Here is a 57671-nt window from a genome sequence, read left to right on the forward strand (position 1 = left end):
GCGAGCTCATCCAGAACCAGGTGCGGACCGGCCTGTCCCGGATGGAGCGCGTCGTGCGCGAGCGGATGACCACCCAGGACGTCGAGGCGATCACGCCGCAGACCCTCATCAACATCCGGCCGGTCGTCGCCTCCATCAAGGAGTTCTTCGGGACCAGCCAGCTGAGCCAGTTCATGGACCAGAACAACCCGCTGTCCGGGCTGACGCACAAGCGGCGTCTGTCGGCCCTGGGCCCGGGTGGTCTGTCCCGTGACCGGGCCGGCATGGAGGTGCGCGACGTGCACCCCAGCCACTACGGCCGCATGTGCCCGATCGAGACCCCCGAGGGTCCCAACATCGGTCTCATCGGCTCGCTGGCCTCCTACGGCCGGATCAACCCCTTCGGCTTCGTCGAGACCCCCTACCGGCGGGTCAAGGACGGCAAGGTCACCGACGTCGTCGACTACCTGTCGGCCGGCGAGGAGGACCGTTTCGTCATCGCCCAGGCCAACGCCAAGCTGGACGACGACGGCACCTTCCTCGACGAGCGGGTGCTGGTTCGTGCCCGTGAGGGCGAGGCCGTGGACGTGCCCGCCTCGGACGTGGACTACATGGACGTCTCGGCGCGCCAGATGGTCTCCGCCGCGACCGCGATGATCCCGTTCCTCGAGCACGACGACGCCAACCGTGCGCTCATGGGCGCCAACATGCAGCGTCAGGCCGTGCCGCTGGTCCGGGCCGAGGCCCCGCTGGTGGGCACCGGTATGGAGCACCGCGCCGCCCTCGACTCCGGTGACGTCGTGCGCGCCGCCAAGGCGGGTGCGGTCCAGGAGGTCTCCGCGGACCTGGTGACCGTCGCGAACGACGACGGGACCTACCAGTCCTACCGGATCAACAAGTTCACCCGCTCCAACCAGGGCAACTGCTACAACCAGCAGGTCCGGGTCGACGCGGGCGACCACGTGGAGGCCGGTCAGCTCCTGGCCGACGGTCCGGCGACCGACGGCGGCGAGATGGCGCTGGGTCGCAACCTGCTCGTGGCGTTCATGCCGTGGGAGGGCTACAACTACGAGGACGCGATCATCCTCTCCCAGCGTCTGGTGCAGGACGACGTCCTCTCCTCGATCCACATCGAGGAGCACGAGATCGACGCCCGCGACACCAAGCTGGGCCCGGAGGAGATCACCCGGGACATCCCGAACGTCTCCGACGACGTGCTGGCCGACCTCGATGAGCGCGGCATCATCCGCATCGGTGCCGAGGTCCGCGACGGCGACCTGCTCGTCGGCAAGGTCACGCCCAAGGGTGAGACCGAGCTGACCCCGGAGGAGCGCCTGCTGCGCGCCATCTTCGGCGAGAAGGCGCGCGAGGTCCGCGACACCTCGATGAAGGTGCCGCACGGCGAGACCGGCACGGTCATCGGCGTCAAGGTCTTCGACCGCGAGGAGGGCGACGAGCTGCCCCCGGGCGTCAACCAGCTGGTGCGCGTCTACGTCGCCAACAAGCGCAAGATCACCGACGGCGACAAGCTCGCCGGCCGGCACGGCAACAAGGGCGTCATCTCCAAGATCCTCCCGGTCGAGGACATGCCCTTCCTGGAGGACGGCACGCCGGTCGACGTCGTGCTCAACCCGCTGGGTGTGCCGGGCCGCATGAACATCGGTCAGATCCTGGAGCTGCACCTCGGCTGGGCCGCGGCGCAGGGCTGGGACATCGAGGGCCAGCCGGAGTGGGCCGAGCTCATCCCCGACGACGCCCGCAGCGCCGAGCCCCGCACCCGCGTGGCCAGCCCGGTCTTCGACGGTGCCCGCGAGGAGGAGATCGCCGGTCTGCTCGACTCGACGACGCCGACCCGCGACGGTCAGCGCCTCATCGACTCCAGCGGCAAGACGAAGCTCTTCGACGGCCGCTCCGGCGAGCCCTTCCCGGACGAGATCTCGGTGGGCTACATGTACGTCCTCAAGCTGCACCACCTCGTGGACGACAAGATCCACGCCCGCAGCACCGGGCCGTACTCGATGATCACCCAGCAGCCGCTGGGCGGGAAGGCGCAGTTCGGTGGCCAGCGCTTCGGCGAGATGGAGGTCTGGGCCCTGGAGGCCTACGGCGCCGCCTACGCCCTGCAGGAGCTGCTGACGATCAAGTCCGACGACGTCACCGGACGGGTGAAGGTCTACGAGTCGATCGTCAAGGGCGACAACGTCCCCGAGCCGGGCATCCCCGAGTCCTTCAAGGTGCTCATCAAGGAGATGCAGTCGCTCTGCCTGAACGTCGAGGTCCTCTCCTCCGACGGCAGCCAGATCGACCTGCGCGAGTCCGACACCGAGGTCTTCCGGGCCGCCGAGGAGCTCGGCATCGACCTGAGCCGCCGCGAGCCCAGCTCGGTCGAAGAAGTCTGACCGGGGAACCGCGAGCGAAGCGAGCTTGGTTCCGCGGAGTGTCGAGGTCGCCGGGCGCAGCCCGACCGCCACGCCCGGCGACCCACCCATTGAACGTGAGATTTCTGCATACGAGAGAAGGAAGCACGAAGTGCTAGACGTCAACTTCTTCGACGAGCTGCGGATCGGCCTGGCCACGGCCGAAGACATCCGCACCTGGTCCCACGGCGAGGTCAAGAAGCCGGAGACCATCAACTACCGCACCCTCAAGCCCGAGAAGGACGGCCTCTTCTGCGAGAAGATCTTCGGCCCGACCCGGGACTGGGAGTGCTACTGCGGCAAGTACAAGCGGGTCCGCTTCAAGGGCATCATCTGTGAGCGCTGCGGCGTCGAGGTGACCCGTGCGGGCGTCCGCCGCGAGCGGATGGGCCACATCGAGCTCGCCGCGCCGGTCACCCACATCTGGTACTTCAAGGGTGTGCCGTCGCGTCTGGGCTACCTGCTCGACCTGGCGCCGAAGGACCTGGAGAAGGTCATCTACTTCGCGGCCTACATGATCACCTCGGTCGACGAGGAGGGTCGCCACCAGGACCTGCCCAGCCTCGAGGCGCAGATCCAGACCGAGAAGAAGGCGCTGGAGAACCGTCGCGACTCCGACGTGGAGACCCGCGCCAAGAAGCTCGAGAGCGACCTCGCCGAGCTCGAGGCCGAGGGCGCCAAGTCCGACGCCAAGCGCAAGGTCAAGGACGGCGCCGAGCGGGAGATGAACCAGATCCGCCGCCGGGCCGACGCCCAGGTCGAGCGTCTGGAGCAGGTCTGGGACCGGTTCAAGAACCTCAAGGTCCAGGACCTCGAGGGCGACGAGATCCTCTACCGCGAGATGCGTGACCGCTTCGGCATGTACTTCGAGGGTGGGATGGGCGCCGCCGCGCTGCAGAAGCGGCTGGAGAGCTTCGACCTCGACGCCGAGGCCGAGTCGCTGCGCGAGACCATCGCCACCGGCAAGGGCCAGCGCAAGACCCGTGCCATCAAGCGACTCAAGGTCGTCACCAGCTTCCTGCAGACGAAGAACGAGCCGGCCGGCATGGTGCTCGACTGCGTCCCGGTCATCCCGCCGGACCTGCGCCCGATGGTGCAGCTCGACGGTGGCCGCTTCGCGACCTCGGACCTCAACGACCTCTACCGCCGCGTCATCAACCGCAACAACCGCCTCAAGCGGCTGCTGGACCTGGGCGCGCCGGAGATCATCGTCAACAACGAGAAGCGCATGCTCCAGGAGGCCGTCGACAGCCTCTTCGACAACGGTCGTCGTGGCCGCGCGGTCACCGGCCCGGGCAACCGGCCGCTGAAGTCGCTGTCCGACATGCTCAAGGGCAAGCAGGGCCGGTTCCGGCAGAACCTGCTCGGCAAGCGCGTCGACTACTCCGGCCGTTCGGTCATCGTCGTCGGCCCGCAGCTGCGCCTCCACCAGTGCGGCCTGCCCAAGCAGATGGCGCTGGAGCTGTTCAAGCCGTTCGTCATGAAGCGGCTGGTCGACCTGGACCACGCGCAGAACATCAAGTCCGCCAAGCGGATGGTCGAGCGTGGCCGCAGCGTCGTGTGGGACGTGCTCGAGGAGGTCATCACCGACCACCCCGTGCTGCTCAACCGCGCCCCCACGCTGCACCGTCTGGGCATCCAGGCCTTCGAGCCGCAGCTGGTCGAGGGCAAGGCGATCCAGATCCACCCGCTGGTCTGCACCGCCTTCAACGCCGACTTCGACGGTGACCAGATGGCGGTCCACGTGCCGCTGTCCGCGGAGGCCCAGGCCGAGGCCCGGATCCTCATGCTCAGCTCCAACAACATCCTCAAGCCGGCCGACGGCCGTCCGGTGACCATGCCCACCCAGGACATGATCATCGGCCTGTTCCACCTCACCTCGGAGAGCAGCCGGGGCGAGGCCGGATCGGCATACCTGGTCGACGAGGACGGCAACCGGCACCTGCGCAGCTTCGGCTCCGTCGCCGAGGCCCGCATGGCCTTCGACGCCGGGCAGATCGAGCTGGGCAGCCCGATCCGGCTGCGCCTCAACCAGACCGCGACCCCGGAGGGCTTCGAGCTCCCCGAGGACGCGCAGGTCACCGAGGACGGTGTCGTCGACACCTTCGTCCTGGAGACGACGCTGGGCCGGGCGCTGTTCAACGACGCCCTGCCGCCGAACTACGCCTACGTCGACGACGTGGTGGACAAGAAGCGGCTCTCGGCGATCGTCAACGACCTCGCCGAGCGCTACACCAAGGTGCAGGTGGCGGCCAGCCTGGACTCGCTCAAGGACGCGGGCTACCACTGGGCGACCCGCTCGGGCACCACGGTGGCGGTCTCCGACGTGCAGACGCCGGAGCGCAAGACCGAGATCCTCTCCTCCTACGAGGAGAAGGCCGCCAAGGTCCAGCTGCAGTACGAGCGTGGTCTGATCACCGACGACGAGCGCCGTCAGGAGCTCATCGAGATCTGGACCCAGGCGACCAACGAGGTCGCCAAGGAGCTCGAGACCTCGATGCCCAAGGACAACACCATCTACCGGATGGTCACCTCGGGTGCGCGAGGCAACTGGTTCCAGCTGCGGCAGATCGCCGGTATGCGTGGCCTCATGGCCAACCCGAAGGGCGAGATCATCCCGCGTCCGATCAAGTCCAACTTCCGCGAGGGCCTGTCGGTGCTGGAGTTCTTCATCTCCACCCACGGCGCCCGGAAGGGTCTGGCGGACACCGCGCTGCGGACCGCCGACTCGGGCTACCTCACGCGGCGTCTGGTCGACGTCAGCCAGGACGTCATCATCCGCGAGGACGACTGCGGCACCGACCGCGGCTTCGTCATGCCGATCGCCCAGGCCAAGGCCGAGGGTGGTCTGCGCGAGCACGACGACGTCGAGACCGCGGTGTACGCCCGGACCCTCGCCTCCGACGTGGAGGTCGACGGGGAGGTGCTGGCGCAGGCCGGGATCGACCTCGGCGACGTGGTCATCGACAAGCTCGTGGCCGCCGGCGTCGAGGAGGTCAAGGTCCGCTCGGTGCTCACCTGCGAGTCCCTGGTCGGGACCTGCGCCAAGTGCTACGGGCGCTCCCTGGCCACCGGCAAGCTGGTCGACATCGGCGAGGCCGTCGGCATCATCGCGGCGCAGTCCATCGGTGAGCCCGGCACCCAGCTGACGATGCGGACCTTCCACACCGGTGGTGTGGCCGGTGACGACATCACGCAGGGTCTGCCCCGTGTGGTCGAGCTCTTCGAGGCCCGCACGCCCAAGGCGGTCGCCCCGATCGCCGAGGCGACCGGTCGCATCGAGGTCGAGGACACCGACAAGACGCGTCGGCTGCTGCTCACCCCGGACGACGGCAGCGACGAGCACGCCTACCCGGTCAGCAAGCGCGCGCGCCTGCTGGTCTCGGACGGCGAGCACGTCCAGGTCGGCACCCAGCTCGTGGTCGGCGCGATCGACCCCAAGCAGGTGCTGCGCATCCTCGGCCCCCGTGCCACCCAGCAGCACCTGGTCGACCAGGTGCAGGGCGTCTACCGCCAGCAGGGTGTGTCGATCCACGACAAGCACATCGAGGTCATCGTGCGGCAGATGCTGCGCCGCGTCACGATCATCGAGGCCGGCGACACCGAGCTGCTGCCGGGCACCCTCGCCGAGCGTGGCCGGTTCGAGACCGAGAACCGGCGGGTCGTCTCCGAGGGCGGTCGCCCGGCCTCGGGTCGTCCCGAGCTCATGGGCATCACCAAGGCCTCGCTGGCGACCGACTCCTGGCTCTCCGCGGCCTCCTTCCAGGAGACCACGCGCGTCCTCACCGAGGCCGCCATGGAGGCCAAGAGCGACCCGCTGCTGGGCCTCAAGGAGAACGTCATCCTCGGCAAGCTGATCCCCGCGGGGACCGGCCTGACGCGCTACCGCAACCTCACGGTGGAGCCGACCGAGGAGGCCAAGGCCGCCGCGTACGCCGTCCCCGACTACGAGGACTTCGACTACGCCGGCACCTTCGGCCAGGGGAGCGGCGAGGCGGTCCGCCTCGACGACGTCCCCATGGACGAGCCGCGTTACTGACGCACCCCTCGCGGTCGCGCCAGCGCGCACGGGCGGGTATGCCGAGCACCGGCATACCCGCCCGTGGCGGTTCCCGGGATTTGTCCGTGTGCCGCGCGGCCGGTAGTCTGGAGAGTCGTGTGTGGGCTAGGCCCCGCGCACGCGCGGGTGTTCGCGCCCGCAATACCTCTCGCCGGGCAGTCCGCCCGGCCCCCCCACGTCGCACGCGCGTGCTCCGCGGTGGGCCGGACGGGAAGTGCAGGGGAGAGCAGCGTGTCCGACACGCCCGACCTCGGGTGTCGAGGGCAGGCCCAACCCAAGGAGCGTGACCCGCAGGGACAGCACGTCCGTGCGGAGCACGAGGACCAACATCGACTGACGGAGAATCAGTGCCTACGATCAACCAGCTTGTCCGCAAGGGCCGGCAGGACAAGGTCAAGAAGACCAACTCCCCGGCCCTCAAGGGCAACCCGCAGCGCCGCGGCGTCTGCACCCGTGTCTACACGACCACCCCGAAGAAGCCGAACTCCGCCCTGCGCAAGGTCGCCCGCGTGCGCCTCACCAGCGGCGTCGAGGTCACGGCCTACATCCCGGGTGTCGGTCACAACCTCCAGGAGCACTCCATCGTGCTCGTCCGCGGCGGCCGGGTGAAGGACCTGCCCGGTGTCCGCTACAAGATCATCCGCGGGTCCCTGGACACCCAGGGCGTGCGTGGCCGCAACCAGGCCCGCTCCCGCTACGGCGCGAAGAAGGAGAAGAAGTAATGCCTCGTAAGGGCCCCGCTCCGAAGCGCCCCCTCATCAACGACCCCGTCTACGGCTCGACGCTGGTGACCCAGCTGGTCAACAAGATCCTGCTGGACGGCAAGAAGGCGACCGCCGAGCGCATCGTCTACGGCGCCCTCGAGGGCTGCCGCGCCAAGACCGGCACCGACCCGGTGCAGACGCTCAAGCGCGCGCTGGACAACGTCAAGCCCGCGCTGGAGGTCAAGTCGCGCCGCGTCGGTGGCGCGACCTACCAGGTCCCGATCGAGGTCAAGCCGGGCCGCAGCACCACGCTGGCCCTCCGCTGGCTCGTCGGCTACTCCCGGCAGCGTCGTGAGAAGACGATGACCGAGCGGCTCATGAACGAGATCCTCGACGCGAGCAACGGCCTGGGCGCCGCGGTCAAGCGTCGCGAGGACACGCACAAGATGGCCGACGCCAACAAGGCGTTCGCCCACTACCGCTGGTAGAGCCCGCGGTTCACCCGTACTGACGAAGACCCGACCAGAGAAGAGAGACTGTGGCACTCGACGTCCTCACGGACCTCAACAAGGTCCGCAACATCGGCATCATGGCGCACATCGATGCCGGCAAGACGACGACCACCGAGCGGATCCTGTTCTACACCGGCATCAACTACAAGATCGGGGAGACGCACGACGGCGCCTCCACGATGGACTGGATGGAGCAGGAGCAGGAGCGTGGCATCACGATCACCTCCGCCGCGACGACGACGTTCTGGAAAGACAACCAGATCAACATCATCGACACCCCGGGGCACGTCGACTTCACCGTCGAGGTGGAGCGGTCCCTGCGCGTGCTCGACGGTGCCGTCGCCGTCTTCGACGGCAAGGAGGGCGTCGAGCCGCAGTCCGAGACGGTGTGGCGGCAGGCGGACAAGTACGACGTCCCCCGCATCTGCTTCGTCAACAAGATGGACAAGCTCGGTGCGGACTTCTACTTCACCGTGCAGACCATCAAGGACCGCCTCGGTGCGACCCCGCTGGTCGTCCAGCTGCCCATCGGCAGCGAGAGCGACTTCATCGGTGTCGTCGACCTCATCAAGATGCGGGCCCTGACCTGGCGCGGCGAGGTCGCCAAGGGTGAGGACTACGTCGTCGAGGACATCCCGGCGGACCTCCAGGCCAAGGCCGAGGAGTACCGCGAGACGCTGGTCGAGCAGGTCGCCGAGGCCACCGACGAGCTCATGGAGAAGTACCTCGAGGAGGGCGAGCTCACCGAGGAGGAGCTGGTCTCCGGCATCCGCGAGATGACCGTCAACTCCCAGGCCTACCCCGTGCTCTGCGGCTCGGCCTTCAAGAACAAGGGTGTCCAGCCGATGCTGGACGCGGTCATCTCCTACCTGCCCTCGCCGCTGGACGTGCCGCCGATGATCGGCCACGACCCGAGCGACGAGACCGTCGAGCTGACCCGCCGTCCGGACTCCACCGAGCCCTTCTCGGGCCTGGCGTTCAAGGTGGCGACGCACCCGTTCTTCGGCACGCTGACCTACGTCCGCGTCTACTCGGGCAAGATCGACGCGGGCCAGCCGGTCTACAACGCGACCAAGGGCAAGAAGGAGCGCATCGGGAAGCTGTTCCAGATGCACTCCAACAAGGAGAACCCGGTCGGGACGGCGTCCGCGGGCCACATCTACGCGATGATCGGCCTCAAGGACACCACGACCGGTGACACGCTCTCGGACATGAACCAGCACATCGTGCTGGAGTCGATGAGCTTCCCCGAGCCGGTCATCCACGTGGCCATCGAGCCCAAGACCAAGGGCGACCAGGAGAAGCTGTCCACCGCGATCCAGAAGCTGGTCCAGGAGGACCCGACCTTCACCGTCCGGCTGGACGAGGAGACCGGTCAGACCGTCATCGGCGGTATGGGTGAGCTCCACCTGGACGTCTTCGTCGACCGCATGAAGCGCGAGTTCAAGGTCGAGGCCAACGTCGGCGCCCCGCAGGTCGCCTACCGCGAGACCATCAAGAAGGCCGTGGAGAAGTACGACTACACCCACAAGAAGCAGACCGGTGGGTCGGGCCAGTTCGCCAAGGTCCAGCTGACCTTCGAGCCGATGGACACCGCCGAGGGCGAGCTCTACGAGTTCGCCAACTCGGTGACCGGTGGCCGCGTGCCCAAGGAGTACATCCCCTCGGTCGACCAGGGCATCCAGGACGCCATGCAGGTCGGCATCCAGGCCGGCTACCCGGTCGTGGGCATCAAGGCCACCCTGCTGGACGGCGCCTACCACGACGTCGACTCCTCGGAGATGGCGTTCAAGATCGCCGGCTCGATGGCCTTCAAGGAGGCCGCCCGCCGCGCCAACCCGGTGCTGCTCGAGCCGATGATGGCCGTCGAGGTCCGGACCCCGGAGGACTACATGGGGGACGTCATCGGCGACCTCAACTCCCGCCGTGGCCAGATCCAGTCCATGGAGGACATCTCCGGTGCCAAGGTCGTCAAGGCCGTGGTCCCGCTGTCCGAGATGTTCGGGTACGTTGGTGACCTCAGGTCCCGGACCCAGGGTCGTGCCAACTACACGATGCAGTTCGACTCCTACGCCGAGGTTCCCAAGAACGTCGCCGAGGAGATCATCAAGAAGGTCCGCGGCGAGTGAGCCCGTTCACTCCGTCCGCGGAGTGATGGACCGAGCAACACCCATCCCAGACGTCGCCCCCGGCACCGAGCCGGTGACGACTGCACATCCCGAGTCCAACAGGAGGACACGAAAGTGGCGAAGGCCAAGTTCGAGCGGAGCAAGCCGCACGTCAACATCGGCACCATCGGTCACATCGACCACGGCAAGACCACCCTCACGGCTGCCATCTCCAAGGTGCTGCACGACAAGTACCCGGAGTTGAACCAGGCCTCGCCCTTCGACTCCATCGACAAGGCGCCCGAGGAGAAGCAGCGCGGGATCACGATCTCGATCGCGCACATCGAGTACCAGACGGAGAAGCGCCACTACGCGCACGTCGACTGCCCCGGTCACGCCGACTACGTCAAGAACATGATCACCGGCGCGGCCCAGATGGACGGCGCGATCCTCGTGGTCGCCGCCACCGACGGCCCGATGCCGCAGACGAAGGAGCACGTCCTCCTGGCCCGCCAGGTCGGCGTCCCCTACATCGTCGTGGCCCTCAACAAGGCCGACATGGTCGACGACGAGGAGATCATGGAGCTCGTCGAGATGGAGGTCCGCGAGCTGCTGTCCTCCTACGAGTTCCCGGGCGACGACCTGCCGGTCGTCAAGGTCTCCGCGCTCAAGGCGCTGGAGGGCGACGAGGAGTGGGCCAACACCATCCTCGAGCTCATGGACTCCGTGGACGAGTACATCCCGGAGCCGGAGCGCGACCTGGACAAGCCGTTCATGATGCCCGTCGAGGACGTCTTCACGATCACCGGTCGTGGCACCGTCGTCACCGGTCGTATCGAGCGCGGCATCCTCAAGGTCAACGAGGAGATCGAGATCGTGGGTATCCGCGAGCAGTCCTCGAAGACCACCGTCACCGGCATCGAGATGTTCCGCAAGCTGCTCGACGAGGGCCGTGCGGGCGAGAACGTCGGCCTGCTGCTGCGTGGCACCAAGCGCGAGGACGTCGAGCGCGGCCAGGTCATCGTCAAGCCGGGCTCGATCACCCCGCACACCGAGTTCGAGGCGCAGGCGTACATCCTGTCCAAGGACGAGGGTGGCCGGCACACGCCGTTCTACGACAACTACCGTCCGCAGTTCTACTTCCGGACCACGGACGTCACCGGTGTCGTGCACCTGCCCGAGGGCACCGAGATGGTCATGCCCGGCGACAACACCGACATGAAGGTCGAGCTGATCCAGCCGATCGCCATGGAGGAGGGCCTCATGTTCAACATCCGTGAGGGCGGCCGCACCGTCGGCGCCGGTCGGGTCACCAAGATCCTCAAGTGAGCATCTGACCCTCCGCCTCACGGCAGCGGACCCCCGTCACCGATCCGGTGACGGGGGTCTCGTGCGTCCAGGGGGCCCCGGGCACGTGCAGCGCGGGTGCTTGCCGCCGCGGCACCCCCACCGCTAGGTTGGGCCGATCCACCGCTCGCGGGGAGGGTGGCGCGAGGGCAAAGGGTCTCACCATGGCATCGACGACCGAGTCGCAGGCACCGCAGAAGCCGTCCAGGAAGCGGATGTCGCTCACCACGCAGATCACGATCGCGTTGGTCGCCGGGGCCGTCGTGGGCAGCCTGCTCAACACCGTCGCCGACATCGGCTGGGTCACCGACCACGTCATCGAGGGCATCCTCAGCCTGGTCGCGGACGGCTTCGTCCGGCTGCTGCAGATGCTCGTCGTGCCGCTGGTCGTCTTCTCGCTCATCACGGGCGTCGCCGGCATCGGGGACATCAAGCTGCTCGGCCGGGTCGGCGGCAAGGCCTTCGCGCTCTACGTCGGCACGACCGCCCTCGCCATCACCACGGCGATCCTGCTGGCCCTGCTCATCGGCCCCGGCAGGGGCTTCGACATGTCCGGGGTGGACACCAGCGGGATGGAGGGCGCCGCCACCGACGAGACCTTCTGGCAGACCCTGGCCTCGATCATCCCCGGCAACCCCATCGCGGCCTTCGCCGAGGGCGACATGCTGCAGATCATCTTCTACGTCATCATCGTCGGCATCGCGGCGCTCATGCTGGGGGAGCGCTCGGAGGGCTTCCTCAGGGCCTGCGAGTACATGAACGAGCTGATGATGAAGGTCGTCACCATCGTCATGATGTTCGCGCCGATCGGCGTCTTCGCCCTGCTGGCCCGGGCCTTCGCCCGGGAGGGCTACGACCTCTTCGTGCCGCTGGCCTCCTACGTCGTGACGCTCGTGGGTGCGCTCTTCTTCCACCTCTTCGTCACGATCCTGGTCCTCTTCTGGCTCTTCACCCGGCTCAGCCCGATGATGTTCCTGCGCAAGATGCGGGCCGTGCAGCTCTTCGCCTTCTCGACCGCCTCGTCCAACGCGACCATCCCGGTGACGATGCGCGCGGTGAACCAGCGGATGGGGGTCGACCGGGGTGTGGCGTCCTTCACCGTCCCCTTCGGCGCGACGATCAACATGGACGGGACCGCCATCATGCAGGGCGTCGCGACCGTCTTCATCGCCAACGTCTACGGCATCGACCTGGGGCTCGGTGGCTACCTCACCGTCATCGGCATGGCCGTCCTCGCCTCGATCGGCACGGCGGGCGTGCCCGGGGTGGGCCTCATCATGCTGACCATGGTGCTCAACCAGGTCGGGCTGCCGGTCGAGGGCATCGCGATCATCATCGGCGTCGACCGGCTCATGGACATGATCCGCACCGCCGTCAACGTCACCGGGGACGCGATGGTCAGCACCGCCGTCGCCAAGAGCGAGGGCGAGATGGACGTCGAGGTCTTCAACGACCCAGCGGCCGGCGAGTTCGACGTCTCCGACATCGACTTCGACGACCTGGACCACGACGGGGTGCCGGACGCGCAGGAGCGGGTGGAGCGCGCCCACAGCTGAGCGCGCGCACCGGCGGGCGCGCCGTCACGTACCGTCGTCCCCGTGCTCCTCTGGTACGCCGCGTACGGCTCGAACATGCACCGCGACCGGCTCCTGCGCTACCTGCAGGGCGGTCGTCCCGACGGCGCCCGCCGCACCTACGTCGGTGCACGGGACGCGGCGGCGCCGCTCGCCGACGCCGCCCTGAGCCTGCCCGGCTCCCTCCGCTTCGCGGGGGAGTCCCTCACGTGGGGCGGCGGGGTCGCGTTCTACGACCCCGACGCGGCAGCACCCGAGGACCGCGTCCTCGCCCGCGCCTACCTCATCACCGAGGAGCAGTTCGCCGACGTCGCCGCCCAGGAGATGCACCGGGCGCCGGGGGAGGCCCTCGAGCTCGCCACCGTGCTGGGCACCGGGCGGCACGCCCACGGCCCGGGCCGCTACGAGACGCTGCACCACGTCGGCGAGAGGGAGGGCCGCCCGGTCCTCACCTTCACTGCCGACCGCCCGGGCGACCTTCCCGCGAACCCCCCGGTGGGGGCATACCTGAGGACCATGGCGCGGGGGTGGGCCGAGGCGCACGGGATGTCGACCGAGGAGGTCGTGGACCATCTGTGGGCGAACCCGCAGGTGCGGCTCGGGTGGGACCGCACTGCCCTGCACGACCTGCTGACCGGGGCGCCGGCCGGGTCCTGAGGGGGCGGGGCACCGATTTGAGGTGCCGCGGCGCTTCATGGCACACTAGACAGGTTGCTTGACGCGCGGTGCACACCCATGTGTGCGTCGCCGGCCGTCCAGCACGCACCGCGAGCGGTGCGGGCGGCGGCAGCGCAAGCCCCGGCGGCACGACGTCGGGCACGGACACCGCCCACGAAGGATCGACAGATCAGTGGGGCGCGTCCGCGGGAGGCGCGACACGCCCGACCGCGGGGGTCGGTGAGGTGCTCGGCAGCGGCCGGACCCTGAATGTTCCAGATGGACGACGAGAGAGAGTCAGACAAGCGATGGCGGGACAGAAGATCCGCATCCGGCTGAAGTCGTACGACCACGAGGTCATCGACAGCTCGGCGCGCAAGATCGTTGACACGGTGACCCGTGCTGGCGCCACGGTGGTCGGCCCGGTGCCGCTCCCGACGGAGAAGAACGTCTTCTGCGTCATCCGGTCGCCGCACAAGTACAAGGACAGCCGCGAGCACTTCGAGATGCGTACCCACAAGCGGCTGATCGACATCGTCGACCCCACCCCAAAGGCGGTCGACTCCTTGATGCGTCTCGACCTCCCGGCGGACGTCAACATCGAGATCAAGCTGTGAGTGTGACCACGATGACTACTGCAACCACTGCATCGACCACGACGCGCACCCTCAAGGGCGTCCTCGGTGAGAAGCTCGGCATGACCCAGGTCTGGGACGCCGAGAACCGTCTCGTCCCGGTCACGGTCATCAAGGCCGGTCCGGCCGTCGTCACCCAGGTGCGCAACGCCGAGACCGACGGCTACGACGCGGTCCAGATCGCCTTCGGTGCGATCGACCCGCGCAAGGTGACCCAGCCGCTCAAGGGGCACTTCGCCAAGGCGGGTGTCACCCCGCGCCGTCACGTCGCCGAGCTGCGCACCGCCGACGCCGCCGACTACGAGCTCGGCCAGGAGATCACCGCCGAGGCCTTCGAGGGCGGCCAGAAGGTCGACGTCACCGGCACCACCAAGGGCAAGGGCTTCGCCGGCGTCATGAAGCGCCACGGGTTCTCCGGTGTCGGCGCCTCCCACGGTGCGCACCGCAACCACCGCAAGCCGGGCTCCATCGGTGGCTGCGCCACCCCGGGCCGCGTCTTCAAGGGCCTGCGCATGGCCGGCCGCATGGGCGGCGAGCGCCAGACCACCTCGAACCTGACCGTCCACGCCGTGGACGCGGACAAGGGCCTGCTGCTCATCAAGGGTGCCGTCCCCGGCCCCCGCGGCGGCGTCGTCCTCGTGCGCACGGCCGCGAAGGGTGCGTGAACCAGCTATGACCACCATCACCATCACCAAGCCCGCAGGCGGTGACGCCGGCACCGTTGACCTGCCCGCCGAGCTCTTCGACGTGCAGACCAACGTGCCGCTGATCCACCAGGTCGTCGTGGCCCAGCTGGCCGCGGCCCGCCAGGGCACCCACGCCACCAAGACCCGCGGCGCCGTCCGCGGCGGTGGCCGCAAGCCCTACCGTCAGAAGGGCACCGGCCGCGCGCGCCAGGGCTCGACCCGTGCGCCGCAGTTCGCCGGCGGTGGCACCGTCCACGGTCCGCAGCCGCGCAGCTACGCCCAGAAGACGCCCAAGAAGATGAAGGCCGCCGCCCTGCGCGGTGCCCTGTCCGACCGGGCCCGGCACGGCCGCATCCACGTCCTGTCCGCGCTGGTCGAGGGGGAGACCCCCTCCACCAAGACCGCGCGCACCGCGCTGCAGGCGCTGTCGGAGCGTCCGAACTTCCTCGTGGTCCTGGACCGCGCGGACGAGACCGGTCTGCGCAGCGTGCGCAACATGGCCGAGGTCCACGTGCTCTTCGTCGACCAGCTCAACACCTACGACGTGCTGTGCGCCGACGACGTGGTCTTCACCCAGGCCGCCCTGGACACCTTCATCTCCGGCGTGCGCGCCGCGACTGCCGAGGAGACCGAGTGAGCACTGCATCCAGCATCCAGAAGGACCCGCGGGACATCCTGCTCTCGCCGGTCGTGTCCGAGAAGTCGTACGCGCTGCTCGACCAGGGCAAGTACACCTTCCTGGTCGACCCGCGCGCGAACAAGTCGGAGATCAAGAAGGCCGTCGAGTCGATCTTCGACGTCAAGGTCTCCTCGGTCCACACGATGAACCGCCAGGGCAAGGCCCGTCGCACCCGCTTCGGCATGGGGCGGCGCAAGGACACGAAGCGGGCCATCGTCACGCTCCGTGAGGGCTCCATCGACATCTTCGGCACGCTCTGAGCGGCGCCGGGATAGATACGAAGCTAGAGGACTTTCGAGAATGGCTATTCGCAAGTACAAGCCGACGACGCCGGGCCGCCGTGGCTCGAGCGTGGCGGACTTCGTCGAGGTGACCCGCTCCACGCCGGAGAAGTCGCTGGTCAAGCCGCTCGCCAAGACGGGCGGTCGCAACACCTCGGGTCGCATCACGACCCGGCACATCGGTGGCGGCCACAAGCGGGCATACCGCGTCATCGACTTCCGCCGGGCGGACAAGGACGGCGTCAACGCCAAGGTCGCGCACATCGAGTACGACCCGAACCGCACCGCCCGGATCGCGCTGCTGCACTACACCGACGGCGAGAAGCGCTACATCATCGCGCCGAACCGGCTCAAGCAGGGCGACCTGGTCGAGAACGGCCCGTCCGCGGACATCAAGCCCGGCAACAACCTGCCGCTGCGCAACATCCCGGTCGGTACGGTCATCCACGCCATCGAGCTGCGGCCCGGTGGCGGGGCCAAGATCGCCCGCTCCGCCGGCGCCCGCGTCCAGCTGGTCGCCAAGGAGGGCGCGATGGCCCAGCTCCGGATGCCCTCCGGCGAGATCCGCAACGTCGACGCGCGCTGCCGCGCGACGATCGGCGAGGTCGGCAACGCCGAGCAGAGCAACATCAGCTGGGGCAAGGCCGGCCGCATGCGGTGGAAGGGCAAGCGCCCGACCGTCCGCGGTGTCGTCATGAACCCGGTGGACCACCCGCACGGTGGTGGAGAGGGCCGGACCTCCGGTGGCCGTCACCCGGTCAGCCCGTGGGGCCAGCCCGAGGGTCGTACCCGCAAGCCCAACAAGCCCAGCGACAAGATGATCGTGCGTCGTCGCCGGACCGGCAAGAAGCGCTGAGTTTAGGAGCAGTCCGAAGAATGCCTCGCAGCCTGAAGAAGGGCCCGTTCGTCGACGACCACCTCACCAAGAAGGTGGACGCGCAGAACGAGGCCGGAACCAAGAACGTCATCAAGACCTGGTCCCGCCGGTCGATGATCACCCCCGACATGCTCGGCCACACCCTCGCGGTCCACGACGGCCGCAAGCACGTCCCGGTCTTCGTGACCGAGTCGATGGTCGGCCACAAGCTCGGTGAGTTCGCTCCGACCCGCACGTTCAAGGGTCACGAGAAGGACGACAGGAAGGGTCGCCGGCGATGACGACCACCACGAACAGCACGGAAGAAGGATTCGTCATGGAAGCCAAGGCGCAGGCGCGGTTCGTCCGCGTGACGCCGATGAAGGCGCGCCGTGTCGTCGACCTGATCCGGGGCAAGAGCGTCCCGGAGGCCCAGGCCCTGATGCGGTTCGCGCCGCAGAGCGCCAGCGAGCCGGTGCTCAAGGTCCTGAACAGCGCGGTCGCCAACGCCCGTCACGCCGCGGACAACGCGGGCTCGGGCATCGACGAGGCCCGCCTCGTCGTGGCCTCCGCCTACGTCGACGAGGGCCCGACCATGAAGCGTTTCCGTCCGCGGGCCCAGGGCCGCGCGAGCCGGATCAACAAGCGCACCAGCCACATCACCGTGGTTGTCGCCGAGCAGACCAAGGGAGGTGCCCGCTGATGGGGCAGAAGATCAACCCGAACGGCTACCGCCTGGGCATCACGACCGACCACCGCAGCCGCTGGTTCGCCGACTCCACCAAGGAGGGTCAGCGCTACCGCGACTACGTGAAGGAAGACGTCGCGATCCGTGAGCTGCTGTCGACCGGCATGGACCGGGCCGGCATCTCCAAGGTCGAGATCGAGCGCACCCGGGACCGCGTCCGCGTGGACATCCACACCGCCCGCCCGGGGATCGTCATCGGTCGCCGCGGCGCCGAGGCCGACCGCCTGCGCGGCGCGCTGGAGAAGCTGACCGGCAAGCAGGTGCAGCTCAACATCCTCGAGGTCAAGAACCCCGAGGTGGATGCCCAGCTCGTCGCCCAGGGCATCGCCGAGCAGCTCGCCGCCCGCGTGACCTTCCGTCGCGCGATGCGCAAGGGTATGCAGTCGGCGCTGCGGGCCGGTGCCAAGGGCATCCGGATCCAGTGCTCGGGCCGCCTCGGCGGCGCCGAGATGTCCCGCTCGGAGTTCTACCGCGAGGGGCGGGTGCCGCTGCACACGCTGCGCGCGAACATCGACTACGGCCTCTACGAGGCCAAGACGACCTTCGGCCGGATCGGCGTCAAGGTCTGGATCTACAAGGGCGACCTGACCGCCAAGGAGCTCGCGCGCGAGGAGGCCCAGGCCCCCAGCGGTCGCGGTGACCGTCGCGGCGGGCGTGGCGGCCGTGGTGGTGCCGGCGGCGGCGGCGAGCGCCGTGGCCGCGCCCCGCGCCGCGACGAGGCGAGCAGCGCTGCGGAGATCACCTCCGCCGCCTCCTCGTCGGAGTCCGCCCCCCAGACCGAGTCGGCCGCGGCCACCACCGCGACCTCCGAGGGAGGGCAGTCCTGATGTTGATCCCCCGTCGCGTCAAGCACCGCAAGCAGCACCACCCCGGCCGCTCCGGCATGGCCAAGGGCGGCACGCAGCTCGCGTTCGGTGACTACGGCATCCAGGCGCTCGCGCCGGCCTACGTCACCAACCGGCAGATCGAGTCCGCTCGTATCGCCATGACCCGCTACATCAAGCGAGGCGGAAAGGTGTGGATCAACATCTACCCCGACCGTCCGCTGACCAAGAAGCCCGCCGAGACCCGCATGGGTTCCGGCAAGGGCTCGCCCGAGTGGTGGGTGGCCAACGTCAAGCCGGGCCGCGTGATGTTCGAGCTGTCCGGTGTGTCCGAGGACGTCGCCCGCGAGGCGTTGCGTCTGGCGATGCACAAGCTGCCCATGAAGACCCGTTTCGTCTCCCGTGAGGGTGGTGACATCTGATGGCTGTCGGTTCTGACAACCTGACCCCCGAGCAGCTGCGCGGCCTGGAGGACGGCCCCCTGGCCGACGCTCTGGCCGAGGCCAAGAAGGAGCTGTTCAACCTGCGCTTCCAGTCCGCCACCGGGCAGCTGGAGAGCCACGGCCGGCTGCGGGCGGTCCGCAAGGACATCGCCCGCATCTACACCGAGATGCGCGAGCGCGAGCTCGGCATCGGCCGTGAGTCCGACGAGAACGAGAAGGTGGGCTGAGCATGAGCGAGAGCACCCAGACCCAGGCCGACGCCACCGCTGAGGGTGTCGAGGCCCACGAGCCGAGCGAGAGCTCGCTCGGGCACGGCGGCGACCGCAACTACCGCAAGGTTCGCCAGGGCTACGTCGTCAGCGACAAGATGGACAAGACGGTCGTCGTCCAGGTCGAGGACCGCGTCAAGCACGGCCTCTACGGCAAGGTCCTGCGCACGACCAACAAGGTCAAGGCGCACGACGAGGACAACACCGCCGGCGTCGGCGACCGCGTCCTCATCATGGAGACCCGACCGCTGTCAGCCACCAAGCGCTGGCGTCTGGTCGAGATCCTGGAGAAGGCCAAGTAAGAACACCCCCGGGGGGCTCACGCCCCCCGGTGCACACCCCACACCACGACGTCTGGCCAGGCTCACGGCATACCGCGTGAGAACCAGCCGGCAGTAGGAGAACGAACAGTGATCCAGCAGGAGTCGCGACTGCGCGTCGCCGACAACACCGGTGCCAAGGAGCTTCTGTGCATCCGTGTGCTCGGTGGCTCCGGGCGCCGCTACGCAGGCATCGGGGACACCATCGTGGCCACCGTCAAGGACGCCATCCCCGGCGGCAACGTCAAGAAGGGCGACGTCGTCAAGGCGGTCATCGTGCGCACCCGCAAGGAGCGCCGTCGCCCCGACGGCAGCTACATCCGTTTCGACGAGAACGCCGCGGTCATCCTCAAGAACGACGGTGACCCCCGCGGTACCCGCATCTTCGGCCCGGTGGGCCGCGAGCTGCGCGACAAGCGATTCATGCGGATCGTCTCGCTCGCGCCGGAGGTGATCTGAGGACATGGCGAAGATGAAGATCAAGAAGAACGACCTGGTGCAGGTCATCGCCGGCAAGGACAAGGGCCTGCAGGGCCGCGTCATCGCCGTGCACACCGAGACCGACCGCGTCCTCGTCGAGGGCGTCAACCGCATCACCAAGCACACCCGTGCCGGTGGGCAGCGCGGCGTCAACACCGGTGGCATCCAGGTCCAGGAGGCCCCCATCCACGTGTCCAACGTGATGGTGGTCGACCCGGAGACCAAGAAGCCGACCCGGATCAGGACGCGCGTCGAGACGGTCGACCGGGATGGCCGCGAGAAGACGGTGCGCACCCGCGTCGCGGTGCGCTCGGGTAAGGACCTGTGAGCATGACTGACACGATCACCGACAACGAGACCGAGCAGACCCCGGCGGGCGCTGCCCCCGCGCCGCGGCTCCGGAGCCGCTACCGCGAGGACATCGTGCCGGCCATGTCCGAGCAGTTCGGCTACGCCAACCCGATGCAGGTCCCCGGCCTGGTCAAGATCACGGTCAACATGGGCGTGGGCGAGGCGGCCCGGGACAGCAAGCTCATCGAGGGCGCGATCCGCGACCTGGCCACGATCACCGGTCAGAAGCCGTCGGTCACCAAGGCCCGCAAGTCGATCGCCCAGTTCAAGCTGCGCGAGGGTATGCCGATCGGCGCCCACGTGACGCTGCGTGGCGACCGCATGTGGGAGTTCCTCGACCGGCTGCTGGCGCTGGCGCTGCCGCGCATCCGCGACTTCCGCGGCCTGTCGCCGCGCCAGTTCGACGGCAACGGCAACTACACCTTCGGCCTCAACGAGCAGTCCATGTTCCACGAGATCGACCAGGACAAGATCGACCGCGTCCGCGGCATGGACATCACGGTCGTGACCACCGCCAAGACCGACGACGAGGGTCGGGCGCTGCTCAAGCACCTGGGCTTCCCGTTCAAGGAGAACTGATGGCCAAGACCGCGCTGATCAACAAGGCCAACCGCAAGCCGAAGTTCAAGGTGCGCGCCTACACCCGCTGCCAGCGGTGTGGCCGCCCGCACTCGGTCTACCGCAAGTTCGGCCTGTGCCGTATCTGCCTGCGCGAGATGGCGCACCGGGGCGAGCTCCCCGGCGTGACCAAGTCGAGCTGGTGACGGCGGGGCACCCGCCCCGGCCGACGGCATACCGCACCACCTGCACCTGAGAAACCACCACCTGGAACATCGAAGGTCGCCCGGGACACCCGGGGGAAACCGCGATGAGAAAGGGCACGAAGCCCATGACCATGACCGACCCGATCGCGGACATGCTGACCCGGATCCGGAACGCCAACTCGGCGCACAAGGACCAGGTCTCCATGCCGTTCTCGAAGCTGAAGGCCACCATCGCCGAGATCCTCAAGGCCGAGGGGTACATCGCCTCCTGGTCCTCTGCGGAGGCCGAGGTGGGCAGCACGCTGATCATCGACCTCAAGTACGGACCCAACCGGGAGCGCTCCATCGCCGGTGTGCGACGCGTGTCCAAGCCGGGCCTGCGCGTCTACGCGAAGTCCACCAACCTGCCCCGCGTGCTGGGCGGCCTGGGCGTGGCGATCATCTCCACGTCCTCGGGCCTGCTCACCGACCGCCAGGCGGCCGAGAAGGGCGTCGGCGGCGAAGTGCTCGCCTACGTCTGGTGACCCGGAGCAGAAGGTAAGGAGCAGAGAACAATGTCTCGAATCGGACGACTCCCCGTCACCGTGCCCTCCGGGGTGGACGTGGCCATCGAGGGCTCGACCGTCACGGTCAAGGGCCCCAAGGGTCAGCTCGCGCTCGACGTGGTCGAGCCCATCTCCGTCGCCGCCGGCGAGGACGGCAGCATCGAGGTGACCCGCCCGGACGACGAGCGTGACTCGCGGTCCCGGCACGGCCTGACCCGCAGCCTCATCGCCAACATGGTGGAGGGTGTGACCAACGGCTACACCAAGAAGCTGGAGATCCACGGCACGGGATACCGCGTGGTGGCCCGGGGCAGCGACCTGGAGTTCGCGCTCGGCTACAGCCACCCCATCCTCATCACGGCCCCGGAGGGCATCACCTTCCAGGTCGAGAACCCCACCCGGTTCTCGGTCACGGGCATCGACAAGCAGCAGGTCGGCGAGGTCGCCGCGAACATCCGCAAGCTGCGCCGCCCCGACCCCTACAAGGGCAAGGGCGTGCGCTACGAGGGTGAGCGCATCCGCCGCAAGGTCGGAAAGGCTGGTAAGTAAGCCATGGCACAGATCGTCAAGCGCGCCAAGAGCAAGAACGCCGCGCGGGGCCGCCGCCACACGCGGCTGCGCAAGAAGGTCACCGGGACCGCGCAGCGGCCCCGCATCGTGGTCAACCGCTCCTCGCGGCACGTCTTCGTGCAGCTGGTGGACGACACCCGCAGCGCGACGCTCGCGTCCGCCTCGACCATGGAGGCAGACCTGCGCTCCGCGGAGGGCGACAAGACCGCCAAGGCCAAGCGGGTCGGCGAGCTGCTCGCCGAGCGCGCGAAGGCGGCCGGCGTCGACGCCGCGGTCTTCGACCGTGGTGGCAGCCGTTACGCCGGCCGGGTGGCCGCGATCGCGGAGGGCGCCCGCGAGGGCGGCCTGTCGCTCTGACAGACCCCGACAGACAAGCAAGGAAAGAGGAACCTTCCTATGGCTGGTGACTTCCAGCGCCGCGGCTCCGGTGGCAGCTCTGCCTCCGGTGACGCCCGCGACAACCGTCGGGGCGGCCGCGACAACAACCGAGACAACCGTGACGGCCGTGGTGGCCGTGGCGGGCGTGACGACGACCGCAACCAGTACCTGGAGCGCGTCGTCACCATCAACCGCGTGGCCAAGGTCGTCAAGGGCGGCCGCCGCTTCAGCTTCACCGCGCTCGTCGTGGTGGGTGACGGCGACGGCACCGTCGGCGTCGGCTACGGCAAGGCCAAGGAGGTGCCCGCGGCGATCTCCAAGGGCGTGGAGGAGGCCAAGAAGAACTTCTTCCGCGTGCCCCGCATCGCCGGCACCATCCCGCACCCCATCCAGGGCGAGGACGCCGCGGGCGTCGTCATGCTGAAGCCGGCGAGCCCCGGTACCGGTGTCATCGCCGGTGGCCCGGTGCGCGCCGTGCTCGAGTGCGCCGGCATCCACGACGTGCTCAGCAAGTCGCTCGGGTCGAGCAACTCCATCAACATCGTCCACGCCACCGTGGCGGCCCTGCAGGGCCTGGAGCAGCCGGAGTCGGTCGCGGCCCGTCGGGGCAAGTCCCTCGAGGACGTCGCCCCGCACGCGATGCTCCGGGCGCGCGCCGAGGCTGCCGCCGAGGCGAAGGCAGGTGCCTGATGAGCAAGCTCAAGGTGACCCAGATCAAGTCCACCGTCGGCACGAAGCACATGCACCGGGAGACCGTCCGGAGCCTGGGCCTGAAGCGGATCGGTGACACCGTCGTCAAGGAGGACCGCCCGGAGTTCCGGGGCATGGTCCGCACGGTCGCCCACCTGGTGACCGTGGAGGAGGTTGACTGATATGGCCGACAGCACCGCCCGCCGCGAGGCGGCCGCGCTCAAGGTCCACCACCTGCGTCCGGCCCCCGGGGCGAAGACCGCCAAGACCCGCGTGGGTCGCGGCGAGGCGTCCAAGGGCAAGACCGCGGGTCGCGGCACCAAGGGCACCAAGGCCCGCTACCAGGTGCCCGAGACCTTCGAGGGTGGACAGACCCCGATGCACATGCGGCTCCCGAAGCTGCGCGGGTTCACGAACCCGTTCAAGGTGAGCTACCAGGTGGTCAACCTGGACACCCTCGCCTCCCTCTTCCCCGAGGGGGGCACCGTCGGGCCCGCCGACCTGGTGGCCAAGGGCGCGGTCCGCAAGGGCCAGCCGGTCAAGGTCCTGGGCACCGGCGAGGTCTCCGTCAAGCTCGACGTGACCGCCGCCCGGTTCTCGGCCTCCGCCAAGGAGAAGATCGAGGCGGCCGGCGGCACCACCACCGAGGCCTGACCAGAGCCATCCGCACGGCCAATCCACGTGAGGTCCTGCGTCGCCACGGCGACCGCAGGGCCTCACGTGCTTTCCGACCCACCGCCCGCCGGTGTTATCGTCAACGACGATCCATGGCTCGTCACCGGGCCTGACCGTCGCCCCGACGCGCCGCGCGAGTCGACCGGCCCCTCAGGAGGACCTGAATGCTCTCCGCCTTCGTGCGCGCGTTCAAGACGCCGGATCTTCGCAAGAAGATCCTCTTCACGCTCGCGATCATGGCGCTCTACCGCCTCGGGACGCACATCCCGACCCCCGGCGTGGACTACGGCCTGGTCCAGCAGTGCCTCAACACCGCCGAGCTGTCGGGCAACGTGCTGGGTATGGTCAACCTCTTCTCCGGCGGCGCCATGGTGCAGCTGTCGGTCTTCGCGCTCGGCATCATGCCGTACATCACCGCGGCCATCATCGTCCAGCTGCTCACCGTGGTCATCCCACGCTTCGAGCAGCTGAAGAAGGAGGGGCAGGCCGGGCAGACCAAGATGACGCAGTACACCCGCTACCTCACGATCGGGCTCGCGGTGCTGCAGGCGTCCACCCTGGTGACGATCGCCCGGGAGCCCGCCCGGCTCTTCGGTGCGGCGTGCACTTCGGTCATGCCGGACGAGGGCATCTGGACCCTCTCCCTCATGGTGCTCACGATGACCGCCGGCACCGGCCTCATCATGTGGCTGGGGGAGCTCATCACGGAGAAGGGCGTCGGCAACGGTATGTCGCTGCTCATCTTCATCTCCATCGCGGCCGGCTTCCCGGCGGCGCTCGGCGCGATCTACCAGAGCTCGGTGACCACCTTTGTCCTGGTGATGCTCCTGGGCCTGGTCATCATGACCCTCGTCGTCTACGTCGAGCAGTGCCAGCGCCGGATCCCGGTGCAGTACGCCAAGCGGATGATTGGCCGGCGGCAGTACGGCGGGACCTCGACCTACATCCCGCTCAAGCTCAACATGGCCAACGTCATCCCGATCATCTTCGCCAGCTCGATCCTCATGCTTCCCTCGCTGCTGGCCAACTTCAACCGCCCGACGGAGGCCGGTGCCACGGCACCGGGCTGGGTGACCTTCATCGACCGCTTCCTGTCGATGGGGGCGACCGGCTCCGGGACGCACTGGCTCTACATGATCCTGTATGCCGCGATGATCATCTTCTTCTGCTTCTTCTACACCTCGGTGACCTTCAACCCGACCGAGGTGGCGGACAACATGAAGCGCTACGGCGGGTTCATCCCGGGCATCCGCGCGGGGCGCCCGACGGCGGAGTACCTCGAGTACGTCATCAACCGGATCACCACCCCTGGCGCGCTCTACCTCGCCGGCCTGGCGCTCATCCCGCTCATCGCGTTCAACGTGATGGGGGTGGCCAACTTCCCGCTGGGCGGCGCGTCCATCCTCATCATCGTGGGTGTCGGTCTGCAGACCGTGAAGCAGATCGAGTCCCAGCTCCAGCAGCACGACTACGAAGGGTTCCTCCGCTGATGCGACTGATCATGCTCGGACCGCCCGGGGCCGGCAAGGGCACCCAGGCCGTCCACGTCTCGGCCACCCACGGCATCCCCGCGATCTCCACCGGCGACATCTTCCGCGCCAACATCAAGGACGAGACCGAGCTGGGGCTGCAGGTGAAGCAGATCACGTCCTCCGGCGGCTACGTCCCGGACGAGATCACCAACGCCATCGTCCGCGACCGTCTCGCCCAGGACGACGCCGCGCAGGGCTTCCTCCTCGACGGCTACCCGCGCACCACCGGTCAGGTGGAGGCGCTGGACGAGATGCTCGGCGACGCCGGGCACCAGCTGGACGCCGTGGTGGAGCTCACCGTCGACACCGACGAGGTGGTGCAGCGGCTCCTGGCCCGGGCCCAGGAGCAGGGTCGCGCCGACGACACCGAGGAGGTCGTGCGGGAGCGGATGCGCCTGTATGCCGAGGAGACCGCGCCGCTGGCCTCGCGCTACAAGGAGCGCGGCCTGCTGCGCCGCGTCGACGGCATGGGCGAGGTCGCCGAGGTGACCGCCCGCATCGAGGCGGCGCTGGAGGACGTCACCCGGTCCGCCCCGAGCGACGTCCCCGCCGACGGGCGCTGATGTCGATCTTCCGTCGCCGGTCCCGCATCCAGGCCAAGACCCCGGACCAGCTGCTCGCCATGAGGCGCGCCGGCCGGGTGGTGGCCGACACCCTGGCGCTGGCCTCGGAGCGGGCCGTGGCCGGTGTCTCGACCGGTGAGCTGGACGCGCTGGCCGAGGACGCCATCCGCAGCAGCGGCGCGGTGCCGAGCTTCCTCGGCTACCACGGGTTCACCGGCAGCCTGTGCATCTCGGTCAACGACGAGGTGGTCCACGGCATACCGGGGGAGCGGGTGCTCGCCGACGGCGACCTCGTCTCGATCGACTGCGGGGCCATCGTCGAGGGCTGGCACGGTGACGCGGCGATCAGCCTGGTCGTCGGGGGCAGGGACCGCGGCACCCCGGCGGACCTGGCCCTCATGGACGACACCGAGGCCTCGCTCTGGGCGGGGATGGCAGCCCTGCGTCCCGGCGGCCGGCTCTTCGACGTGGGGGACGCGGTCGAGGCCAGCGTCGACGGCGCGCTCGAGCGCCGTCGCGCCGAGGGCGTCCCCGGGGTGGACGTCTACGGCATCCTCGAGGACTACACCGGGCACGGCATCGGCCGCGAGATGCACATGGACCCGCACGTGCCGAACTACGGCGTGAGCGCACCGGGCCCCACGGTGCCCTCCGGCGCGACGCTGGCGGTCGAGCCGATGGTCACCCTCGGCAGCATCGAGACACGGACGCTGGAGGACGACTGGACCGTCGTCACCAGCGACGGCAGCCGGGCCGCGCACTGGGAGCACACCGTGGCGGTCACCGACGACGGCCTGTGGGTGCTCACGGCCGTCGACGGGGGAGCGGCCGGCCTGGAGCGGGTCGGCGCACGCTTCGCCCCCCTCGCCGACTGACCCGACTGCGGTCACCTTCCTGCAACCTCCATCACCCTCCAGCGCGATGGAGGTTGCAGGAAGGTGACCGCAGTCCGACGAGGCCGGCGATTGGCCTTGGGGGTTGCCCTTCCCGTACGATGGTGCGTCGGCCCTGCGTGGGCCGAGACCAAGCAATACAGGGAATGTGGAGGACATGGCGAAGAAGGACGGCGTCATTGAGATCGAGGGCACGGTTGTCGAGGCCCTCCCGAACGCGAACTTCCGGGTCGAGCTGACCAACGGTCACGTTGTGCTGGCTCACATCTCCGGGAAGATGCGGCAGCACTACATCCGGATCCTCCCCGAGGACCGGGTCGTGGTGGAGCTCAGCCCGTACGACCTGACCCGCGGTCGCATCGTCTTCCGTTACCGCTGAGTCGCGACGGCCCCAGGGCCGTCCGTCCCGGCACCATCCCCTGATCAGATCCCTCCACCCGAAGGCAGGAAGCCATGAAGGTTCAGCCGAGCGTGAAGAAGATCTGCGACAAGTGCAAGGTGATCCGCCGTCACGGCCGGGTCATGGTGATCTGCGACAACCTGCGCCACAAGCAGCGCCAGGGCTGAGCAGAGAGCGATCCGCGCGCGTCGCAGCTTCGATGCGTCCGCACGACCACAACTGAATACACAGATGACGCAGTACCCGACCCCCGCCGACCGGCGGGACGTCACCTCCGGCCGCGAGAGCCGGGGACCGCGGGCGATCGAGCCCACCAGACGATGCGGACCGGTGCTGCACCAGACTCTCGCACGATTTCCAAGGAGCACTGCCAGATGGCACGACTCATCGGTGTCGACCTGCCGCGCGACAAGCGCGTCGAGGTCGCTCTCACCTACATCTTCGGCGTGGGACGCACCCGCGCCGCCTCGACGCTGGAGGCCACCGGAGTGGACCCCTCCATCCGCGTCAAGGACCTGACGGAAGAGCAGCTGGTCGCCCTGCGTGACCACCTCGAGGGCAGCTTCCGCCTCGAGGGTGACCTGCGCCGTGAGGTGGCCGCCGACATCCGCCGCAAGGTCGAGATCGGCAGCTACCAGGGCCTGCGGCACCGCCGCGGTCTCCCGGTGCACGGTCAGCGCACGAAGACCAACGCGCGGAGCCGCAAGGGCCCCAAGCGCACGGTCGCCGGCAAGAAGAAGGCCACCAAGTAGTCACACGTCGGTGGGCCTCGCCCCCGACCACCCCCCGCTGCGGCTCCAGCCCGGACCTCACGTCCGGCCCGGGCGCGCAGCCCACGCTCTTCCGCTAGGAGAAATGCATGCCCCCCAAGAGCCGTCAGGCCACCGGCGCCCGCAAGGTGCGCCGCAAGGAGAAGAAGAACGTCGCCTTCGGGCAGGCTCACATCAAGAGCACGTTCAGCAACACCATCATCTCGATCACCGACCCGACCGGTGCCGTCATCGCCTGGTCCTCCTCGGGCCAGGTCGGCTTCAAGGGGTCGCGCAAGTCGACCCCCTACGCCGCACAGATGGCCGCCGAGGCCGCCGCGCGTCGCGCGATGGACCACGGCATGAAGAAGGTCGACGTCTTCGTCAAGGGCCCGGGCTCGGGCCGCGAGACCGCGATCCGCTCGCTGACCGCCGCCGGCCTCGAGGTCGGCGCGATCTCCGACGTGACGCCCCAGGCGCACAACGGAGTCCGCCCGCCCAAGAAGCGTCGCAACTGACCGCCCCGGAAGGAACCAGGTAAGCATCATGGCCCGTTACACCGGACCCATCACCAAGAAGTCCCGCCGGCTCAAGGTCGACCTCGTCGGTGGCGACAAGAACTTCGACCTGCGCCCCTTCCCCCCGGGGCAGCACGGTCGCCGCCGCAGCCAGGAGAAGGAGTACCTGACCCAGCTGCAGGAGAAGCAGAAGGCCCGCTTCACCTATGGCGTCATGGAGAAGCAGTTCCGCCGCTACTACGCCGAGGCGGCCCGTCGCCCCGGCAAGACCGGCGCGAACCTGCTCATCATCCTCGAGTCCCGCCTCGACAACGTGGTCTACCGGGCCGGCCTGGCCCGCACCCGCCGCGCCGCCCGTCAGCTGGTGACCCACGGTCACTTCCTGGTCAACGGCAAGCGCGTCGACGTGCCGAGCTACCGCGTCGAGCAGTACGACATCATCGAGATCCGTCCGCAGTCGGTGGAGACCTTCCCGTTCGAGCTGGCCCGCCAGACCTACGGCGACCGCCCGGTCCCGGCCTGGATGAAGGTCGTGCCCGGCTCGCTCAAGGTGCTCATCCACCAGCTGCCGACCCGGGAGCAGATCGACACGATCCTCACCGAGCAGCTGATCGTCGAGCTCTACTCGAAGAACTGAGCGGGTGGGGGCCGTGCCCCCAGCCATCCCCGCGGGCGGCAGGTATGCGGTGCCCACCGCATACCTGCTCCTCGCCTGTCGGGACCACGGACAGAGGTGGTCCCGGCGCCGGCCCTGCGAGGCCGGCACTCTCTCGCGGCGTCATATAGCGGTCGCCGCAGGAAAGGAACAGAACAGTGCTCATCGCACAGCGCCCCACCCTCACCGAGGAGGTCGTGTCCGACACCCGGTCGCGGTTCGCCCTCGAGCCGCTGGAGCCGGGCTTCGGCTACACCCTCGGCAACTCGCTCCGCCGGACCCTGCTGTCCAGCATCCCGGGTGCCTCGCTCACCAGCATCCGCATCGACGGCGTGCTGCACGAGTTCTCCACGATCCCCGGGGTCAAGGAGGACGTGACCGAGGTCATCCTCAACCTCAAGTCGCTGGTCGTCTCCAGCGAGCACGACGAGCCGGTCGTCATGTACCTGCGCAAGCAGGGTGCCGGCCCGGTCACCGCCGCCGACATCGCCCCGCCGGCCGGTGTGGAGGTCCACAACCCGGACCTGCACCTGGCGACGCTCGGGGAGTCCGGCACCCTCGAGATGGAGATGACCGTCGAGCGCGGCCGCGGCTACGTCTCGGCCCAGCTCAACAAGTCCGGTGAGCAGGAGATCGGCCGCATCCCGGTCGACTCGATCTACTCCCCGGTGCTGGCCGTGACCTACAAGGTCGAGGCCACCCGTGTCGAGCAGCGCACCGACTTCGACCGCCTCGTCATCGACGTCGAGACGAAGAGCTCGATCGCTCCCCGCGACGCCGTCGCGTCGGCCGGGCGCACCCTCGTCGAGCTGTTCGGCCTGGCCCGTGAGCTCAACTCCGAGGCCGAGGGCATCGAGATCGGGCCCTCCGTCGGTGACGGCGCGCTGGCCTCGGACCTGGCGCTCCCGATCGAGGAGCTGGACCTCACCGTGCGGTCCTACAACTGCCTCAAGCGCGAGGGCATCCACAGCGTGGGTGAGCTCGTCGGCCGCAGCGAGGCGGACCTGCTCGACATCCGCAACTTCGGCGCGAAGTCGATCGACGAGGTCAAGGACAAGCTGGCCGAGATGGGGCTGGCGCTCAAGGACAGCCCGCCCGGGTTCGAGGGTGCCGCCTCCTACGAGGACGGCGCCTACGAGGACGAGGGCGACGCCGCCTTCGCCGAGGACGAGCAGTACTGAGACCGAAGAACTAAGGAGAACTCATGCCTTCCCCCAAGAAGGGTCCGCGCCTCGGCGGCGGTCCGGCGCACGAGCGCCTGATCCTATCCAACCTGGCGACTGCTCTCTTCGAGCACGACCGCATCACGACCACCGAGGCCAAGGCCAAGCGGCTGCGCCCGCTCGCCGAGCGCCTCGTGACCTTCGCCAAGCGCGGTGACCTGCACAACCGCCGCAAGGTCCTGGCCATCGTCCGGGACAAGGGCGTCGTGCACCGGCTCTTCACCGAGATCGCGCCGGACGTGGCGGAGCGTCAGGGTGGCTACACCCGCATCACGAAGATCGCGCCGCGCAAGGGCGACAACGCCCCCATGGCCGTGATCGAGCTGGTCCGGGAGCCGGTCGCCAAGAAGGCCGTCGTCACCCAGGCCGAGGGCGCCACGAAGCGCTCGGCCAAGGACCGTGAGGCCGCCGCGATCAGCGATCCTGAGCTCGAGGCGGAGGAGCCGACCACGACCGACGCCGCCGAGGTCGACGAGGCCCAGGCCGAGGTCGAGGCCGCCGACGCCGCCGCCGAGCAGGGCGCCGAGCCGGCCGCCGACGGCGAGCTCACGGAGGTCGCGGACAACGAGGCCGCCGAGGACACCACCGAGGCCGCGATGGTCTCCGGCGGTGCCGACGACGCCGAGCAGCCGGCGGAGGACGACGACACCACGAAGTGAGTCGTCGCGTCCCCGACGCACCGCAGGGCCGCCCATCCCCTGACAGGGGGTGGGCGGCCCTCGTCGTCCCCGCCCGCGGCGCAGGGCAGGATGGGCGGGTGCGCATCCGTCTCGACCTCGCCTACGACGGCACCGACTTCTCCGGGTGGGCCCGGCAGCCCGGGCTGCGTACCGTCGAGGAGACCCTGGCCCTGGCTCTGGCTACGGTGCTGCGCGGCGACCCGCCGAGGCTCACCGTCGGCGGTCGCACCGACGCCGGGGTGCACGCCAGGGGCTCGGTGTGCCACCTGGACGTCGACGAGGCCGCGATGGTCTCCGGCGGTGCCGACGACGCCGAGCAGCCGGCGGAGGACGACGACACCACGAAGTGAGTCGCCGCGTCTGCGACGCACCGGTGGGCCGCCCATCCCCTGACAGGGGGTGGGCGGCCCTCGTCGTCCCCGCCCGCGGCGCAGGGCAGGATGGGCGGGTGCGCATCCGTCTCGACCTCGCCTACGACGGCACCGACTTCTCCGGGTGGGCCCGGCAGCCCGGGCTGCGTACCGTCGAGGAGACCCTGGCCCTGGCTCTGGCTACGGTGCTGCGCGGCGACCCGCCGAGGCTCACCGTCGGCGGTCGCACCGACGCCGGGGTGCACGCCAGGGGCTCGGTGTGCCACCTGGACGTCGACGAGGCCGCGTGGACCCGGCTCCCCGGCCGCTCGGACCGCCCGCCGGGGCAGGCGCTCGTGACGCGGTTGCGAGGCGTGCTGCCCGACGACGTCGTGGTCCGGGACGCGACGGAGGTGGACGCGGGCTTCGACGCCCGTTTCTCCGCGCTGCGGCGCCGCTACAGCTACCGGCTGCTGGACCGGCCCGAGCTGGCCGACCCGCTGCGGCGACGGGACACCGTCGTCGTCCGGAGGGAGCTGGACGAGTCAGCCATGGACTCCGCCGCGCGATCGCTGGTCGGGCTGCGCGACTTCGCCGCCTTCTGCAGGCCGCGCGAGGGGGCCACCACCGTGCGGACGCTGCTGGACTACACCTGGTCACGGGGAGAGGACGGGGTGCTCGTGGGGACGGTCGTCGCCGACGCCTTCTGCCACAGCATGGTGCGCGCCCTCGTCGGGGGCGTGGTCCCGGTGGGTGAGGACCGGCGACCGGTGTCGTGGCCGGCGGAGGTGCTCGAGGCGGGGGTACGAGATCCGGCGGTGCGGGTCATGCCGGCGCACGGCCTGTGCCTCGAGGAGATCGTCTATCCCGGCGAGGTCAGCGAGCAGCTGGCCAGGGCGCAGGAGAGTCGGACGACCCGTGCCCCCGTCCGCCCGGGCGACGACACGTCCCCGGGGAGCTAGGGTCGGGTCATGCTGGCCGCCTACGCGCAGGAGACCGACCCGGACGACCCGCTGCGCGGACTCGTCGTCGCCGAACGACCGGACCCGGACCCCGAGCCCGGCTGGCGGGTGCTGCCCGTGGTGGCTGCCGGGCTCAACCATCACGACCTGTGGTCGCTGCGCGGTGTAGGACTGCCCGCCGAGCGCCTGCCGATGATCCTCGGGTGCGACGCGGTGGCGGAGCACCCTGACCTCGGTGAGGTCGTCATCTACCCGGTCGTCCCGGGCACACGGGGCTGGGAGGGGGATCCCACGCTCGACCCGCGCCGTACCTTGCTGTCCGAGCTGCACCAGGGGACGCTCGCGGAGCTCGTGGCGGTGCCGGAGGGTGCGTGGGTGCAGCGCCCCGAGCACCTGAGCGCCACCGAGGCGGCGGCACTGTCGACCTCCTGGCTGACCGCCTACCGCATGCTCTTCTCCCGCGCCCAGGTGCTCCCGGGGGACACCGTCCTCGTCCAGGGGGCGGGCGGGGGAGTCTCGACGGCGCTCATCCAGCTGGGGGCCGCCGCGGGGCTGACGGTCTGGGTGACCGGACGCAGCGAGGCCAAGCGGGAGCGTGCGCTGGGACTCGGCGCAGATCGCACGTTCGAGCCCGGCGAGAGGATGCCGGCACGGGTCGACGCGGTCCTGGAGAGCGTGGGCGCGGCCACCTGGTCCCACTCCGTCAACGCGCTGCGCCCGGGCGGCACGATCGTCGTCTGCGGCGCGACGTCCGGCGACGCACCCGAGAAGGCCGAGCTGACCAAGATCTTCTTCAAGCAGCTGCGCGTGGTCGGCTCGACGATGGGGACCCGGGAGGAGCTCGAGCGGCTGGCGCGCTTCGTCTCACGGACTGGTCTCCGGCCGGCGATGGACGAGACGTATCCCCTGTCGCAGACGGCGCAGGCGCTGGCCCGGATGCGGGACGGAGACGTCGTGGGGCAGCTGGGGATCCAGGTCCGCTGAGCGTCCTGCCGCGGTTTGCACCCGCCCTGCGCGGCCGTGTAGAATAGTGCTTCGCGGCCGACGCGGAAGCGGCGGTCGCCCAGCCTTCACCGGCATCCTCCACGACGCAGTCCAGATCACGGATTTGGCTCCGGCGCGGCAGGTCAGGTAGGCTGGAGAGGTTGCCCCGCAGCGGGACCGCCCCACCAAGGACGGCTCGTCGGTGTGTGTCCGATTCTTGAGAACTCAACAGCGTGTTTGTTTTTTGATGCCATGTTTTGTTTTGCCATGGCCTGCCCCACCCCCGTGGGGTGTGGTTGTGGTTTGTTGCCGGGTTTGTCTGGCTTTCCGAGGCTCATTTTATGGGTTTTTGGTTTTTTCGGAGAGTTTGATCCTGGCTCAGGACGAACGCTGGCGGCGTGCTTAACACATGCAAGTCGAACGCTGAAGCTCCAGCTTGCTGGGGTGGATGAGTGGCGAACGGGTGAGTAACACGTGAGTAACCTGCCCTCCACTTCGGGATAAGCACTGGAAACGGTGTCTAATACTGGATGTGACATCAGCCTGCATGGGTTGGTGTGGAAAGATTTTTTGGTGGTGGATGGACTCGCGGCCTATCAGCTTGTTGGTGGGGTAATGGCCTACCAAGGCGACGACGGGTAGCCGGCCTGAGAGGGTGACCGGCCACACTGGGACTGAGACACGGCCCAGACTCCTACGGGAGGCAGCAGTGGGGAATATTGCACAATGGGCGAAAGCCTGATGCAGCGACGCCGCGTGAGGGATGACGGCCTTCGGGTTGTAAACCTCTTTCAGCCTTGACGAAGCCCTTTTGGGGTGACGGTAGGGGCAGAAGAAGCACCGGCTAACTACGTGCCAGCAGCCGCGGTAATACGTAGGGTGCGAGCGTTGTCCGGAATTATTGGGCGTAAAGAGCTTGTAGGCGGTTTGTCGCGTCTGCTGTGAAAGCCCGGGGCTTAACTCCGGGTCTGCAGTGGGTACGGGCAGGCTAGAGTGTGGTAGGGGAGACTGGAATTCCTGGTGTAGCGGTGGAATGCGCAGATATCAGGAGGAACACCGATGGCGAAGGCAGGTCTCTGGGCCATTACTGACGCTGAGAAGCGAAAGCGTGGGGAGCGAACAGGATTAGATACCCTGGTAGTCCACGCCGTAAACGTTGGGCGCTAGGTGTGGGTCCCATTCCACGGGGTCCGTGCCGCAGCTAACGCATTAAGCGCCCCGCCTGGGGAGTACGGCCGCAAGGCTAAAACTCAAAGGAATTGACGGGGGCCCGCACAAGCGGCGGAGCATGCGGATTAATTCGATGCAACGCGAAGAACCTTACCAAGGCTTGACATACACCGGACGACTGCAGAGATGTGGTTTCCCTTTGTGGCTGGTGTACAGGTGGTGCATGGTTGTCGTCAGCTCGTGTCGTGAGATGTTGGGTTAAGTCCCGCAACGAGCGCAACCCTCGTTCCATGTTGCCAGCAACACCTTTTGGGTGGTTGGGGACTCATGGGAGACTGCCGGGGTCAACTCGGAGGAAGGTGGGGATGACGTCAAATCATCATGCCCCTTACGTCTTGGGCTTCACGCATGCTACAATGGCCGGTACAAAGGGCTGCGATCCCGTGAGGGGGAGCGAATCCCAGAAAGCCGGTCTCAGTTCGGATTGGGGTCTGCAACTCGACCCCATGAAGTCGGAGTCGCTAGTAATCGCAGATCAGCAACGCTGCGGTGAATACGTTCCCGGGCCTTGTACACACCGCCCGTCAAGTCACGAAAGTCGGTAACACCCGAAGCCGGTGGCCTAACCCCCTTTGTGGGGAGGGAGCTGTCGAAGGTGGGACTGGTGATTGGGACTAAGTCGTAACAAGGTAGCCGTACCGGAAGGTGCGGCTGGATCACCTCCTTTCTAAGGAGCATCGTTCACACCCGCCACCTGGTGGTGGGTGTGGGTGGCCTCGTGGTGCACCCGAGTGTGGTGCCCGGGGTTGCTCGTGGGTGGAACATCGAAGAACTGTCGCTGCACCTGTGTGTGCTGCTGATCGGTCGAGTACGGCCACGTGTCCTTGCTTCTCCCTTGGTGGAGGGGCCGGGATGCTGTGGTGGGGAAAGGCCGGCTGGTGGTGGCTGGGTGTGGTGCAAGCACGCTGTTGGGTCCTGAAGGATCGGACCCCCTGTGCACCTGGACCGCCGCTGTTGGTGGTGGTCGGGGTGTGGGGGGTTGGGTTTTTCTGGTGGCTGGGGCTCACCCTGGTGGTCGTACCCGTTCATTCCCTCCTCGCTGTTGTGTGTGGGGTGGGGGTGGGTGTGTGGCGGCCGGTGGTGGTGGGTGGCTGGTTGTTGGTTGAGAACTGTACAGTGGACGCGAGCATCTGTATCTTTGTGGCTTTTTTGTTAAGTTTTTAAGAGCGCACGGTGGATGCCTTGGCACGAGGAACCGAAGAAGGACGTAGGAATCTGCGATAAGCCTCGGGGAGTCGATAACCAGACTGTGATCCGAGGGTGTCCGAATGGGGAAACCCGGCCAGCTTCATCGCTGGTCACCCGCACCTGAATGTATAGGGTGTGTGGAGGGAACGTGGGGAAGTGAAACATCTCAGTACCCACAGGAAGAGAAAACAACATGTGATTCCGTGAGTAGTGGCGAGCGAAAGCGGATGAGGCTAAACCGTAGTTGTGTGATACCTGGTAGGGGTTGCAGCTGCGGGGTTGTGGGAGCGTGACTGACCGGGACTACCATCCTGGTGCGTAGTGAGAAATCGTGTGGTGTAGGTGAAGGGTCTGGAAAGGCCTGGCGTAGACGGTGAGACCCCGGTAGCCGAAACACCCGCGACTGCGTGTTGCGCCTCCCGAGTAGTACGGGGCCCGAGAAATCTCGTACGAATCTGGCAGGACCACCTGCTAAGCCTAAATATTACCTCGTGACCGATAGCGGACAAGTACCGTGAGGGAAAGGTGAAAAGTACCCCGGGAGGGGAGTGAAATAGTTCCTGAAACCGTGCGCTTACAATCCGTCGGGGCTCACACCTTGTGTGTGGGTGACGGCGTGCCTTTTGAAGAATGAGCCTGCGAGTTAGTGCTCAGTGGCGAGGTTAACCCGTGTGGGGGAGCCGTAGCGAAAGCGAGTCCGAACAGGGCGTATGAGTCGCTGGGTCTAGACCCGAAGCGGAGTGATCTACCCATGGCCAGGGTGAAGCGCGGGTAAGACCGCGTGGAGGCCCGAACCCACTTAGGTTGAAAACTGAGGGGATGAGCTGTGGGTAGGGGTGAAAGGCCAATCAAACTCCGTGATAGCTGGTTCTCCCCGAAATGCATTTAGGTGCAGCGTCATGTGTTTCTTGCCGGAGGTAGAGCTACTGGATGGCTGATGGGCCTTACCGGGTTACTGACGTCAGCCAAACTCCGAATGCCGGTAAGTGAGAGCATGGCAGTGAGACTGCGGGGGATAAGCTTCGTAGTCGAGAGGGAAACAGCCCAGATCACCAGCTAAGGTCCCTAAGCGTGTGCTAAGTGGGAAAGGATGTGGAGTTGCGAAGACAACCAGGAGGTTGGCTTAGAAGCAGCCACCCTTGAAAGAGTGCGTAATAGCTCACTGGTCAAGTGATTCCGCGCCGACAATGTAGCGGGGCTCAAGCACACCACCGAAGCTGTGGCACCAGCACTTTCGCTCAGCATCACCCTGGGTGGTGTTCAGGCGTGCTGGTGGGTAGGGGAGCGTCGTGCCGGGAGTGAAGCATCCGAGTGATCGAGGTGTGGATCCGGCACGAGTGAGAATGCAGGCATGAGTAGCGAATGAAGAGTGAGAAACTCTTCCGCCGAATCACCAAGGGTTCCAGGGTCAAGCTAATCTGCCCTGGGTAAGTCGGGACCTAAGGCGAGGCCGACAGGCGTAGTCGATGGACATCCGGTTGATATTCCGGAACCGGCGAAGAACCGCCCAGTACCGAGGCCGGGGATGCTGAGCGCCTGAAGCCACCCACAACCTTGACCGTTCGCGGTCGGGGGCGGGTGGTGGAACGCGTGACCCAATCCGGTAGTAGGTAAGCGATGGAAGGACGCAGGAAGGTAGCCTCCGCGTGGCGATGGTTGTCCACGTCGAAGAGCGCAGGGCCGGGGAGTGGTAAGTCCGCCCCAGTAGTGCCCGAGGCTTGATCGTGACCGCGTATGCGGGAAGCAGGGTGATCCTATGCTGCCAAGAAAAGTTCCTAGCGAGGTTCGAGCCGCCCGTACCCCAAACCGACTCAGGTGGTGAGGTAGAGAATACCGAGGCGATCGAGTGAATCGTGGTTAAGGAATTCGGCAAAATGCCCCCGTAACTTCGGGAGAAGGGGGGCCCGAGACGTGAAACCCCTTGCGGGTTAGCGTTGAGGGCCGCAGAGACCAGGGAGAAGCGACTGTTTACTAAAAACACAGGTCCGTGCGAAGTCGCAAGACGATGTATACGGACTGACGCCTGCCCGGTGCTGGAACGTTAAGGGGACGGGTCAACCCATTCGTGGGTGAAGCTCTGAACTTAAGCGCCAGTAAACGGCGGTGGTAACTATAACCATCCTAAGGTAGCGAAATTCCTTGTCGGGTAAGTTCCGACCTGCACGAATGGCGTAACGACTTCTCCACTGTCTCAACCGCGAACTCGGCGAAATTGCACTACGAGTAAAGATGCTCGTTACGCGCAGCAGGACGGAAAGACCCCGGGACCTTTACTATAGCTTGGTATTGGTGTTCGGTACGGCTTGTGTAGGATAGGTGGGAGACTGTGAAGCAGCCACGCCAGTGGTTGTGGAGTCAACGTTGAAATACCACTCTGGTCGTTCTGGATTCCTAACCTCGGTCCGTGATCCGGATCAGGGACAGTGCCTGGTGGGTAGTTTAACTGGGGCGGTTGCCTCCCAAAAAGTAACGGAGGCGCCCAAAGGTTCCCTCAGCCTGGTTGGCAATCAGGTGTCGAGTGTAAGTGCACAAGGGAGCTTGACTGTGAGACAGACATGTCGAGCAGAGACGAAAGTCGGGACTAGTGACCCGACGGTGGCTCGTGGAAGCGCCGTCGCTCAACGGATAAAAGGTACCCCGGGGATAACAGGCTGATCCTGCCCAAGAGCTCATATCGACGGCATGGTTTGGCACCTCGATGTCGGCTCGTCGCATCCTGGGGCTGGAGTCGGTCCCAAGGGTTGGGCTGTTCGCCCATTAAAGCGGTACGCGAGCTGGGTTTAGAACGTCGTGAGACAGTTCGGTCCCTATCCGCTGCGCGCGCAGGAAACTTGAGAAGAGCTGTCCCTAGTACGAGAGGACCGGGATGGACGAACCACTGGTGTGTCAGTTGTTCCGCCAGGAGCACCGCTGATTAGCTACGTTCGGACGTGATAACCGCTGAAAGCATCTAAGCGGGAAGCACACTTCAAGATGAGGTTTCCAACACCCATTGGGTGGAGAGGCTCCCAGCTAGACTACTGGGTTGATAGGCCGGACGTGGAAGCACAGCAATGTGCGTAGCTGACCGGTACTAATAAGCCGACAACTTAACAAAACACACCCACAGGGGGCTTCGCCCCCCGTGAACCCCCAAAGACACACCAGATCGCTCGCGTCCACTGCACGGTTCCCGACCCACAAACACACCCCCACCACGCGTGTGTGAACATGGTCGATATTGTTACGGCGGTCATAGCGTCAGGGAAACGCCCGGTCACATTCCGAACCCGGAAGCTAAGCCTGACAGCGCCGATGGTACTGCACCGGAAACAGTGTGGGAGAGTAGGACACCGCCGGACCACTATTCACCGAAAGGGCCCACCCACCAGGGTGGGCCCTTTCGCTGTTCCCCCGTCGTCCGAATCCCAGGAGAGCCATGACGCGCCTGCCCCGTCTGCGACGTCTGGCGCGACCACTCGTGCCGGCACGGGTGCGCGAGCGGCGCGCCGAGGCGAGGCGGGAGGCAGCCGAGCAAGCGCGCAGGGAGCGGGCGGAGGCGCGGGAGCGGGTGAGCGAGGAACGCCGCCTGGCGGCCATCGCGCGTCGTCGGGAGGCCCTGGAGGCGCAGGACCCCAGCATCCGGTTCGTCGAGGGTCATGGGCTGGACGGTCCGGCGCGTGAGGTGACCGAGTTCACCGCCGCGGGGGCGAGCGAGCACAACCTGCGCCTCGTCGTCGACGTGCTCGAGACCGCTGGGATCGACTACTTCCTGGTCCGGGGACGGTCGCGGCTGCGCCACGTTGTGGGGGTCCATGCGCGTGATCGCGCAGCGCTGCTGCGGGAGATGCGGGAGCGCTATCGTTCGAGTGCGCTGCATGCGGTCAGGCCGGGCGCGGGGGGACGGGCCCAGGTGCGCAGCGCCTACGTGGACGGCGCGCTGGACGGGCGGATCAAGAGGGGACCGGTCATCCGCTTCGCCGAGCCCGTGCTCTCACCCGCGGGGAGGGTCCTGGCGGGTCTGGACCACGGCTGTGACGTGGAGTTCTGGCGCGACGGGCAGGAGCTGCTCGCGGACGAGGCCGGACGGGAGGGCCTCGCCGGCCTGCGCTGCCAGACACCTCCGGACGCGCTGGCGACGTCGTGGGTGGCGCCGCGCGTCAACCGGGTCGCCGACGTGCTGCCTCCTTCGGCGCGACAGCCTGCGACGCGCACCGTCGCGGGCCGCGACTATCCCACCGTGGAGCCCTTCGCCTGGACGTTGCCGGACGAGGTCGCCTTCCCGGTCGACGTGGTCTACACGTGGGTCGACGGCGACGACCCGGAGCACGCCGCCCGGCGGGCCCGCTACCGCGGCGAGCAGCCCTCGGGGATCGCCGCCAACGCCTCCCGCTACAGCGACCACGACGAGCTGCGCTACTCCCTGCGGTCGCTGCACATGTATGCGCCCTTCGTGCGCCACGTCTACGTCGTGACCGACGACCAGGTCCCCTCCTGGCTGGACCCGGATGCCCCCGGGATCACCGTCGTCGACCACCGCGACATCTTCGACGAGGAGGCTCTGCCCACCTACAACTCGCATGCGATCGGTACCAGGCTGCACCACATCGCCGGGCTCTCAGAGCGCTACCTCTACCTCAACGACGACGTCTTCCTGGCGCGGCCGGTCGGGGCAGAGACGTTCTTCCACGCCAACGGGATCGCACGAGTCCCATTCTCGCCCTTCCAGCTGGGCGTCGGGGGCCTGCTGGACGGCGAGGTGGCGCCCAACTCCGCCGGCAAGAACGTCCGTGCGCTCCTGGCCGCCGACTTCGGGCGGGGCATCACGCACAAGTTCAAGCACGCACCGCACCCGCAGATCCGGCAGGTGATGCTCGACCTCGAGCGGGCCTACCCCGAGGAGGTCGCGGCGACGACGAGGTCGCGCTTCCGTTCGCCCGCCGACCTGGGTTTCGCGGCGACGATGCACCATCACTACGCCCTCTTCACCGGCCGGGCGGTCCCGGGGGAGATCGCCATGCGCTACGTGGACATCGGCGCGGCCGACGCGCAGGAGCGCATGGCTGCGCTGGACGAGGGACGGCCGGTCGACACCTTCTGCCTCAACGACTTCGACACCGGGGCGGAGTCCCGGGAGGAGGTGCAGCGGATGCTGGGCGAGTTCCTCACCTCCCGCTTCCCCTTTCCCTCGCCCTACGAGCGCGAGCCGTCGACCGCTTGACCGACGAGGCATCAGTTCTGCAAAATCTTGCGGGAAGGTGTTGTGTTCCCTGCAAGGACGCTCTAGTTTGAGGCGCAGGCCTTCGTCCCTGCCCCGCTCTGGAGATCGCAATGACGCGTCCACTGCTCGCTGCCCTGCTCGGATCCACCCTGCTCGCCACCACGGCGACCGCGGCCCTGCCCGCCGCGACGGCGGCGCCCGAACCGGACGCCGTCCGCACCGTGACCCTGGTCGGTGACCTGCAGAGCGAGCTCGGCTGCGCCGAGGACTGGGCCCCGGCCTGCGAGAGCACCCGGCTCGCGGCGGTCGAGGGAAGCGACACGCTCTACCGCAGCACCTTCGAGGTTCCGGCGGGGAGGTGGGAGTACAAGGTGGCGCTCGACAGGGCGTGGGACGAGGCATACCCGGAGCAGAACCTCTCCTTCGAGGTGCAGGGGCCGGCCTCGCTGGAGTTCTCCTTCGACGACGAGGCCGACGAGCTGGGCCTGGTGCCCGTGCTCGCCGAGCAGGGCGAGGAGCAGGACGCCGCCCTCGCGGGGGAGAGCCTGCGCGCCCCGGTGACCCGCGAGCAGTTCTACTTCGTCATGGCCGACCGGTTCGCCAACGGGGACACGAGCAACGACCGGGCGGATCTCGGGGGCGACCGGCTGCAGCACGGCTTCGACCCCACCGACAAGGGCTTCTTCCACGGCGGCGACCTCGCCGGGATCCAGGACCGGCTGGACTACATCGAGGGCCTGGGCACGACCGCCATCTGGCTGACCCCCAGCTTCAAGAACCGCCCGGTCCAGGGCTCCGGGGCCGACGCGAGCGCGGGTTACCACGGCTACTGGGTCACCGACTTCACCCAGATCGACCCGCACCTGGGGACCAACGAGGAGATGCGGGCCCTCGTCGACGAGGCGCACGACCGCGGCATGAAGGTCTACTTCGACATCATCACCAACCACACCGCGGACGTCATCGACTACGCCGAAGGGGAGTACGGCTACGTCGACAAGGAGACCGAGCCCTACCGCGACGCGGCCGGCAACGCCTTCGACGACCGCGACTACGTCAACAAGCCGTTCCCCCTGCTGGACCCCGAGACCTCCTTCCCCTACACACCCGTCTTCCGCAGCGAGGAGGACGCGGAGGTCAAGGTGCCGGGCTGGCTCAACGACCCGACGCTCTACCACAACCGGGGCGACTCCACCTTCGCCGGCGAGTCCAGCACCTACGGCGACTTCGTCGGCCTCGACGACCTCTTCACCGAGAACCCCGAGGTCGTCGACGGCATGGTCGACATCTACTCCACCTGGGCCGAGCTCGGCATCGACGGCTTCCGGATCGACACGGTCAAGCACGTCAACCTCGAGTTCTGGCAGGAGTTCAGCCCGCGCGTGCTCGAGGCGGCCCGGCAGGGCGACGAGGACTTCTTCATGTTCGGCGAGGTCTACGACAGCAACCCGGAGTACCTGTCCACGTTCTCGACCGAGGGCAAGCTGCAGGCCGTCATCGACTTCGGGTTCCAGGCCCGCTCGGTCGCCTTCGCCCGGGGTGCCGCCACGACCGACCTGCGGACGTTCTACGCCCAGGACGACTACTACACCGACACCGACTCCAACGCCTACCAGCTGCCGACCTTCACCGGCAACCACGACATGGGACGTGCGGCCATGATGCTGGCCGACGACTACTCGGGGCAGGACCTGCAGGACCGGGTCGAGCTGACGAACGCCCTGATGTTCCTCACCCGCGGGCAGCCGGTCGTCTACTACGGCGACGAGCAGGGCTTCATCGGAGCCGGGGGCGACAAGGACGCACGGCAGGACATGTTCGCCACCCAGGTGGAGCAGTATGCGCAGGAGCCGGTGATCGGCGCCCCGTCCGGTTCGAGGGACCGCTACGACACGCGTCACCCGCTCTACCGCCAGATCGCCGTGCTCAGCGACCTCGTCGCCGCGCACCCGGCCCTGGCCGACGGCGCGCAGATCCACCGCTACGCCAGCGACGAGGCCGGGATCTACGCCTTCTCGCGCATCGACGCCGACGAGCAGGTGGAGTACCTCGTCGTCGCCAACAACTCCGAGGAGCCCCAGCGGGCCTCGCTGTCGACCTACAGCCCGAGGACGCTGTTCCACGCCCTCTACGGCGACAGGGGCCGGATCATCACCGGCTCCGAGGGGCGTCTCACGGTGGAGGTCGACCCGCTCTCGGTCGAGGTCTACCGTGCCGGGAGCGCGCTGCGGCCGCGACGCGAGGCGCCGGCCGTGACCCTGACCAGCCCCGCCGCGGGCGAGGTGGTCGGCGGCCGCGCCGAGATCGGCGCAGCGGTGCCGGAGAACGTCTTCGCCCAGGTCACCTACGCCTACCGCCCCGTGGGCGTGCAGGAGTGGTCCGTGCTCGGCACCGACGACAACGCCCCCTACCGTGTCTTCCACGACGTCAGCGGTATGCCGGAGGGCACCCTGCTGGAGTACCGCACCATCCTGCGGGACCACTCGGGCAACGTCTCCGCGTCCTCGAGCTACGGCATCGTGGGCGAGCCGGGCAGCGGCGGCGGGGGCGGCGGGGTGGACCCCATCGGCCCGGTCGAGCAGCCCGACGCGGTGAGCGTCCCCGGCAGCCACAACGCCGTCATGGGGTGCCCCGGCGACTGGCAGCCCGACTGCGAGCAGGCCCAGCTCTCCCTGGACGCGGCGGACAGCGTGTGGAAGCGGACCTACGACGCCGGCACCATCCCGGCCGGGGACTACGAGTACAAGGCCGCGATCGACCGCTCCTGGGACGAGAACTACGGCGCCGGCGGAGCGCCCGGCGGCGCCAACATCGCCTACACCGCCGACGGCGGGCCGGTGAGCTTCTACTACGAGCACGCCCGGCACTACGTCACCTCCGACGCCGAGGGGCCGATCATCACCGCGCCCGGCTCCATGCAGAGCGAGCTGGGCTGCCCCGCCGACTGGTCGCCCGCGTGCATGGCCCCGTGGCTCATCGACCCGGACGGCGACGGCACCTACACCTACGCGACGACCCGCATCCCGGCCGGCAACTACGAGGTCAAGGCCGCCCACGGGCTCAGCTGGGACGAGAGCTACGGGGAGGGCGGTGAGCCGGACGGGCCCAACATCGGCTTCTCCGTGCCCTCGGACGGGGTGCTGACCACCTTCAGCTACGAGCTGGAGACCCATGTCCTCTCGGTGTCCACCTCGGAGGCGGGGGTCGCCCCCGACCTCACCTCGCAGCGCGCCTACTGGGTGAGCGACAACGTCGTCGCCTGGCCCGCCGACGGCGTCGGCGACCCGCAGCTGAGCGACTGGCGGATGCACTGGGCGGCCGACGGCGGCCTGGAGGTGGACGCGGAGGCGGTCACCGGTGGCGACTCCTCCGCCCTGACCTTCGAGCCCGACGGTCTGCCCGCCGCGGTGCTGGAGGACTTCCCGCACCTCGAGGGCTACCTGGCGCTGCGCCTGGACCGGCAGACCGCCCGCGCCGCGGAGGACATCCTCACCGGTCAGGTGGCGGTCGCGAGGTACGACGACCTGGGGCGGCTCGTCGACGCGACCGGGCTGCAGGTCCCCGGGGTCCTCGACGACCTGTATGCCGCGCGCGCGGCCGACGCCGACCTCGGCGTGAGCTGGCGCGGCTCGCGGCCCACGGTGCGGCTCTGGGCCCCGACGGCGCAGGACGTCGACCTGCTGACCTGGCCGGCCGGCGGCTCCGGTGACCCGCGACGCGTGGAGATGCGTCGTGCCGCCGACGGGACCTGGTCGGCCGCCGGTCAGGCCTCGTGGTCCGGACGGGAGTACCTCTACGAGGTGGACGTCCTCGTGCCGTCGACGGGTGCGGTCGAGACCAACCGGGTCACCGACCCCTACTCGGTCGGCCTGACCCTCGACAGCGCGCGGTCGGTGCTCGTGGACCTGGACGACCGCCGCTGGCAGCCGCGGGTGTGGCGCACGGCGAAGGCCCCGACCCTCGAGGACGAGGTCGACCAGACCATCTACGAGCTGCACGTGCGCGACTTCTCCGTGGCGGACCCGGACGTCCCCGCCGAGCTGCGCGGGTCATACCTCGCCTTCGCCGAGGACGGCTACGGCCGGCGCCACCTGGAGGCGCTCGCGGACGCGGGGATGAACACCGTGCACCTGCTGCCCACCTTCGACATCGCCTCGATCCCCGAGGCCACGGCGGACGCCGACGCGGTTCCCACGCCGGACTGCGACCTGGACGCGCTCCCGCCGGACAGCAGCGAGCAGCAGGCGTGCGTCATGGCGCAGGCCGACGCCGACCCCTTCAACTGGGGCTACGACCCGTGGCACTTCATGGCGCCGGAGGGCTCCTACGCGTCTACCACGGAGGCCGCCGACGGCGGTGCCCGCGTCGCCGAGTTCCGCACCATGGTCGGCGGGCTGCACGACGCCGGCCTGCGGGTGGTCCTGGACCAGGTCTTCAACCACACCGCGGAGTCGGGCCAGGGCGATCGGAGCGTGCTCGACAAGGTGGTGCCGGGCTACTACCACCGGCTGAACGACGTCGGGCAGGTGGAGACCTCCACCTGCTGCCAGAACGTCGCCACCGAGCACGCCATGGCGCAGAAGCTCATGGTCGACGCCGTGGTGCTGTGGGCGCGGGACTACAAGGTCGACGGCTTCCGCTTCGACCTCATGGGGCACCACAGCCGGGCCAACATGGAGGCGGTGCGGGAGGGGCTGGACGAGCTCACCCTGCGACGCGACGGGGTCGACGGCTCGCAGGTCACGCTCTACGGCGAGGGCTGGAACTTCGGCGAGGTCGCCGACAACGCGCGCTTCTACCAGGCCACCCAGGGCCAGCTGGACGGCACCTCGATCGGGACCTTCAACGACCGGCTGCGCGACGGCGTCCGGGGCGGCGGGCCCTTCGACGAGGACCCGCGCGCGGAGCGCGGCTTCGCCACCGGCGGCACGAGCGGCAACGACACCGACCTGGTCCAGCTGGGGCTGGCCGGCAACCTGCGCGACGTCGTGCTGCGCAGCCAGGAGACCGGGGAGGAGGTCACCGGCGAGGAGATCTCCTACAACGGTTCGCCCGCCGGGTATGCCGAGGACCCGGACGAGGTGGTCAACTACGTCGACGCGCACGACAACGAGACGATCTTCGACGCCCTGACCCTCAAGCTGCCCCGGGACACCACGATGGCCGACAGGGTGCGGATGAACACGCTGGCCCTGTCGACGACCACCCTGTCCCAGTCGATCAGCTTCTGGCACGCCGGCGCCGACCTGCTGCGCAGCAAGAGCCTGGACCGCAACTCCTACAACAGCGGCGACTGGTTCAACGTGCTCGACTTCACGATGTCGGAGAACGGCTTCGGTCGGGGCCTGCCGCCCGCGGCCGACAACGAGGACACGTGGCCGATCATGCAGCCGCTGCTCGCCGACCCCGCGCTGCGGCCCGCCCCGGCGGACATCGAGCAGGCCTCCGCCATGGCCGCCGACCTGCTGCGGCTGCGCGCCTCGAGCGAGCTCTTCCGGCTCGGCGACCCCGAGCTCGTCGAGCAGAAGCTCACCTTCCCGGTCTCGGGGACCGAGCTGGGCGACGAGCAGGTCGTCGTCATGCGGGTGGACGACACGGTCGGTGCCGACGCCGACCCGGACCTGGACGGCCTCCTCGTCGTCTTCAACGCCCAGGACGAGCCGGTGGACCAGGTGGTCCCCGGGCTCGAGGGTGCCGCGCTGGAGCTCTCGCCGGTGCAGGCGCAGGGCGCCGACCCGGTCGTGCGGGAGGCCACCTGGGACGCCGAGAGCGGCACCGCCCGGGTGCCCGCCCGGACCGTGGCGGTCTTCGTCCAGCCCTGAGCGGGCAGGCAGGATGGGCGGGTGGACCACCTCGACCTGCTCCGCGCCCGCGCGCACTGGCTGACCCGCGAGCTCCTGGCGATCCCCGCCGCCGCGCTGCCCCCGGGGCTCGCGGCGCAGGACCTCACCTTCACCCTCGCGGTCGCCCCGGACGGCGGTCTCGACCCGCGGTCACCGGCGGGGGAGTGCGGGCTCGAGCTCGGCGAGGGGTCGCTGCCGCCCGAGGTGACGGGCCGCCGGCCGCACCTGGCGGCATACCTCGCGCTGCGGCTCGGGGCGACCGACGCCGGTCGCGCGGAGGAGCTGCTCACCGGGCAGGTCGCGGTGGTCGGCCGCGACGGGAGCGGCCAGGCGCGGCTGGCGACGTCGGTGCAGGTGCCCGGGGTGCTGGACGAGCTGTATGCCGCATCCGTCCTGACCCGCGACCTGGGCGTCAGCTGGCGCGGCGAGGGCGGGGAGCGGCGGCCCACCGTCCAGGTGTGGGCACCGACCGCCCGGGACGTGCAGCTGCTGCTCTGGGAGGGGCGTCCGGAGCCCGGACGGGAGCGCGCGTGGTCACCGGTGGGCGAGCCGATGCGGGTGCCCATGGGGCGCGAGCCCGACGGCACGTGGACGGTCACGGGGAGGGCCTCCTGGGCCGACCGCTGCTACCTGCTCGAGCTCGACCACGTGCTGCCCCGGACGGGGGAGCGGAAGCGGGTGCGCAGCACCGACCCCTGGTCGGTCGGCCTGTCGCTGGACTCCCGCCACTCGGTGCTGGTCGACCTCGCCGACCCGGCGCACGCCCCGCGCCGGTGGGTGGACGCGCCGGTGCCGCCGCCGATCCGTGCGGTGGACCAGTCCGTCTACGAGCTGCACGTCCGCGACTTCTCCCGCGACGACCCGGAGGTGCCGGAGGCCGAGCGCGGCTCCTACCTCGCCTTCGGCGCCGACGGCCTCGGGACCCGGCACCTGCGTCGGCTGGCGCAGGCCGGGCTGACCTCGGTCCACCTGCTGCCGACCTACGACCTCACCTCGGTCCCCGAGGACCCGGCGCAGCGGGCGCACGAGCCGGTCGACGCCCTGGCGGCGCTGCCGCCTGACAGCGCCGAGCAGCAGCGGCGGGTGCGGTCCCACGCGCTGCGCGACGCCTTCAACTGGGGATACGACCCGTGGCACTTCCTCGCGCCCGAGGGGTCCTACACCTCCAGCCCCGGCCAGGCGCACGGCGGAGCCCGCGTCGCCGAGTTCCGCACGATGGTGGCCGGGCTGCACGAGCTCGGGCTGCGGGTGGTCCTGGACCAGGTCTACAACCACACCACCGACTCCGGGCTGCACCGCGCCTCGGTGCTGGACCGGGTTGTCCCGGGCTACTACCACCGGCTCGACGCCGAGGGTCTGGTCGAGACCTCCACCTGCTGCCAGAACGTCGCGACCGAGCACGCGGTGGCCGGCAAGCTCATGGTCGACGGCTGCGTGCTGTGGGTCCGGCACTACCGTGTCGACGGCTTCCGCTTCGACCTCATGGGCCACCACACCCGCGCCAACCTCGAGGCGGTGCGCGCCGCGCTGGACGCGCTGACGGTGGAGGAGCACGGGGTGGACGGGAGCGCCGTCCACCTCTACGGCGAGGGCTGGGACTTCGGCGAGGTCGCCCACGGTGCGCGCTTCCGCCAGGCGCGGCAGGGCGAGCTGGACGGCACCGGCGTCGGCACCTTCAACGACCGGCTGCGCGACGCGGTCCGCGGCGGCAGCGTGCACGACGCCGACCCGAGCTCCGGGCTCGGGTTCGCCACCGGCGGGCGGGACCCCCGGCATACCGATCTGCTGCAGGTGGGCCTGGCCGGGGGGCTGCGCGGGATCACGCTGCGCAGCCAGGAGACGGGGGAGCCGGTGCGCGGGGAGCAGGTGCCCTACGGCGGGTCGCCCGGAGGGTATGCCTCGTCCCCGGAGGAGAGCGTCAGCTACGTCGACGCGCACGACAACGAGACGCTGTGGGACACCCTGCTGCTCAAGCTGCCGCCCACGACCGGCATGGCCGAACGGGTCCGGCGCAACACGCTGGCGCTCGCGACCGTCACCCTGTCGCAGGGGGTCAGCTTCTGGCACGCGGGGGCCGAGCTGCTGCGCAGCAAGAGCCTGGACCGCAACAGCTACGCCTCGGGCGACTGGTTCAACCACTACGACCCGGGGCTGCGCGACAACGGCTTCGCCCGGGGCCTGCCGTCGGAGCCGGACAACGGTGCCCGGTGGGACCTCATGCGGCCGCTGCTGGCCGACCCTGCCCTGGTGCCGACCCCGGAGGACATGGCGCGGGCACGGGACTGCGCCCTGGACCTGCTGCGGCTGCGGGCCCGCCACCCGCTGCTCCGGCTGGGCCGGGCGGAGGCCATCGAGCAGGCCGTGTCCTTCCCGGTGTCGGGCACCGATCAGGGCGGCGCGGACCGCGTGGTCATGCTCGTCGACGGGCGCCGGTGCACCACCCCGGGGCGGAGCCGCGAGGACGGGGTCCTGGTCGTGCTCAACGCCGCCGCCGACACCGTCGGCATCACGGTCCCCGGCCTGGCCGGCGAGCACTGGGAGCTCTCGCCCGTCCAGCGCGACGGCGCCGACGAGCAGGTCAAGGCCACGCGGTGGCGGGCGGGCCAGGGGGAGGTGGTCGCGCCGGGGCTGACCGCCGCCGTCCTGGTGCGGCCGGCGGCGCGGTAGCGGCCTGCCTCAGCCGGCCGCGCCGGGGGAGCGGGGGTCCACCGGCAGGGCGCAGGTGTAGACGACGACCCGCTTGGCGCTCGGGTTGCCCTGCCCCACCCGGCGGTAGCGCTCGAGCACCTCGAGCAGCTCGGCGCGCAGGGCGGTCAGCTGCTCGGTCGTGACCTGCACCGTGTGGTCCTCCAGGCCGCACGTCTGCCGCCAGAGCGGGTCCCACCGGTGCTGCTCGCCCAGCCAGTCCCGGGCGCGGTCCCCGAAGTGGGCGAGGTAGTCCAGCGCCAGCCAGTCCGCGGCCTCGGCGTCGTCCTCGTCGACGGGTTCGTCGTCGACCGGGTCGGTGGGCACGGTCTCGACCGCGCGCCAGACCCGGCGCCGCCCGGTGCCCGTCCCGGTGTCCTCGACGAGACCGACCTCGGCGAGCTTGCGCAGGTGGTAGGACGTGGCGCCGGTGTGCGTGCCGAGCGCCGTCGCCAGCTCGGTCCCGGTCGCCCGGCCGTGGACCCGCAGCTCGGCCAGGAGCCGGCTGCGCAGCGGGTGCGCGAGCGTCCGCAGCGCCGACCTCTGCACCACCTCAGGTCCCCTGCTCGAAGCTCTCCCGCGTGGTCTCCGCGGTCGCGGTGTCCGGGTTGGAGGCGAGGAAGGCGTTGACCCAGCGGGCGGCGGGGTCGGCGTCGATGAGCAGGGCCTTGACCAGGAGGGTGGCCGGGAGGGCGAGCAGGGCGCCGACCGGGCCGAGCACCCAGGCCCAGACGACGAGGGAGATGAAGGTGATCGTGGGGGTGACCCCGACCGCGTCGCCGGTGAACTTGGGCTGGATGAGGGACTGCATGACGAAGTTCAGCACGCTGTAGACGGCGACGACGAGCAGGGCGTTGACCGGGCCGTTGGCGAGCAGGGCCACGATCGCGGGCGGCACGAGGCCGATGACGAAGCCGATGTTGGGGATGTAGTTGGTGAGGAAGGACAGCACGCCCCAGGCCAGGGCCAGCGGCACGCCCAGCCAGACCAGGGCGATCACGTCGAACAGGGCCACCATGAGGCCGAAGACCGTCGTGACGACCCAGTAGCGCCGCACCCCGCGGGCGAAGCTCACCAGCGCGTGGGCGACGTTGGGGTGCTGGTCCTTGACCAGCGACAGGCGGCGCCCGGCGCTCAGCGTGTCGATCATGAGGAAGAAGATGACGATGGCGGTGGTCGTGAGCAGGCCGAGGATCCCACCGAGGTTGCTGAGGACGCCGCCGAGGGCACCGATGAGACGGCTCGGGTCGAGCGCCGACTCCAGCTGCTCGGTGAGCGTGTCCTGCTCCAGGCCGTAGCGCTCGAGCCAGGTGACGACGTCGGTGTAGATCTCGGTGTAGCGCTGGCGGTACTCGCGCGAGCTCAGCTCCTCCACCATGGCCGCCGCGGACCAGCCCAGGGCGGTGAAGAAGCCGATGAGGAAGGCGAAGATGGCGGTGCCGGTCACCAGCGCGGCGAGCGGCCCGGGGACCCGGAGGCGGATGAGCCAGCGCTGCAGCGGGAAGGCGGCCAGCACGAGGTTCAGCGCGAGGAAGACGGGGGCGACGTAGTCGCGCAGCTGGTGCAGGCCGAGCAGCACCGCGAAGGTCAGCGCGATGCCGAGCAGCACGAGCACCGCCCGCGGCCAGGGACGGGGTGCGAGAGGCGCAGGGGCGGGCGGGACGGCCTCGGCGGGGGAGCGGCGCTCGGGCTCGCGTCGGCGCAGGGAGGGCAGGATGGGCACGGCGTGCTCCTCTCGACGACGAGAAGGCTAGTGCATGGCCGCGCTGCGTGCACAGTTTCTGTGCACAGAAGCGCTGTATGCACCTGCCCGTGACCGCGCATACCCGCGCTGACCTGCGACGATGGTGAGTTTGGGGAGCCTCGTGGCCGCGGCTAGACTGGAACAGTTGCCCAGAACCCGATTCCGCAAAGAAGGTAGGCGAATGCGCACCTACTCCCCGAAGGCCGGTGACATCACCCGCGCCTGGCACGTGATCGACGCCACCGACGTCGTCCTCGGCCGGCTCGCGTCCCAGACCGCGACGCTGCTGCGTGGCAAGCACAAGACGATCTTCGCCCCGCACGTCGACACCGGTGACTTCGTCATCATCATCAACGCCGACAAGGTGGCCCTGACCGGCTCCAAGCTGGAGCAGAAGAAGGCCTACCGCCACTCCGGCTACCCCGGTGGGCTCAAGGCGCAGAGCTATGAGCAGATGCTCGAGAAGCACCCGACCCGGGCGGTGGAGAAGGCCGTGCGCGGCATGCTCCCCAAGAACGCCCTGGGCCGCCAGATGCTCTCCAAGCTCAAGGTGTATGCCGGCGACGCGCACCCGCACGCCGCGCAGAAGCCCGTCCCGTTCGAGATCTCCCAGGTCGCCCAGTAAGGAAGCCGAAGGACCCATGACTGTCAACGACATCGACACCACCGACGGCGACTTCGACGAGAACGCCGTCTCCGAGTACACCACCGAGTCGGCCCGCGGCGCGGAGGGCGCCTCCGCCGAGCGTCCGAGCGCCTCGGCCCCCGGCGCCGGCACCGGCCGTCGCAAGCAGGCCGTCGCCCGCGTGCGGATCGTCCCGGGCAGCGGCCAGTGGCGGATCAACGGCCGGACCCTGGCCGAGTACTTCCCGAACAAGGTGCACCAGCAGATCGCCGCCGAGGCCCTCACCCTGCTGGAGCTCGACGGCGCCTACGACGTCCTCGTGCGCGTGCACGGCGGTGGCCCCTCGGGCCAGGCCGGTGCCGTGCGCCTGGGCGTGGCCCGCTCGCTCAACGGCGTGGACACCGAGCTCAACCGTCCCGCCCTCAAGCGTGCCGGTCTGCTCACGCGTGACGCCCGCGTGCCCGAGCGCAAGAAGGCCGGCCTGAAGAAGGCGCGCAAGGCGCCGCAGTACAGCAAGCGCTGACCCTGCGCGCCGACCGGCGCCCCGACCGGTCGAGCAGGGCCCACGGCCCGTCCGGAGCACGGCTCCGGGCGGGCCGTCGGCGTCCCCGCGGGGGTCGGTGCCCGGCCCGCCTGCGCCGCGGGTGCGCGGCGGTGCGGCATACTGCCGTGTCAGCCCGAACGGGACGAGGACGAGGACGAGGACGACGAATGGGACGGATCTTCGGCACCGACGGGGTGCGCGGCCTGGCCAACAAGGACATCACCGCCGAGCTGGCGCTGGACCTGTCCGTGGCCGTCGCGCACGAGCTGGGCGGACAGAGCGTCTACGGCGGCAACCGGGCCACGGCGGTCGTGGGCCGCGACCCCCGCGCCTCCGGCGAGTTCCTCTCGGCGGCCGTCATGGCCGGCCTGGCCTCGGCCGGGGTCGACGTCCTCGACGCCGGGGTGCTGCCGACCCCGGCGATCGCCTACCTCACGCAGCGGATGAACGCCGAGATGGGCGCCATGCTCTCCGCCTCGCACAACGCCATGCCGGACAACGGGCTGAAGTTCTTCGCCCGGGGCGGGCACAAGCTGGCGGACGAGATCGAGGACCGGATCTCCGAGCGCGTCGGCGGCGACTGGCAGCGCCCCACCGGCGCCGGCGTGGGACGCATCCGGCCCTTCCAGCGCGGCGCGGAGTTCTACATCGAGCACCTCCTGAGCGCGGCCCCCGGCCGGCTGGACGGGCTGCGCATCGTCATCGACGCCGCCCACGGCGCGGCCTCCGAGGTCGGCCCGGAGGTCTTCCGGCGCGCCGGTGCCACGGTCGACCTCATCGGCGCCGACCCCAACGGCCTCAACATCAACGACGGCGCGGGCTCCACCCACCTGGACCAGCTGCAGGAGGCGGTGGTGCTCCGCGGTGCGGACATGGGGGTGGCCTTCGACGGGGACGCCGACCGGTGCCTCGCGGTCGACGCCCGCGGCCAGCAGGTCGACGGCGACCAGATCATGGCCATCCTCGCGCTGAGCCTGCACGACCGGGGCGAGCTGCGCGACGACACCCTCGTGGCGACGGTCATGAGCAACCTCGGGCTGCTGCAGGCGATGGAGCGCGAGGGCATCACCGTCGTGCAGACGGCCGTGGGGGACCGCTACGTCCTGGAGGAGATGCGGGCGAAGGGCTACTCCCTCGGCGGGGAGCAGTCGGGGCACGTCATCATGCTCGAGCACGGGACGACCGGCGACGGCGTGCTCACCGCGCTCGCCCTCGCCCAGCGGGTCGTGTCCTCCGGGCAGGCGCTGCACGAGCTCGCCGGGGTCATGACCCGGCTGCCGCAGATCCTCGTCAACGTCAAGGACGTCGACAAGGACCGCGTCGGCCAGGACGAGGGCGTCACCGCGGCGGTGCGCGACATCGAGGCCGAGCTCGGCGACCAGGGCCGGGTGCTCCTGCGCAAGTCCGGCACCGAGCCCCTGGTGCGGGTCATGGTCGAGGCGGACACCCAGGAGCGCGCCGCGGGGTATGCCGACCGGCTGGCTCAGGTGGTGCGCGACCGGCTCGCGCTGTAGCCCACCAGCCGCTCGACCTCCTCGACGCCGGTCACCGGGCCGGCGAGCACCCCGCCCTCGTCGACGAGGACGGCGCAGGGTCCGCGCCCGGTGCCCAGGGCCGTGAGGAGCCGGTCGCCAGGGTCCCACCACACGTCCGCCAGACCCTGGGCGCGAGGCTCGGCGAAGGGCGGCTGGGTGTGCACGAGGTGCACCCCGAGCTCGGGCGCCCGCGAGCGCCAGGCGGGCAGCCGCTCCAGCACCGTGAAGGTGGACCCGCACCAGCAGTCGACGACCACGACGACCTGCGGGCGCGGCAGCACCAGGGTGAGGAGCGTGGTCGTCCCCAGGTCGGGGTCGACGAGCACCGAGCCGAGCAGCGTGCCGCCGTCCCGCCCTGCGTCGTCGACGGCGTCGCGGTCAGCACGGGGGTCGGGCGTCCGGCCCGCCCCGCCGGCGACGAGGGCGATCACCACCGCCGCCGTGGCGGCCAGCGCCAGCCAGACGCAGTCGGCCCAGCGGTAGTCCGCCACCAGCCGGCCCGTGCTGGACCCCGCGACCGCGATCCCGACCGCCACGACGGCGAGGCCGACCAGCAGCGCGTTGCGCACGACGGTGCGGCCCGCGATCTCGTGGTGGCCCACCCGGCCGAAGCAGGCGCACACCGGCCGCGGGTCGAAGCCCATGGCGCGCGCCACGACCACGAGGAAGGCGGTGCAGAGCGCGAGCGCCGCGACCGCGCCGAGGGCATACGTCCAGGTCCACGGGGTGAGCAGGAGCAGCGCGGTCAGCAGCTCTGCCAGGGGCAGGACCCGGGACACCGCTGCAGGGGCGAGCCGGCGGGGGAGCCGCAGCTCGCGGACCATGTCGGCCGTGGCCGACGGCTCGCGCAGCTTGGCGGCCCCGGACCAGCCCAGCAGCACGGCCAGCGTCACCGGCGCCAGCGACAGGGCGCTCACCACGGGCTCAGACCAGCTGCGTCAGCCGGCCGGTGTCGACGTCGTAGCGGAACCCGCCGACCTCGGCCCGCCCCTGGATGAGCGGGTGCGAGGTGACCCGGTGCACGTCCTCGGCGAGGGCGGCCTCCTGGTCCGGCACGACGTGGAAGCGCTGGAACCACGCGTCGATGCCGGTCAGCTCCGAGATCGTCTCGCGCAGCTCGTTCTCGCTCTTCGACGTCATCGCGCAGCGGGTATGCGGGACGACGAGGATGCGCTCGACCCCGAGCAGGTGCACGCCCAGCACCAGGGCCTCCAGGGCCGCGTCGGTGACGCGACCACCGGGGTTGCGGAAGATCTTGGCGTCCCCGTGGGTCAGGCCGAGCATCTGCAGCGGCTCGATCCGGGAGTCCATGCAGGTGACGATCGCGACGCCGGCGTGCGCCACCCCGTCGAAGCCCTGGAGCTCATCGGCGTGGGTGGAGGCATACTCCTCGTTGGCGCGCAGCAGGTCCTCGAAGGCGGTGCTCGTGCTCATGGTGCAAGAGCCTATCCGGGTCCGCCGTCAGTCGAGCCCCAGGTCGGCGCGCGTGGGTGCCGCCGCCCCGGCGCGCGCCACGGTGAAGCCGGCGCAGGCCACCGCCCGCTCCAGCGCGGGCGCGATGTCCTCGAGCTCGGCGTGCGCCAGCCGTGCACGCGCCTCGGGGGACCCGAGCAGCCGGGCGTCCAGCAGCCCGCTCAGCAGCCCGGACATGAACGAGTCGCCGGCGCCGACGGTGTCCACCACCTGCACGGTGAGCGAGGGCAGCTCGAGCGTCGTGTCGTCGCGCGAGAGGTGGACGACGGCGCCGTCGCCGCCGCGGGTCACGACCACGAGCTCGGGTCCCAGCTGGCCCCACTCGTGGACGACCTGCACCACGTCGACGTCCTCGCCGTAGAGCCACTCGACGTCCTCCAGGCTCGCCTTGACGACGTCGCTACGACCGATGCACTCCTCGATCCGCTGCTGCGCGTCGCGCGGGCTGCCCATGATGGAGGGTCGCGCGTTGGGGTCGTAGGAGACGGTCGCCGTCTCCCGCGCCCGCTCGATGAGCCGGACCACCTCGGACCCGCCCGGCTCCAGGGTCGCGGCGATGGAGCCGGTGTGCACGTGGCCGACGCCGGAGAGGTCCTGCGGCCCGACCTCCCAGGCCAGGTCGAAGTCGTAGGTCGCGACGGCGTCGGCGTCGAGGTGAGCGGTCGCGGTGGAGGTGTGGTCGGCTGCGGTCGAGCCCTCGGTGAGCTGCACGTCGTGCCGCTCGAGGTGCTCGCGGACCCGGTCGCCGTGCTCGTCCGGCGCGAGGTATGCCGTGAGCCGGCTGTCGTGGTCGAGGGCGGAGACGCCGATGGCGACGTTGGCGGGGGAGCCCCCGACGTGCTCGCTGCGCTCGCCGTCCCCGTGCGGGACGACGATGTCGATGAGCGCCTCGCCGACGGTGAGGACGGCGGCCATCAGACGGCGTCCGGGGAGAGGGAGTCGGCGATCGCGGCGACCTTGTCCAGCCGGTGGTGGGAGGTGATCTCCCGGATCGTGCCGGAGCGGGAGCGCATGACCAGCGACTGGGTGACCGCCGTGCCCGAGCCGTAGCGGACGCCGTGGAGCAGCTCGCCAGTGGTGATGCCGGTCGCGACGAAGAAGCAGTTGTCACCGGTGACCAGGTCGTCGGTGGACAGCACGCGGTCCAGGTCGTGTCCGGCGTCGATGGCCCGCTGCCGCTCGTCGTCGTCCTTGGGCCACAGCCGGCCCTGGATGACCCCGCCCATGGCCTTCATGGCGCACGCGGTGATGATCCCCTCGGGGGTGCCGCCGATGCCGATGAGCATGTCGACCGAGGATCCCTCCCGGGCCGCCGCGATGGCCGCGGCGACGTCGCCGTCGGTGATGAAGCGCAGCCGCGCCCCCGCCTCGCGCACCTCGTGGGTGTAGCGGTCGTGGCGGGGGCGGTCGAGCATGATGACGGTGAGGTCCTCGACATACCTCTTCTTGGCGCGGGCGATGCGGCGCAGGTTCTCCTGCACCGGGAGCCGGATGTCCACCCGGTCCGCCACGTCGGCCCCGACGACGAGCTTGTCCATGTAGAACACCGCCGACGGGTCGTACATCGTCCCCCGCTCGGAGACCGCCATGACCGCGATCGAGTTGTCCATGCCCTTCGCCGTCGGCGTGGTGCCGTCGATGGGGTCGACGGCCACGTCGACGGCAGGACCGTTGCCGTCGCCCACCGCCTCGCCGTTGAACAGCATGGGCGCCTCGTCCTTCTCGCCCTCGCCGATGACGACCACGCCGTCCATGGCGACCTGGGAGATGACCTTGCGCATCGCCTCGACGGCGGCGTTGTCGGCCAAGATCTTGTCGCCGCGCCCCACCCAGCGGCCGGCGGCCAGCGCCGCGGCCTCGGTGACCCGCACCAGCTCCAGGGCGAGGTTGCGGTCCGGGAGGACCTGGTCGGTCGTCTTCGGTGAGCGGTCGGCCATGGGCCCTCCTTCGTCGGAACGCTGCTGACCGTCACCCTATCGGGTCCGCCCCGCGCGGGCCGGGGCCGCTCGGGTGCGACCATGGAGGGGTGAGCGAGCGTCCGCACCCCAGCGCCGGCCCGGCGGCACCGACCCCCGCGCCCGACCGGCGGCGCCAGCGGCTGGCCTCCTACACGGTGCGGAACATGGTCTACTCCACCCTGCTCGTGCTGGCCCTGGTCCTCGTGTGGTGGTCCCTCACCTACAACCCCAGCGAGCCGGAGCCGCGCCGGGTGGAGGTGGCCTCGACCGCGACCTACGCGCAGGAGCAGGCGGACTGGCCGGTCTGGGTGCCCGAGCCGGACGATGCGTGGTCGCCCACGGTCGTGTGGTTCGAGCCGCTGGAGGACGTGACGACCTGGCACGTCTCCTACGTCACGCCGCAGGGGGAGTACCTCGCGATCCACCAGGCCGACGACGTCACCCAGGCCTGGCGGGACGCGGTCCTCGCCGGTGGCCAGCGGACCGGGGAGGCCGTCCTGCCCGGGCCCGACGGCGAGCAGCAGTGGCAGACGTGGCAGGCCGAGTCCGGCAACGCGCAGAACGCCTGGGTCCTCGAGACGCAGG

General features: G+C 69.3%; 54 protein-coding genes, 3 rRNA genes and 1 pseudogene (2 of these 58 running past the window's edge). 52 read left to right on the forward strand and 6 right to left on the reverse strand.

What is annotated here, in order from left to right:
* The 48 genes and pseudogenes from rpoB to pulA (SGUI_RS15000) all read left to right on the forward strand — a co-directional run.
* Window positions 1-2378, forward strand: partial view of a DNA-directed RNA polymerase subunit beta gene (rpoB, locus tag SGUI_RS14765; RefSeq protein ID WP_066641548.1) — the 3' portion only. 1096 nt of this gene lie to the left of the window's left edge; only the last 2378 of its 3474 coding nucleotides appear in the window; the start codon falls outside the window, past its left edge; its stop codon occupies window positions 2376-2378.
* Window positions 2379-2508: 130 nt separating this feature from the next.
* On the forward strand, window positions 2509-6435 hold the full coding sequence (locus SGUI_RS14770; RefSeq protein WP_066641550.1) for a DNA-directed RNA polymerase subunit beta': 3927 nt from the start codon (window positions 2509-2511) through the stop codon (window positions 6433-6435).
* A gap of 368 nt (window positions 6436-6803) precedes the next feature.
* Window positions 6804-7178, forward strand: coding sequence for a 30S ribosomal protein S12 (gene rpsL / locus SGUI_RS14775; RefSeq protein ID WP_022925287.1), 375 nt, complete (start codon window positions 6804-6806; stop codon window positions 7176-7178).
* Window positions 7178-7648 carry a 30S ribosomal protein S7 gene (gene rpsG, locus SGUI_RS14780; protein WP_058890627.1) on the forward strand — a complete coding sequence of 157 codons (471 nt, stop codon included), beginning with the start codon at window positions 7178-7180 and terminating at the stop codon, window positions 7646-7648. Before rpsL ends, rpsG begins: the two co-directional genes overlap by 1 nt.
* A gap of 50 nt (window positions 7649-7698) precedes the next feature.
* A complete protein-coding gene (gene fusA, locus SGUI_RS14785) occupies window positions 7699-9801 on the forward strand; it encodes an elongation factor G (RefSeq protein ID WP_066641552.1) in 2103 nt (700 codons plus the stop codon).
* Between the two features lie 114 nt (window positions 9802-9915).
* A complete protein-coding gene (gene tuf, locus SGUI_RS14790) occupies window positions 9916-11109 on the forward strand; it encodes an elongation factor Tu (protein WP_066641554.1) in 1194 nt (397 codons plus the stop codon).
* Between the two features lie 182 nt (window positions 11110-11291).
* Window positions 11292-12683 (forward strand): dicarboxylate/amino acid:cation symporter, encoded by a 1392-nt coding sequence (locus tag SGUI_RS14795; RefSeq protein ID WP_066641556.1) that lies wholly within the window; start codon window positions 11292-11294, stop codon window positions 12681-12683.
* A 42-nt stretch (window positions 12684-12725) separates the two neighbouring features.
* Window positions 12726-13358: a histone deacetylase gene (locus tag SGUI_RS14800; RefSeq protein WP_157621870.1), complete on the forward strand. Its 633-nt coding sequence runs from the start codon at window positions 12726-12728 to the stop codon at window positions 13356-13358.
* Between the two features lie 308 nt (window positions 13359-13666).
* Window positions 13667-13975 carry a 30S ribosomal protein S10 gene (gene rpsJ, locus SGUI_RS14805; RefSeq protein WP_006946210.1) on the forward strand — a complete coding sequence of 103 codons (309 nt, stop codon included), beginning with the start codon at window positions 13667-13669 and terminating at the stop codon, window positions 13973-13975.
* Window positions 13976-13986: 11 nt separating this feature from the next.
* On the forward strand, window positions 13987-14658 hold the full coding sequence (gene rplC, locus SGUI_RS14810) for a 50S ribosomal protein L3 (protein ID WP_066643483.1): 672 nt from the start codon (window positions 13987-13989) through the stop codon (window positions 14656-14658).
* A 7-nt stretch (window positions 14659-14665) separates the two neighbouring features.
* The gene (rplD, locus tag SGUI_RS14815) at window positions 14666-15316 is read left to right on the forward strand and encodes a 50S ribosomal protein L4 (RefSeq protein ID WP_066641558.1); all 651 of its coding nucleotides are present in this window, start codon (window positions 14666-14668) and stop codon (window positions 15314-15316) included.
* Complete coding sequence (gene rplW / locus SGUI_RS14820; RefSeq protein ID WP_066641560.1) at window positions 15313-15618, forward strand: 50S ribosomal protein L23; 306 nt, start codon at window positions 15313-15315, stop codon at window positions 15616-15618. The genes rplD and rplW overlap by 4 nt, the downstream gene beginning before the upstream one ends.
* Before the next feature lie 40 nt (window positions 15619-15658).
* A complete protein-coding gene (gene rplB / locus SGUI_RS14825) occupies window positions 15659-16495 on the forward strand; it encodes a 50S ribosomal protein L2 (RefSeq protein ID WP_066641562.1) in 837 nt (278 codons plus the stop codon).
* A 20-nt stretch (window positions 16496-16515) separates the two neighbouring features.
* Window positions 16516-16797 carry a 30S ribosomal protein S19 gene (rpsS, locus tag SGUI_RS14830; RefSeq protein WP_010148667.1) on the forward strand — a complete coding sequence of 94 codons (282 nt, stop codon included), beginning with the start codon at window positions 16516-16518 and terminating at the stop codon, window positions 16795-16797.
* 35 nt (window positions 16798-16832) lie between these two features.
* Window positions 16833-17198, forward strand: coding sequence for a 50S ribosomal protein L22 (gene rplV, locus SGUI_RS14835; RefSeq protein WP_066641565.1), 366 nt, complete (start codon window positions 16833-16835; stop codon window positions 17196-17198).
* Complete coding sequence (gene rpsC / locus SGUI_RS14840; protein WP_066641569.1) at window positions 17198-18070, forward strand: 30S ribosomal protein S3; 873 nt, start codon at window positions 17198-17200, stop codon at window positions 18068-18070. Before rplV ends, rpsC begins: the two co-directional genes overlap by 1 nt.
* A complete protein-coding gene (rplP, locus tag SGUI_RS14845; RefSeq protein WP_066641570.1) occupies window positions 18070-18489 on the forward strand; it encodes a 50S ribosomal protein L16 in 420 nt (139 codons plus the stop codon). The genes rpsC and rplP overlap by 1 nt, the downstream gene beginning before the upstream one ends.
* The gene (rpmC, locus tag SGUI_RS14850) at window positions 18489-18737 is read left to right on the forward strand and encodes a 50S ribosomal protein L29 (RefSeq protein ID WP_066641571.1); all 249 of its coding nucleotides are present in this window, start codon (window positions 18489-18491) and stop codon (window positions 18735-18737) included. The genes rplP and rpmC overlap by 1 nt, the downstream gene beginning before the upstream one ends.
* Before the next feature lie 2 nt (window positions 18738-18739).
* Window positions 18740-19081 carry a 30S ribosomal protein S17 gene (gene rpsQ / locus SGUI_RS14855; RefSeq protein WP_066641572.1) on the forward strand — a complete coding sequence of 114 codons (342 nt, stop codon included), beginning with the start codon at window positions 18740-18742 and terminating at the stop codon, window positions 19079-19081.
* Between the two features lie 108 nt (window positions 19082-19189).
* Window positions 19190-19558, forward strand: a complete 369-nt coding sequence (gene rplN / locus SGUI_RS14860; RefSeq protein ID WP_010148661.1) for a 50S ribosomal protein L14 — start codon at window positions 19190-19192, stop codon at window positions 19556-19558.
* Window positions 19559-19562: 4 nt separating this feature from the next.
* The gene (gene rplX / locus SGUI_RS14865; RefSeq protein ID WP_066641573.1) at window positions 19563-19907 is read left to right on the forward strand and encodes a 50S ribosomal protein L24; all 345 of its coding nucleotides are present in this window, start codon (window positions 19563-19565) and stop codon (window positions 19905-19907) included.
* A 2-nt stretch (window positions 19908-19909) separates the two neighbouring features.
* The gene (rplE, locus tag SGUI_RS14870) at window positions 19910-20509 is read left to right on the forward strand and encodes a 50S ribosomal protein L5 (RefSeq protein ID WP_066641574.1); all 600 of its coding nucleotides are present in this window, start codon (window positions 19910-19912) and stop codon (window positions 20507-20509) included.
* Window positions 20509-20694 (forward strand): type Z 30S ribosomal protein S14, encoded by a 186-nt coding sequence (locus tag SGUI_RS14875; RefSeq protein ID WP_009483068.1) that lies wholly within the window; start codon window positions 20509-20511, stop codon window positions 20692-20694. Before rplE ends, SGUI_RS14875 begins: the two co-directional genes overlap by 1 nt.
* A 125-nt stretch (window positions 20695-20819) precedes the next feature.
* Window positions 20820-21218: a 30S ribosomal protein S8 gene (gene rpsH, locus SGUI_RS14880; RefSeq protein WP_066641576.1), complete on the forward strand. Its 399-nt coding sequence runs from the start codon at window positions 20820-20822 to the stop codon at window positions 21216-21218.
* 30 nt (window positions 21219-21248) lie between these two features.
* The gene (gene rplF / locus SGUI_RS14885; RefSeq protein WP_066641578.1) at window positions 21249-21788 is read left to right on the forward strand and encodes a 50S ribosomal protein L6; all 540 of its coding nucleotides are present in this window, start codon (window positions 21249-21251) and stop codon (window positions 21786-21788) included.
* A 3-nt stretch (window positions 21789-21791) separates the two neighbouring features.
* Window positions 21792-22166 (forward strand): 50S ribosomal protein L18, encoded by a 375-nt coding sequence (rplR, locus tag SGUI_RS14890; RefSeq protein WP_066641580.1) that lies wholly within the window; start codon window positions 21792-21794, stop codon window positions 22164-22166.
* 39 nt (window positions 22167-22205) lie between these two features.
* The gene (gene rpsE, locus SGUI_RS14895) at window positions 22206-22877 is read left to right on the forward strand and encodes a 30S ribosomal protein S5 (RefSeq protein ID WP_066641582.1); all 672 of its coding nucleotides are present in this window, start codon (window positions 22206-22208) and stop codon (window positions 22875-22877) included.
* On the forward strand, window positions 22877-23059 hold the full coding sequence (gene rpmD / locus SGUI_RS14900; protein ID WP_066641584.1) for a 50S ribosomal protein L30: 183 nt from the start codon (window positions 22877-22879) through the stop codon (window positions 23057-23059). Before rpsE ends, rpmD begins: the two co-directional genes overlap by 1 nt.
* 1 nt (window position 23060) lies before the next feature.
* Entirely contained in the window at window positions 23061-23531 is a 471-nt protein-coding gene (gene rplO / locus SGUI_RS14905; protein ID WP_066641586.1) for a 50S ribosomal protein L15, read from the forward strand.
* A gap of 185 nt (window positions 23532-23716) precedes the next feature.
* Window positions 23717-25042 (forward strand): preprotein translocase subunit SecY, encoded by a 1326-nt coding sequence (gene secY, locus SGUI_RS14910; RefSeq protein ID WP_066641587.1) that lies wholly within the window; start codon window positions 23717-23719, stop codon window positions 25040-25042.
* The gene (locus tag SGUI_RS14915; RefSeq protein WP_066641588.1) at window positions 25042-25647 is read left to right on the forward strand and encodes an adenylate kinase; all 606 of its coding nucleotides are present in this window, start codon (window positions 25042-25044) and stop codon (window positions 25645-25647) included. The genes secY and SGUI_RS14915 overlap by 1 nt, the downstream gene beginning before the upstream one ends.
* Complete coding sequence (gene map, locus SGUI_RS14920; RefSeq protein WP_066641591.1) at window positions 25647-26522, forward strand: type I methionyl aminopeptidase; 876 nt, start codon at window positions 25647-25649, stop codon at window positions 26520-26522. Before SGUI_RS14915 ends, map begins: the two co-directional genes overlap by 1 nt.
* A 175-nt stretch (window positions 26523-26697) precedes the next feature.
* Complete coding sequence (infA, locus tag SGUI_RS14925) at window positions 26698-26919, forward strand: translation initiation factor IF-1 (protein ID WP_022925313.1); 222 nt, start codon at window positions 26698-26700, stop codon at window positions 26917-26919.
* Window positions 26920-26993: 74 nt separating this feature from the next.
* The gene (gene rpmJ / locus SGUI_RS14930; RefSeq protein WP_022925314.1) at window positions 26994-27107 is read left to right on the forward strand and encodes a 50S ribosomal protein L36; all 114 of its coding nucleotides are present in this window, start codon (window positions 26994-26996) and stop codon (window positions 27105-27107) included.
* A gap of 207 nt (window positions 27108-27314) precedes the next feature.
* Window positions 27315-27692 (forward strand): 30S ribosomal protein S13, encoded by a 378-nt coding sequence (rpsM, locus tag SGUI_RS14935; protein ID WP_066641596.1) that lies wholly within the window; start codon window positions 27315-27317, stop codon window positions 27690-27692.
* Window positions 27693-27799: 107 nt separating this feature from the next.
* Window positions 27800-28207 carry a 30S ribosomal protein S11 gene (gene rpsK / locus SGUI_RS14940; RefSeq protein ID WP_058890650.1) on the forward strand — a complete coding sequence of 136 codons (408 nt, stop codon included), beginning with the start codon at window positions 27800-27802 and terminating at the stop codon, window positions 28205-28207.
* A 28-nt stretch (window positions 28208-28235) separates the two neighbouring features.
* Window positions 28236-28844 carry a 30S ribosomal protein S4 gene (rpsD, locus tag SGUI_RS14945; protein ID WP_066641598.1) on the forward strand — a complete coding sequence of 203 codons (609 nt, stop codon included), beginning with the start codon at window positions 28236-28238 and terminating at the stop codon, window positions 28842-28844.
* 176 nt (window positions 28845-29020) lie between these two features.
* Complete coding sequence (locus SGUI_RS14950; protein ID WP_066641600.1) at window positions 29021-30043, forward strand: DNA-directed RNA polymerase subunit alpha; 1023 nt, start codon at window positions 29021-29023, stop codon at window positions 30041-30043.
* Between the two features lie 23 nt (window positions 30044-30066).
* Window positions 30067-30744: a 50S ribosomal protein L17 gene (rplQ, locus tag SGUI_RS14955; RefSeq protein ID WP_083190722.1), complete on the forward strand. Its 678-nt coding sequence runs from the start codon at window positions 30067-30069 to the stop codon at window positions 30742-30744.
* A 98-nt stretch (window positions 30745-30842) separates the two neighbouring features.
* Window positions 30843-31055, forward strand: a pseudogene (locus tag SGUI_RS14960) (tRNA pseudouridine(38-40) synthase TruA); the annotation flags it as partial.
* Between the two features lie 158 nt (window positions 31056-31213).
* Window positions 31214-32077: a tRNA pseudouridine(38-40) synthase TruA gene (gene truA / locus SGUI_RS14965; protein ID WP_066641604.1), complete on the forward strand. Its 864-nt coding sequence runs from the start codon at window positions 31214-31216 to the stop codon at window positions 32075-32077.
* Window positions 32078-32086: 9 nt separating this feature from the next.
* Window positions 32087-33061, forward strand: coding sequence for a zinc-binding dehydrogenase (locus SGUI_RS14970; protein ID WP_066641605.1), 975 nt, complete (start codon window positions 32087-32089; stop codon window positions 33059-33061).
* A gap of 355 nt (window positions 33062-33416) precedes the next feature.
* A 16S ribosomal RNA gene (locus tag SGUI_RS14975) occupies window positions 33417-34958 on the forward strand.
* 483 nt (window positions 34959-35441) lie between these two features.
* A 23S ribosomal RNA gene (locus SGUI_RS14980) occupies window positions 35442-38576 on the forward strand.
* Between the two features lie 127 nt (window positions 38577-38703).
* A 5S ribosomal RNA gene (rrf, locus tag SGUI_RS14985) occupies window positions 38704-38820 on the forward strand.
* The 16S, 23S and 5S rRNA genes sit together here, the layout of an rRNA operon.
* Before the next feature lie 77 nt (window positions 38821-38897).
* Window positions 38898-40679 carry a stealth family protein gene (locus tag SGUI_RS14990; RefSeq protein WP_066641606.1) on the forward strand — a complete coding sequence of 594 codons (1782 nt, stop codon included), beginning with the start codon at window positions 38898-38900 and terminating at the stop codon, window positions 40677-40679.
* Window positions 40680-40789: 110 nt separating this feature from the next.
* A complete protein-coding gene (gene pulA / locus SGUI_RS14995) occupies window positions 40790-46501 on the forward strand; it encodes a pullulanase-type alpha-1,6-glucosidase (protein ID WP_066641607.1) in 5712 nt (1903 codons plus the stop codon).
* A 21-nt stretch (window positions 46502-46522) separates the two neighbouring features.
* Window positions 46523-49189, forward strand: coding sequence for a pullulanase-type alpha-1,6-glucosidase (gene pulA, locus SGUI_RS15000; protein WP_066641608.1), 2667 nt, complete (start codon window positions 46523-46525; stop codon window positions 49187-49189).
* A gap of 9 nt (window positions 49190-49198) precedes the next feature.
* On the opposite strand, the gene SGUI_RS15005 is transcribed toward pulA (SGUI_RS15000), so the two are convergent.
* Both SGUI_RS15005 and SGUI_RS15010 read right to left on the reverse strand, forming a co-directional pair.
* Entirely contained in the window at window positions 49199-49759 is a 561-nt protein-coding gene (locus SGUI_RS15005) for a winged helix-turn-helix domain-containing protein (protein WP_066641609.1), read from the reverse strand.
* A 1-nt stretch (window position 49760) separates the two neighbouring features.
* On the reverse strand, window positions 49761-50930 hold the full coding sequence (locus SGUI_RS15010) for an AI-2E family transporter (RefSeq protein ID WP_066641610.1): 1170 nt from the start codon (window positions 50928-50930) through the stop codon (window positions 49761-49763).
* 202 nt (window positions 50931-51132) lie between these two features.
* Here SGUI_RS15010 and rplM point away from each other — a divergent pair, with 202 nt between their 5' ends.
* From rplM to glmM, 3 genes are all read left to right on the forward strand, one after another.
* Window positions 51133-51576: a 50S ribosomal protein L13 gene (gene rplM / locus SGUI_RS15015; RefSeq protein ID WP_066641611.1), complete on the forward strand. Its 444-nt coding sequence runs from the start codon at window positions 51133-51135 to the stop codon at window positions 51574-51576.
* A gap of 16 nt (window positions 51577-51592) precedes the next feature.
* The gene (gene rpsI, locus SGUI_RS15020; protein WP_066641612.1) at window positions 51593-52099 is read left to right on the forward strand and encodes a 30S ribosomal protein S9; all 507 of its coding nucleotides are present in this window, start codon (window positions 51593-51595) and stop codon (window positions 52097-52099) included.
* Between the two features lie 188 nt (window positions 52100-52287).
* Window positions 52288-53634: a phosphoglucosamine mutase gene (gene glmM, locus SGUI_RS15025; protein ID WP_066641613.1), complete on the forward strand. Its 1347-nt coding sequence runs from the start codon at window positions 52288-52290 to the stop codon at window positions 53632-53634.
* Here glmM and SGUI_RS15030 read toward each other — a convergent pair.
* From SGUI_RS15030 to glpX, 4 genes are read right to left on the reverse strand one after another with little or no spacing between them, the layout of a single operon-like run.
* The gene (locus SGUI_RS15030) at window positions 53604-54572 is read right to left on the reverse strand and encodes a MauE/DoxX family redox-associated membrane protein (RefSeq protein ID WP_191090922.1); all 969 of its coding nucleotides are present in this window, start codon (window positions 54570-54572) and stop codon (window positions 53604-53606) included. The genes glmM and SGUI_RS15030 overlap by 31 nt on opposite strands.
* Window positions 54573-54579: 7 nt before the next feature.
* Window positions 54580-55089: a beta-class carbonic anhydrase gene (locus tag SGUI_RS15035; protein WP_066641617.1), complete on the reverse strand. Its 510-nt coding sequence runs from the start codon at window positions 55087-55089 to the stop codon at window positions 54580-54582.
* A 27-nt stretch (window positions 55090-55116) separates the two neighbouring features.
* On the reverse strand, window positions 55117-56043 hold the full coding sequence (locus SGUI_RS15040) for a carbohydrate kinase family protein (protein WP_066641619.1): 927 nt from the start codon (window positions 56041-56043) through the stop codon (window positions 55117-55119).
* Window positions 56043-57065, reverse strand: coding sequence for a class II fructose-bisphosphatase (gene glpX / locus SGUI_RS15045; protein ID WP_066641621.1), 1023 nt, complete (start codon window positions 57063-57065; stop codon window positions 56043-56045). Before glpX ends, SGUI_RS15040 begins: the two co-directional genes overlap by 1 nt.
* A gap of 89 nt (window positions 57066-57154) precedes the next feature.
* Between glpX and SGUI_RS15050 the strand changes: the two genes are divergently transcribed.
* Window positions 57155-57671, forward strand: the 5' portion of a protein-coding gene (locus SGUI_RS15050; RefSeq protein WP_066641623.1) for a DUF4245 family protein. The gene runs 83 nt beyond the window's last position; the window shows 517 of its 600 coding nt (coding positions 1-517); its start codon is at window positions 57155-57157; the stop codon falls past the right edge of the window.

It is taken from the genome of Serinicoccus hydrothermalis, assembly GCF_001685415.1.
Lineage (GTDB): Bacteria > Actinomycetota > Actinomycetes > Actinomycetales > Dermatophilaceae > Ornithinicoccus > Ornithinicoccus hydrothermalis.

Coding starts and splice junctions, on each gene's coding strand:
- rpsG (WP_058890627.1), top strand. CDS start 7,178: ATGCCTCGTAAGGGCCCCGCTCCGAAGCGCCCCCTCATCAACGACCCC.
- SGUI_RS14795 (WP_066641556.1), top strand. CDS start 11,292: ATGGCATCGACGACCGAGTCGCAGGCACCGCAGAAGCCGTCCAGGAAG.
- rpsJ (WP_006946210.1), top strand. CDS start 13,667: ATGGCGGGACAGAAGATCCGCATCCGGCTGAAGTCGTACGACCACGAG.
- rplC (WP_066643483.1), top strand. CDS start 13,987: ATGACTACTGCAACCACTGCATCGACCACGACGCGCACCCTCAAGGGC.
- rplD (WP_066641558.1), top strand. CDS start 14,666: ATGACCACCATCACCATCACCAAGCCCGCAGGCGGTGACGCCGGCACC.
- rplB (WP_066641562.1), top strand. CDS start 15,659: ATGGCTATTCGCAAGTACAAGCCGACGACGCCGGGCCGCCGTGGCTCG.
- rpsS (WP_010148667.1), top strand. CDS start 16,516: ATGCCTCGCAGCCTGAAGAAGGGCCCGTTCGTCGACGACCACCTCACC.
- rplV (WP_066641565.1), top strand. CDS start 16,833: ATGGAAGCCAAGGCGCAGGCGCGGTTCGTCCGCGTGACGCCGATGAAG.
- rpsC (WP_066641569.1), top strand. CDS start 17,198: ATGGGGCAGAAGATCAACCCGAACGGCTACCGCCTGGGCATCACGACC.
- rplP (WP_066641570.1), top strand. CDS start 18,070: ATGTTGATCCCCCGTCGCGTCAAGCACCGCAAGCAGCACCACCCCGGC.
- rpmC (WP_066641571.1), top strand. CDS start 18,489: ATGGCTGTCGGTTCTGACAACCTGACCCCCGAGCAGCTGCGCGGCCTG.
- rpsQ (WP_066641572.1), top strand. CDS start 18,740: ATGAGCGAGAGCACCCAGACCCAGGCCGACGCCACCGCTGAGGGTGTC.
- rplX (WP_066641573.1), top strand. CDS start 19,563: ATGGCGAAGATGAAGATCAAGAAGAACGACCTGGTGCAGGTCATCGCC.
- rplE (WP_066641574.1), top strand. CDS start 19,910: ATGACTGACACGATCACCGACAACGAGACCGAGCAGACCCCGGCGGGC.
- SGUI_RS14875 (WP_009483068.1), top strand. CDS start 20,509: ATGGCCAAGACCGCGCTGATCAACAAGGCCAACCGCAAGCCGAAGTTC.
- rpsH (WP_066641576.1), top strand. CDS start 20,820: ATGACCATGACCGACCCGATCGCGGACATGCTGACCCGGATCCGGAAC.
- rplF (WP_066641578.1), top strand. CDS start 21,249: ATGTCTCGAATCGGACGACTCCCCGTCACCGTGCCCTCCGGGGTGGAC.
- rplR (WP_066641580.1), top strand. CDS start 21,792: ATGGCACAGATCGTCAAGCGCGCCAAGAGCAAGAACGCCGCGCGGGGC.
- rpsE (WP_066641582.1), top strand. CDS start 22,206: ATGGCTGGTGACTTCCAGCGCCGCGGCTCCGGTGGCAGCTCTGCCTCC.
- rpmD (WP_066641584.1), top strand. CDS start 22,877: ATGAGCAAGCTCAAGGTGACCCAGATCAAGTCCACCGTCGGCACGAAG.
- rplO (WP_066641586.1), top strand. CDS start 23,061: ATGGCCGACAGCACCGCCCGCCGCGAGGCGGCCGCGCTCAAGGTCCAC.
- secY (WP_066641587.1), top strand. CDS start 23,717: ATGCTCTCCGCCTTCGTGCGCGCGTTCAAGACGCCGGATCTTCGCAAG.
- SGUI_RS14915 (WP_066641588.1), top strand. CDS start 25,042: ATGCGACTGATCATGCTCGGACCGCCCGGGGCCGGCAAGGGCACCCAG.
- map (WP_066641591.1), top strand. CDS start 25,647: ATGTCGATCTTCCGTCGCCGGTCCCGCATCCAGGCCAAGACCCCGGAC.
- infA (WP_022925313.1), top strand. CDS start 26,698: ATGGCGAAGAAGGACGGCGTCATTGAGATCGAGGGCACGGTTGTCGAG.
- rpmJ (WP_022925314.1), top strand. CDS start 26,994: ATGAAGGTTCAGCCGAGCGTGAAGAAGATCTGCGACAAGTGCAAGGTG.
- rpsM (WP_066641596.1), top strand. CDS start 27,315: ATGGCACGACTCATCGGTGTCGACCTGCCGCGCGACAAGCGCGTCGAG.
- rpsK (WP_058890650.1), top strand. CDS start 27,800: ATGCCCCCCAAGAGCCGTCAGGCCACCGGCGCCCGCAAGGTGCGCCGC.
- rpsD (WP_066641598.1), top strand. CDS start 28,236: ATGGCCCGTTACACCGGACCCATCACCAAGAAGTCCCGCCGGCTCAAG.
- rplQ (WP_083190722.1), top strand. CDS start 30,067: ATGCCTTCCCCCAAGAAGGGTCCGCGCCTCGGCGGCGGTCCGGCGCAC.
- SGUI_RS14970 (WP_066641605.1), top strand. CDS start 32,087: ATGCTGGCCGCCTACGCGCAGGAGACCGACCCGGACGACCCGCTGCGC.
- SGUI_RS14990 (WP_066641606.1), top strand. CDS start 38,898: ATGACGCGCCTGCCCCGTCTGCGACGTCTGGCGCGACCACTCGTGCCG.
- pulA (WP_066641607.1), top strand. CDS start 40,790: ATGACGCGTCCACTGCTCGCTGCCCTGCTCGGATCCACCCTGCTCGCC.
- rplM (WP_066641611.1), top strand. CDS start 51,133: ATGCGCACCTACTCCCCGAAGGCCGGTGACATCACCCGCGCCTGGCAC.
- rpsI (WP_066641612.1), top strand. CDS start 51,593: ATGACTGTCAACGACATCGACACCACCGACGGCGACTTCGACGAGAAC.
- glmM (WP_066641613.1), top strand. CDS start 52,288: ATGGGACGGATCTTCGGCACCGACGGGGTGCGCGGCCTGGCCAACAAG.
- SGUI_RS15035 (WP_066641617.1), bottom strand. CDS start 55,089: ATGAGCACGAGCACCGCCTTCGAGGACCTGCTGCGCGCCAACGAGGAG.
- SGUI_RS15040 (WP_066641619.1), bottom strand. CDS start 56,043: ATGGCCGCCGTCCTCACCGTCGGCGAGGCGCTCATCGACATCGTCGTC.
- glpX (WP_066641621.1), bottom strand. CDS start 57,065: ATGGCCGACCGCTCACCGAAGACGACCGACCAGGTCCTCCCGGACCGC.